Genomic DNA, 54,435 nt, shown 5'->3' with positions numbered 1-54,435 from the left:
GGCACGAAGGCCACCAGGCGCGGGCGGCCCACGGTCAGCGTGCCGGTCTTGTCGAAGGCCACGGTGTCGACGCGGTGCGCCAGCTCCAGCGCCTGCGCGTCCTTGATCAGGATGCCGTGGCGCGCGGCCACGCCGGTGCCGGCCATGATCGCCGCCGGCGTGGCCAGTCCCAGGGCGCAGGGGCAGGCGATCACCATCACCGCCACCGCATGGATCAGGGCGGCCTCCAGGCCGCCACCGGCCAGCAGCCAGCCGCCCAGCGTGAGGAAGGCGACCCCGATCACCACCGGCACGAACACCGCCGAGACCTGGTCCACCAGCCGCTGGATCGGGGCCTTGGCGGCCTGAGCGTCCTCCACCAGCCGGATGATCTTGGCCAGCACCGTCTCCTGGCCCACCGCGTCGGCGCGCATCACGAAGCGGCCCTCGGCGTTGATGCTGCCGCCGGTCACGCGCGCGCCGGCGGCCTTGGCCACGGGCAGGGGCTCGCCGGTGAGCATGGACTCGTCCACATGGGTCTCCCCCTCCTCGATCGCGCCGTCGGCCGGCACGCGCTCGCCGGGGCGCACCACCAGTCGGTCGCCGGCCAGCACCTCGGCCAGCGGCAGGTCGGCCTCGCTGCCGTCACGCTGGACCACGTGCGCCACCTCGGGCCGCAGCGCCTGCAGCGCGCGGATCGCGGCGGTGGTCTGGCGCTTGGCGCGCGCCTCCAGCCACTTGCCCAGGAGCACCAGGGCCACCACCACCGCCGAGGCCTCGAAGTACAGGTGCTGCGAGCCGGCGGCCAGCCACATCCACATCGACAGGCCCCAGCCCGCCGAGGTGCCCAGGGCGACCAGCAGGTCCATGTTGCCGCTGCCCGCGCGCAGCGCGTGCCAGCCGGCCACGTAGAAGCGCGCGCCGAGCCAGAACTGCACCGGCGTGGCCAGCGCGAACTGCAGCCAGGCCGGCAGCATCCAGTGGCGGCCCGCCAGGTCGGCGAACATGGGCAGCACCAGCGGCAGCGACAGCGCCAGCGCCAGGCCCACCGGCGCGAAGCCGGCCCAGGGCGAGGCCTCGTCGGCCAGCGCCGCCTCGGGCGAGCGCGGCTCGTAGCCGGCATTGCGCACGGCGCGCCGGATCTGCGCCTCCATGTCGGGGCCGGGCGCGTAGGTCACGCGCGCCGACTCGGTGGCCAGGTTGACGCTGGCCTCCTGAACGCCGGGCAGCTTGCGCAGGGCGCGCTCGACGCGGCCGACGCAGGAGGCGCAGGTCATGCCGCCCACGCCGAGGTCGAGCGTGGCGGGGGAATCGGGCAGGGAGGTGGTGGCGGTCATGGTGGTCAGCTTGAACCTTGCCATCATGGAAAGGTCAAGGGTTGACCTTTGTCAAGCACGGGGCTTGACCTTCCCACTGTGGGAAGGATCATCCTCCACACCATTCAGGCATCTTCCAGGAGCAACATGATGAACCAGACTTTCCAGGTCCAGGGCATGACCTGCGGCCACTGCGAGCGCGCGGTGACGCAGGCGGTCAAGGCGGTGGACCCGGCCGCCGAGGTGAAGATCGACCGCCCCGCCGGCAAGGTCGACGTGCAGACCGAGAAGCCCCGCGAGGCGATCGCCCAGGCCATCGCCGAAGAGGGCTACGCCGTCCAATGAACATCGGCGAGGCGGCCCGCCTCTCGGGCGTGTCCGCGAAGATGGTGCGGCACTACGAGGCGCTCGGCCTGCTGCCCGCGGTGGCACGCAGCGACAGCGGCTACCGGCTGTACGGCGAGGCCGAGGTCCACACGCTGCGCTTCATCAAGCGCGCCCGCGAGCTCGGCTTCTCGATGGACGAGATCGCCGAGCTGGTGGGCCTGTGGCGCAACCGCCGACGGGCCAGCGCCAGCGTGCGCCGCATCGCGCAGAAGCACGCCGACGACCTCGCCGCCCGCATCGAGGCGCTGCAGTCCATGCAGCGCACGCTGCAGACCCTGATCACCTGCTGCCAGGGCGACGACCGCCCCGACTGCCCCATCCTCGACGACCTGTCGGGGCTCCCCGCCCCCTGTTCCCACCACGAGAAGGAGTGAACCATGAACCGCAACGTCGGCGGCATCGACCGCATCCTGCGCATCGTCATCGGCCTGGGGCTCGTCGCCGCAGCGGCCACCGGGGCCATCGGCGCCTGGGGCTGGCTGGGCCTGCTGCCCCTGGCCACCGGCCTCGTCGGCTGGTGCCCGCCCTACGGCCTCCTGGGCATCAACACCTGCAAGACCCGCCCCGAGTAGGGAGAGTGCCGGCGCGGCCGGCGGGCACGGGACGAATGGTGGTGAAATCCACCTCACCATGAACACCGTCACCCAACCCCGCCACGTCGAGCGCCTCGTGGCCGGCCAGGCCACCCAGGATGGCGCGGGCGTCAAGCTCACGCGCGTGCTCACGCAGGACCTGCAGCTGCGGCTCGACCCGTTCCTGATGCTGGACAACTTCGCCAGCGACGACCCCGACGACTACGGCGCGGGCTTCCCCGACCATCCCCACCGCGGCTTCGAGACCGTGACCTACATGATCGCGGGCCGCATGCGCCACCGGGACAGCGCGGGCCACGAGGGCCTGCTGCAGAACGGCGGCGTGCAGTGGATGACGGCCGGCCGCGGCCTCGTGCACAGCGAGATGCCCGAGCAGGAGCACGGCGTGATGGAGGGCTTCCAGCTGTGGCTGAACCTCCCCGGCAAGGACAAGCTGTGCGACCCCTGGTACCGCGACATCCAGGCGCCCGAGGTGCCCGGCTTCGCCACCGCCGAGGGCGTGCAGGTGCGCGTGATCGCCGGCGAGAGCCACGGCACCACCGGCGCGGTGCAGCGCGCCCACACGGAGCCGCTGTACCTGGACCTGCAGTTCCCCGCCACCCCCGGCCTGTCCTTCGCGCAGCCGCTGCCGGCGGGCCACAACGCCTTCGCCTACGTCTACCGCGGCGCCCTGGAGGTCGGGGGCACCGCGGTGCCGCTGCACCGCATGGCCATCCTCGCCAACGAGGGCGACGGCGTGGTGCTGCGCGCCACCGAGCCGGGCACCCGCGCGCTGCTGATCGCGGGCCGCCCGCTGCGCGAGCCGATCGCGCAGTACGGCCCCTTCGTGATGAACACGCGCGACGAGTTGATCCAGGCCGTCGAGGATTTCCGCAACGGCCGCCTGGGCTGAGGCGGGAGCCGGCGCGCCCCGGGCGGGCTCGGCGGGACGGGCCGGCGCAGCGGATTTACACAGCCGCAACACGCGGCCCATCGTGGCTTCACGGACGGCGCGCACAGTCGCTCCATCACAGTCCCGAAGGAGCTTCCGATGAAACACCTGCGTACCCCCCTGGCCCTCGCCGCCCTGCTCGCCGCCCTCGCGGCGCACGCCCAGGCGCCCGCCGGCAACCCGCCCCCGATGCCCCTGCACGGCGCCTCCGGCATGCCCGGCCCCGGCGGCATGCACGGCGCGATGCGGGACCCGGCCCGCCTGCAGCAGCGGCACGAGCAGCGCCTGGCCACCCTCAAGCAGTCGCTGCAGCTGGCCCCGGCCCAGGAAGGCGCCTGGAATGAGTTCGCCAGCGCCATGCGCCCGCCGCAGAACCCGCCCGCGCGCCCCGACCGCGACGCCCTGGCCCAGCTGACCACGCCCGAGCGCATCGAGCGCATGAAGACCGTGCGCCAGCAGCGCCAGGCCGAGATGGACCGCCGCGCCCAGGCCACGCTGGCCTTCTACGGCGCGCTGAACGCCGACCAGAAGAAGCGCTTCGACGAGCAGACCGCGCGGGCCTTCATGGGCCATCGCGGCGAGGGCCACGGCCCCGGCCACCACCACGGCGGCCACCACCACCCCCGCGGCTGACCCCGCGGCCCGGCGAGGCCCGCCGGCTCAGAACGCTGCCGTCCAGCGCAGCACGAGCCGGTCCTCGCCCGGGTTGGGCTTGCGCAGGCCCGCGTTCGACACGTGGGCATAGCGCAGGCTCAGCGTCTGCCCCGGCGCGAGCTGCCAGCCGATGGCGACGACATCCTCGAAATTCCAGCGCGAACGCGTGAACGGCGAGCGCGCCCCGCTGCGGCGGTCATGCACCGCCAGCCCGATCCCCGCCTCCACGAACCAGCCCGCGGCCGGCGACGGCGTCCAGCGCAGCACCGGCAGCAGCGTGAGCTGCGTGGACTGTCCCTGCACCTGCGACGACGCGGCCGACCACCAGCGGCTCAGCGCCACCTCGGTGGCGCCGCGCAGGCCGCGCGGCGTGCGCACCGCCGTCCACTCCCGGCGCAGGCCCACGCCCGCCACCCGCGCCTGCCGGCCGGTGCGCCCGGCCTCGAGATACCAGGCCAGGGGCGCGGCATCGGCGGCGGCCAGGGGGGGTGGGGGAGCCGGGGCATCCATGCGGCCACGCTAGCGCGCGCCGCGCCACCGCGTGGCAGACCGCGCCGTCGATTCGCGGGCGCGGCGTCCTACAGCCAGCGCCGGGCACGCTCCCTACAACCGGCACGTGCACCGCGACGATCCGTTTCCCCTGGTGCTGACCGTGATGACGGTCAACATCCACAAGGGCTTCAGCTTCTTCAACCGCAAGTTCATCCTGCCCGAGCTGCGCGACGCGGTGCGCAAGGTCGGCGCCGACATCGTCTTCCTGCAGGAGGTGCAGGGCACCCACGAGGAACATGCGCGCCGCTTCAGCGGCTGGCCCGAGGCGCCGCACTACGAGTTCATGGCCGACGACCTCTGGCCGCAGTACGCCTACGGCCGCAACGTCTCCCACCCCCAGGGCCACCACGGCAACGCGGTGATGTCCAAGTTCCCCATCGTCCACGACCGCAACCACGACGTCTCGGTCGCCGGGCCCGAGAAGCGCGGCCTGCTGCATTGCGTGCTGCGGGTGCCCGGTCAGGGCATCGACGTGCACGTGATCTGCGTCCACCTGGGCCTGATGGAGGCCCACCGCCAGGCGCAGCTGCAGCGCCTGTGCGCCATGGTGCGCGGCGAGGTGCCGGACAACGCGCCCCTGGTGGTGGCCGGCGACTTCAACGACTGGCGCCGCCGCGCCGACGCCGTGCTCTGGAAGGGCGCGGGGCTGCGCGAGGTCTTCGTCACCGCCTACGGCATGCCGGCCCGCACCTTCCCCGCGCGCCTGCCGCTGCTGTGCCTGGACCGCATCTACGTGCGCAACGCCTCGGTGCACCTGCCGGTGGTGCTGCCCCGCAAGCCCTGGTCGCACCTGTCGGACCATGCGCCGCTGGCGGCGGAGATCCACCTGTGAGCGGCAACGGGCGCCGATGGCTGCCGGGCAACGACTTCCGGCTGCTGGAGAACGGCGAGGCCTTCTTCCCGCGCGTGCTCGAGGCGATCGCCCAGGCGCGGCGCGAGGTGGTGATCGAGACCTTCATCCTGTTCGAGGACGCGGTCGGCCGGCGCCTGCACGCGGCCCTGGTGGACGCGGCGCGGCGCGGCGTGCAGGTGGACCTGACCATCGACGGCTGGGGCTCGCCGGACCTGTCGGACCAGTTCGTGCGCACCCTGGCCGCGGCCGGCGCGCGCCTGCATGTCTTCGACCCCGGCCCGCGGCCCTTCGGCTGGCGGCCCAAGGCGCTGCGCCGCCTGCACCGCAAGATCGTGGTGGTCGATGGCCGGCTCGCCTTCGTCGGTGGCATCAACTTCGCGGTGGACCAGCTCACCGCCTACGGCCCCGAGGCCAAGCAGGACTGGGCGGTGGAAGTGCGCGGCCCCCTCGTCGCGGTGATCCACCGCTTCACCCACGCGGCCCTGGCCGAGGGCCAGCGCCACCAGCGCCTGCGCGGGTGGTGGCGGCGGCGCCGGCAGCTGCGCCAGCCGCCGCAGGCGCTGCCCGAGGCCGGCACGGCGCAGGCGCTGTTCGTCACCCGCGACAACGTCCGCCACCCCGACGACATCGAGCGCCTCTACCGCATCGCCATCCGCGCGGCGCGCCGGCGGGTGGTGATCGCCAATGCCTACTTCTTCCCCGGCTACCGGCTGGTGCGCGAGCTGCGCAACGCGGCGCGGCGCGGCGTGGACGTGCGCCTCATCCTGCAGGGGCAGCCCGACATGCCCTTCGCCCGGACCGCGGCGAGCACGCTGTACGGCCACCTGCTGCAGGCCGGCGTGCGCATCTTCGAATACCGCGAGCGGCCGCTGCACGGCAAGGTGGCCCTGGCCGACGAGGAGTGGGCCACGGTGGGCTCGAGCAACCTCGACCCCCTGAGCCTGGCCCTGAACCTCGAGGCCAACGTGATGATCCGCGACCGCGCCTTCAACGCCGACCTGCACGCGCAGCTCGACCGCCTGATGCGCGAGCAGTGCGCCGAGGTCGACCCCGCCGGCCTGGGCCCGGTGCGCGGGCTGGCCCTGGTGCGCAGCTACCTGGCGTTCCACGTGATGCGCAAGTTCGCGCGCTGGGCGCGCTGGCTGCCGCGCCACGCGCCACAGCTCAAGGCCGCGGTCGACGGCCGCCTCACCCCGCCGCTGCCGGCGCGCGGGCCGCGATGAACGCGCCGGCCCGCGCGCTCGGGCGCTGGCTGCGGCGCGAGGGGCTGCGCACGCTGACCTGGCTGTTCTTCGCGGTGGTCGCCGTGTTCACCGTGCGCTACGCCCTCACCATCGACTGGCGCGAAGTCGGCCGCGGCATCGCCGCCACGCCGCGGCGCGTGCTCGCCCAGGCTGCCGGGGTGGCCGCCGCCAGCCACGCCCTCTACAGCTGCTTCGACCTGGTCGGCCGCCACCACACCGGCCACGGCCTGCCGGTGCGGCGGGTGATGGCGGTGAACTTCATCAGCTACGCCTTCAACCTGAACCTCGGCTCGCTGGTCGGCGCGGTGGCGCTGCGCGTGCGCCTGTACACCCGCCTGGGCCTGGCGCCGGGCGTGATCGGCCAGGTGCTGGCCCTGAGCGTGCTGACCAACTGGCTGGGGTACTTCGCGCTCGGCGGCGCCGTCTTCCTCCTCGCGCCGCCGCCGCTGCCGCCGGACTGGGCGCTGGGCGCCGCCGGCCTGCGCGCCCTGGGCGCCGGCCTGCTCCTGGTCGCCGCGGCCTACCTGGCGCTGTGCCTGCGCGCGCAGCGGCGCGATTTCCGCCGCTTCCACCTGCGCGGCCACCTGCTGGTGCTGCCCGCGCCGCGCATGGCCTGGCTGCAGCTCGGCCTGTCGTGCGCCAACTGGTCGCTGATGGCGCTGCTCCTCACGGTGCTGCTGCAGGGCCGCCTGCCCTATGCCACGGTGCTGGCGGTGCTGCTGCTGGCCGCCATCGCCGGGGCGGCCTCCCATGTGCCGGCGGGCCTGGGGGTGCTGGAGGCGGTGTTCGTCGCGCTGCTGTCGCACCGCGTCCCGGTGCCCCAGCTGCTGGCCGCGCTGCTGGCCTACCGCGCGCTGTACTACCTGGTGCCGTGGGCCCTGGCCGCGGGCCTGTACCCCGTGCTGGAACGGCGCGCCGCGGCTGCTGAAAACACAGGCAGCCGCAGCCCGAGCGGTTAAGATTGGCAGGCTTATCCGCAAGGCCCCGGCCACCTTCCAGCACCCCAATGACCGTCGCCCTCGCAGGACGCGCCCCTGCCACATTCGAGATCAAGAGCGCCAACCTGCCGCTCGTGTCCCTGCTGCTCAAGTCGGCCGACCTCGCCGCCCTCGCCCAGGAATTGCAGGCCCGCTTCGGCGACATCCCCGACTTCTTCGACCGCGATCCCCTGGTGATCGACCTCGCGCCCCTGCAGCCGCAGGGCGAGGCCGCGGTCGATTTCCCCGCGCTGGTGCGCCTGCTGCGCGAGTACCGCGTCATGCCCGTCGCCGCACGCGGCGGCTCCGAGGCCCAGATGCAGGCCGCCCTGGCCGCCGGCCTGGCGCCCGCGCACGACGCGATCACCCTGCCGCCCGCCGCCACCAGCGCGCAGCCGGCGGCCGCCCCCGCACCGATGGCAGCGCCGGCGCCCGTCGCCGTGCCCACCACCGCCCTGGTGGTGGACCGGCCGCTGCGCTCGGGCCAGCAGGTCTACGCGCGCGGCCGCGACCTGGTCGTCATGGCCATGGTCAACCCGGGCGCCGAGGTCATCGCGGACGGCAACATCCATGTCTACGCGCCGCTGCGCGGCAAGGCCATCGCCGGTGCGCGGGGCAATGCCGACGCGCGCATCCTCACGCTGTGCCTGGAGCCCGAGCTGGTCTCCATCGCCGGCGTCTACCGCACCAGCGATGTCCCGCTGCCCCAGGAAGTCCTGGGCCAGCCCACGCAGGTGCGCCTGGTCGGCGGCACCGACGGCAAGCTGGTGATGGACCGCCTCACCTGACCCCCCATTCAACCCCTTCAGGAATCAACCCCATGGCAAGAATCATCGTCGTGACCTCCGGCAAGGGTGGTGTCGGCAAGACCACCACCAGCGCCAGCTTCGCCTCGGGCCTGGCCCTGCGCGGCTTCAAGACCTGCGTCATCGACTTCGACGTGGGCCTGCGCAACCTCGACCTGATCATGGGCTGCGAGCGCCGCGTGGTGTACGACTTCATCAACGTCATCCAGGGCGAGGCCACCCTCAACCAGGCGCTGATCAAGGACAAGAACTGCGAGAACCTGTTCGTGCTGGCCGCCTCGCAGACCCGCGACAAGGAGGCCCTGAGCAAGGAAGGCGTCGAGAAGGTCCTCAAGGACATCGCCGAGATGGGCTTCGAGTACATCGTCTGCGACTCGCCGGCCGGCATCGAGACCGGCGCGCTGATGGCCATGCACTTCGCCGACGAGGCGCTGGTGGTGACCAACCCCGAGGTCTCCTCGGTGCGCGACTCCGACCGCATCCTGGGCATGCTGTCGTCCAAGACGCAGCGCGCCATCGAGGGCAAGGAGCCGATCAAGGAGCACCTGCTGATCACGCGCTACAACCCCAACCGCGTCGACCAGGGCCAGATGCTCTCGCTCGAGGACATCCAGGACATCCTTCGCATCAAGCTGATCGGCGTGATCCCCGAAAGCGAGTCGGTGCTGCAGGCCTCCAACCAGGGCACGCCCGCGGTCCACATGAAGGGCTCCGACGTGGCCGAGGCCTACCAGGACGTCATCGCCCGCTTCCTGGGCGAGGAGCGCCCGCTGCGCTTCACCGAGGCGCAGAAGCAGGGCTTCCTGGCACGCCTGTTCGGAGGCCGCTGACCATGGCGTCGCTCCTGTCCTTCCTGCTCGGCGAGAAGAAGAAGACCGCCACCGTCGCCAAGGAACGCCTGCAGATCATCCTGGCGCACGAGCGCAGCGGCCGCAATGCCGCCGAGCCCGACTACCTGCCGGACCTGCAGCGTGACCTGGTCGCCGTGATCTCGAAGTACATCAAGATCAACCCGAACGACATCAAGGTCCAGCTCGATCGCCACGACAACCTCGAGGTGCTCGAGGTCAAGATCGAGCTGCCCGAGCCGAAGTAAGCCCCCCGGGCCTCAGCGCTGGCCGCTGCCGGGCCCCCCTTGCCGCGTGCGCGACTGGTTGTCGCTGCCCAGGTGCGTGTCGCGGTCGTGGCGGCTGCGCGGCGTGCGTGGCGCCTCGTTCTTCTGCGTGGCCGCGGCCTGACCGGCCTGGTTGTGGTCGTTGGCCACCTTGCCGGTGCCCGGCGCCTGGCGGCCCGTGGTGCGCTTGCCCATGGCGTGCTCCCAAACCCGCATTCTCCGGCCCGCTGCCACGCGCCGCGCGTGAGCGCATGCAACGGGGGTGACGCCCCGCACCCCATCGGCGCCGGCGCGCCCGCGGGCCGCCGGCCCCTGTTTCGCCGCGCGGCGAGACGTTACACCTCCGCCGCCAACCCGCGCGACCGCGCGCCCTAGAGTGGTGTGCCAGGGAGTCCCCCGTCCAGGAAAGCGAGAGCAGGTCGATGACAGCCGCCGCGCAGGCGGTCCCCCGCGACGCGCCACGCCGGGCGCACCCGGTCCACCGCTACGGCATGGCAGTGGTCTGGAGCCTGGTGTTCCTCGGGGTGCGGCTGGGCCTGGACCCGGTGCTGGGGCAGCAGGCCCCGCTGATCGTGCTGCTCGCCGCCCCGATCCTGACCGCCTGGTGGCATGGCCTCGGGCCGGGCCTGCTGGCCACCCTCGTCACCGGCATCGCGGGGGACATGCTGTTCATCAACCGCGCCCTCGACGTCGTGCCGCCCTCCGCGGGCGAGAGCCTGCGGCTGGCCGTCTTCGTGGTCTATGGCGCCGGCTTCAGCTGGCTGATCGAGAAGCGCTTCCACGCGCTGCGCGAGGCGCGCCACGAACATGAGCACCTCGTCGAGGCGCAGCAGCAGCTCGTGAAACGCGAGGAGCGCATGCGCCAGACCCTGGAGGCCTCGCCGGCCGGCATGCTGGTCGTGAACCGGCAAGGCACCATCGAGCTGGCCAACTCCGAGGCCGCGCGCCGGTTCGGCTGGGCCCAGGGCCAGCTCGTGGGCCAGAACGTCGACCAGCTCGTGCCCGAGCCGGTGCGCGACGGCCATGCCGCCAACCGGGAGCAGTTCCACGCCCGCCCCAGCGCCCGGGCCATGGGCCACGGGCGCGACCTGTGGGCGCGCCGCCGCGACGGCACCGTCTTCCCGGTGGAAATCGGCCTCAGCCCCCTGGAGGGCGCCGCCAACGGCCTGGTGCTGGCCTCGGTCATCGACATCTCGGCGCGCCGCCAGGGCGAGCAGGCGCTGCGCGAAAGCGAGCAGCGGGCCCGCGCGTCCACGCAGCGGCTGGAGGCCGACCATGCGGTGCTCGACGCCATCCTGCGCGCCGTGCCCGCCGGCATCATGCTGGCCGACGCCCACGGCCGCATCCTGCGCAGCAACCCCGCCAACGAGCGCCTGTGGGGCCGCATGCCGGGCGACGCCGGCCCGGGCAACGCCCTCTCCTGGAAAGGCTGGTGGGCCGACGGCTCGGTGCAGCATGGCCGGGTCCTGAAGGCCGGCGAGTGGCCGCTGGCGCGCGCGCTGCGCGGCGACAACGTGAGCGACGACCTGGTCGAGATCGAGCCCTTCGACCGCCCCGGCGAGCGCCGCACCGTCCTCACCACCGCCGGGCCGGTGCGCGACGCCCTCGGCCAGGTCACCGGCGCGGTGGTGGCGCAGCTGGATGTGACCGCGCTGGTGACGGCCCAGGCCGCCGAGCGCGAGAGCGCGGAGATGTTCCGCGCCCTCGCGGACAACATCGCCCAGCTCGCCTGGATGGCCGACGAGGCCGGCGCCATCGTCTGGTACAACCGCCGCTGGTTCGAGTACACCGGCACGACCCTCGAACAGATGCAGGGCTGGGGCTGGCAGGCCGTACACCACCCGGACTACGTCGACCGGGTCGTCATCAAGTTTCGCCGCCATGTCGCCACCGGCGAGCCCTGGGAAGACACCTTCCCCATGCGCAGCAAGGACGGCGCCTTCCGCTGGTTCCTCTCGCGCGCCTTCCCGATCCGGGACCCCGCCGGCCGCATCCGCAGCTGGTTCGGCACCCACACCGACATCACCGCGCAGCGCCAGGCCGAGGAGGCCCTGCGCGAGGCCGACCGGCGCAAGGACGAATTCATCGCGGTGCTCGCGCACGAGCTGCGCAACCCGCTGGCGCCGGTGCGCAGCGCCGTCGAGATCCTCAAGCGGGTGGGCAGCGCGGAGCCGCGGGTGGAGCGCACGCGCGTGGTCATCGAGCGGCAGGTCGCGCACATGGCGCGCCTGATCGACGACCTGCTCGATGTCTCGCGCATCGCGCGCGGCAAGCTGGCCCTGCGCAGGCAGCGCTGCGACCTGCGCGAGATCGCGCACGAGACCACCGAGGACTACCGCACCAGCATCGAGTCGCTGGGCCAGCGGCTGGCGTTCCACGGCACGCCCGACGCGCTGTGGGTCGACGGCGACCCGGTGCGGCTGGCGCAGATGCTCGGCAACCTGCTGGCCAACGCCAGCCGCTTCAACAAGCCGAGCGGCCGCATCGAGGTGAAGGTGGGCAGCGACCCGGCCGCCGGCATGGCGGTGGTGCGCGTGGTGGACACCGGCGTCGGCATGGACACCGGGCTCATGGCGCGCCTGTTCGACCCCTTCGAGCAGGCCCCGCAGGACCTCGCCCGCAGCCGCGGCGGCCTGGGCCTGGGCCTGGCCCTCACCAAGGGCCTGACCGAGCTGCACGGCGGCACCGCGGAGGCGGCCAGCGAGGGCCCCGGCAAGGGCTCGGCCTTCACGCTGCGCATCCCGCTGGCCGCCTCCGCGGGCAGTGCGCCGCAGGCCCGCCCGGCCGGGGACGAGGCCAGCGGCCTGCGCATCCTCGTGGTCGAGGACAACCCCGACGCCGCGGCCACCCTGGGCGAGCTGCTGCAGCTGGCGGGCCACCAGGTGGAGCTCAGCGCCGACGGCGTCGCGGGCCTGCGCCAGGCCCGGTCCTTCCAGCCGCACGCGGTGATCTCGGACCTGGGCCTGCCAGGCGACCTCGACGGCTACCAGCTCGCACGCTGCCTGCGCGCCGACCCGCAGCTGCACGACGTGCAGCTGATCGCCGTCTCCGGCTATGCCGACCTCGACGCGCGCCGGCGCAGCGCCGAGGCCGGCTTCGACGCCCACCTGCCCAAGCCCGCCGACATCCGCAGCCTCGAGCGCCTGCTGCGCGGCGTCCGGCGCGAACTGCCGGGCCTGGCTGCATGACCCCGCCGGGCGCTCCTTGCGTTTGGACACACATTCGGATTGAAACAACCGCTTGCATTGCGTATCACCCTGATCCGCCCTGCGCACGGCGCGGGACGCATGAAGTTCCCGAACCCGTGTGGCCCTGCGGGGCCGGAGGTATTGCCATGGCCTACACACTCGAAGGCCGCCTGCTCGAGGTCTGCACCTGCAAGGCGGTCTGTCCCTGCTGGGTCGGCGAGGACCCGGATGGCGGCACCTGTGACGGCGCGCTCGCCTGGCGTTTCGACAAGGGCACGATCGATGGCATCGACGTCTCGGGCCTGGTCTTCGGCATGCTCGCCAAGATCCCCGGCAACGTGCTCAAAGGCAACTGGCGGGCGCAGGCCTTCATCGACGAGCGCGCGACCCCCGAGCAGCAGGACGCCATCGTCGGGGTGTTCACCGGCCAGAAAGGCGGCCCGGTGGCCGACCTCGCGGGCCTGGTGGGCGAGGTCGTCGGACTCGCGCGCGTGCCCATCACCTTCGACGTCGAGCAGGGCCGCGGCCACTTGCGCCTGGGCAGCGACGTCGTGGCCGACCTCGAGCCCTTCACCAGCGGCGCGGGCCATCCCACCACCATGGCGGACGCGGTGTTCTCCACCATCCCGGGCGCGCCCGCCTTCCTGGGCCGGGCGCCCAAGTACCAGGCCCGCTCCGACACCCTGGGTATCTCGGTCGACCTGAGCGGCCACAACGCGGTCCAGGGCGTGTTCCGCTTCGTCGGCTGACCGCGGCCCCGCCGCCCGGGCCGTGTCGATCGCCCCCGCACTGCGCCTGGCCCCGCCGACGCGGCAGGGGCTTTTCCTGGCGGCGTTCGCCGGGCTGTGCGCCCTGAGCTGGCTGGCGCTGGCCGGCTGGCACGCCTCGCCCTACGCGCACTACCTGCACACGCTGCCGGTGGGCAGCGGCGAGGTCTGCGCCGTGCCACAGCCGGTGCTCCAGGCCGGCCTGTACCTCGGCGGCTGGGTCCTGATGTCGGCCGCCATGATGCTGCCCAGCGCCTGGCCGCTGGTGGCGGTGTTCCTGCGGCTGACGCGCGCGCGCCCGGACCAGGGCGCCCTGGCCGGCCTGCTGGTGGCGGGCTACCTCGGCGTGTGGGCCGCCTTCGGCGCGCTGGCCTACGGCGCCGACGCCCTGGTGCATGCCCTCACCGACGGCAGCGGCTGGTGGTGGGCGAATGGGTGGGTCGTGGCGGCAGGCAGCCTGGCGGGCGCCGGCGCCTTCCAGTTCTCCGCGCTCAAGCACCGGTGCCTGGACGGCTGCCGCTCGCCCCTGGCCTTCGCCGTCGCGCGCTGGCGGGCGGTCACCCCGCGCGCCTCGGCGCTGCGCCTGGGCCTGGCCCACGGGGCCTACTGCGTCGGCTGCTGCTGGGCCCTGATGGCGATGATGGTGGCGGTGGGCCTGCAGCACCTCGGGTGGATGCTGGTCCTGGGCCTGCTGATGGCGCTCGAGAAGAACATGCCCTGGGGCCGCAGGCTCTCCGCCCCGACCGGCCTCGCGCTGCTTGCGGCCGCAGCGCTGCTGGCGGCGGGCCAGCTCCTGCCGGCCTGAGGCGCACCGCCCGGGCTACAGTCGGGGCCTCGCTGAACGACCGCCCCATGCACCAACGCGCCCTCGTCCTCTTCTCCGGCGGCCAGGACTCCGCCACCTGCCTGGCCTGGGCCCTGGACCGCTACGCCCATGTCGAGACCGTGGGCTTCGACTACGGCCAGCGCCATCGCGTCGAGCTCGACGTGCGCCGCGACTTCCTCGCGAAGCTGCGCGCCCGCCTCCCGCACTGGGACGGCAGGCTCGGCGAGGACCACCTGCTCGACCTGCGCCTGCTCGGACAGGTCAGCGACACGGCCCTCACGGCCGACAAGGCCATCGAGTTCGAACGCACCGGCCTGCCCAATACCTTCGTGCCGGGGCGCAACCTGATCTTCTTCACCTTCGCCGCCGCCATCGCCTACCGGCGCGGCCTGCCGGTGCTGGTGGGCGGCATGTGCGAAACCGACTACTCGGGCTACCCCGACTGCCGTGACGACACCCTCAAGTCGCTGCAGGTCACCCTGGGCCTGGGCCTGGACCAGCGCGTGGTGATCGAGACCCCGCTGATGTGGATCGACAAGGCCCGCACCTGGCAGCTCGCGCACGACCTGGGCGGCGCGGCCCTGGTGGACCTGGTCCGCGACGACACCCACACCTGCTACCTGGGTGATCGCAGCCAGCGCCACCCCTGGGGCGCCGGATGCGGCACCTGCCCCGCGTGCGAGCTGCGCGCGCAGGGCTGGGCCCGCTACCAGGACGCTTGCGCACCGGCACGCTCTGCCTAAGAATGGTCCGGAAGGGCGCGCTGCCACGCGTGCCCCTTCCGACATGGCCACAGACCCGCCTCCGCCCGAATCGGTGTTCGAAGCCGGCCATGCGCCGGCCTCGGTGCTGGTGGCCTCGCTGCACAGGCTGTCCCGGACGCTGTCGGTCGCCGTCATCGCCATCGGCCTGTCGGGCCTCCTCGGCTGGTGGCTCGACCTGCCCGCCCTGCGCCGCGTCTTCCCGGGTTACCAGAGCATCGTCTTCAACACCGCCGTGCTGTGCGTGGCCGCGGGCCTCGCCGTGCAGGCGCTGCACCGGGCCGGGGACGCGGGTGCGCAGCGCCTGGCCCGCCTGCTCGGTGCGCTGACGGGCCTGGTGGCCGCCGTCACGCTGCTGCAGGACCTGCTCGGTCACGACTTCGGCATCGACCAGCTGCTGCTGCCCCTCGGGCCCTACCCGGGCGAGACCACCGCGCGGATGGCCCCGACCACCTCGCTCGGGCTGGCGCTGTGCGGCGCCGCCATCGCCTGGCCCGAGCGCCCCGGGCCCCAGCGCACGCGCCAGCTGCTGCCCCTGGCCGTCACCATCCTGGCGCTGACGGCGCTCACGGGCTACATCTACGGCGCCGGCCCCCTCTACCGGCTCGGCGGCTTCAGCCGCGTGTCCCTGCTCTCGGCCTCGGCCCTGCTGCTGCTGTCGCTGGCCATCGTGTTCGCGCGCGCCGGCGAGGGCTGGACGCGGCACCTGTGCTCGCTCGGCCCCGACGGCACGCTATGGCGCCGCCTGCTGCCCCTGGTGCTCGTGGTCCCGCTGGCGCTGGCCCTGATCAACCGGCTCGGCGAAACCCAGGGCTGGTACGACCGCGCGGTCGGCGACGCCATCTTCAGCGCGCTGCTCGTCGTCGCCCTCCTGGCCGGCATCGCCCTCACCGCGCGCGACATCGCGGTGGCGGACGAGCGCGTCCACGAGACCCTGGAAGCGGCCCCGGCGGGCATGATCGTCGTGAACCGGCACGGCATCATCGAGCTGGTGAACTCGCAGGCCGAGCGCCTCTTCGGCCTCAGCCGCAGCGAGCTCGTGGGCACCAGCATCGACGCGCTCGTGCCGGACGAGACCCGCCCCACCCACGCCGCCAACCGCGCCCGCTTCCATGCGGCCCCCAGCGCGCGGCTCATCGGCGCCGGCCGGGACCTGTGGGCCCGCCGCGGCGACGGCACCGTCTTCCCCGTCGAGATCGGCCTGAACCCGCTGAAGGGATCGAACAGCGGCCGCGTGGTCGCCTCCATCATCGACATCACCGCCCGCAAGCAGGCCGAGGACGAACTGGCCCTTCGTGAGCAGCGCCTGCGCGAGACGCTGGAGGCGGCCCCCGCGGGCATGCTGGTCGTCAACCGGCAGGGGATCATCGAAGGCGTGAACACCCGGGCCGAGCGTCTCTTCGGCCTGCACCGCGACCGGCTGGTGGGCCTGGGCATCGACGCCCTGGTGCCCGACGAGGTGCGTGCCGGCCATGCCGCCAACCGGGAAAGCTTCCACGCCGCCCCCAGCGCGCGCGCCATGGGCCATGGGCGCGATCTGTGGGCCCGGCGCGGCGACGGCACCGTCTTCCCGGTGGAGATCGGCCTCAACCCGCTCAAGGGCGCCTCCGCCGGGCTGGTGCTGGCCTCCGTCATCGACATCTCCGCGCGCAAGCTGGCCGAGAACGAGCTGGCGCTGCGCGAGCAGCGTTTCAGTGCCGCCTTCGAGCAGGCGGCCGTCGGCATGGCGCAGGTCGGGCTCGACGGGCGCTGGCTGCGCGTGAACCGCAAGCTGTGCGACATCCTCGGCTACACCCGGTCGCAGCTGCTGGGGCTGACCTTCCAGGACATCACCCACCCCGACGACCTCGACGCCGACCTCGCCCTGGTGCGCCGCGTCCTCGACGGCGAAATCTCCACCTACACGATGGAAAAGCGCTACCGCCACCAGGACGGCCACACCCTCTGGGTGGAGCTCACCGTCTCCCTGGCGCGAAAGGCCGACGATCAGCCGGACTACTTCATCTCGGTGGTGGTGGACATCGATGCCCGCAAGCGGGCCGAGGAACGCGTGATCCAGAGCGAGGCCCAGATCCGGCGCATGAATGCCGAACTCGAACAGACCATCGCCACGCGCACGGCCGAACTCCGGTCGGCCAAGGAGGAGGCCGAGCGCGCCAACCGTGCCAAGGACTCGCTGCTCGCCAACGTGAGCCACGAGATCCGCACGCCGCTGAACGCCATCCTGGGAGCGGCGCAGGTGCTGGAGCGCGGCGCCCAGGGCGACCAGATGCAGGTGCTGGTGCGCGGCATCCGCAGCGCGGGCCGCAGCCTGGTCACCGTCATCAACGACCTGCTGGACCTCGCCAAGATCGAGGCCGGTCGGTTCGAGATCGTGCCGGCCCCCTTCGCGCTGCAGGACGTCCTGAGCACGCTGGCGGACGTGCTGCAATCCACCGCCGCCGAGAAGGGCCTGTGGCTTCGCATCCATGCGATCCCCCCGCAGGTCGAGGCCGTGGTCGGCGACTCGCAGCGCATCGGCCAGGTCCTTTACAACCTGACCGGCAACGCGATCAAGTTCACCGATCGCGGCGGGGTCGACGTGCGGGTCGAGGTGGTCCGTCGCGAAGGCGACCAGCTGACCCTGCGCTTTTCGGTGCAGGACACCGGGCCGGGCGTCGAGCCCGGGCTGCAGCCGAGGCTGTTCTCGCCCTTCGTGCAGGGCGACGGCCACGCGCGGCGGCAGCTGGGGGGCACCGGCCTGGGGCTGGCGATCTGCCGGCAGCTGGTGACGCTCATGGGCGGAGAGATCGGCGTCGACAGCGAGCCGGGCCGCGGCAGCACGTTCTGGTTCACGGTCACCTTGACCACCATTTCCGCCAGCGCCATCTCGGCGCGGCGTGAAAGCGCCACGCGGCCCGACGAGCGCCGGCTCGACGGGTTGCACGTGCTGATCGTCGACGATGCGCCCGTCAACCGGGAGATCGCGCGCCTGCTGCTGGAGGGAGAAGGCGCCACGGTGGACCTGGCCGAGAACGGCCAGCTCGCACTGGAGCGCCTGCGCGCAGGCCCGCAGGATTTCGACCTGGTGCTCATGGACGTGCAGATGCCGGTCATGGACGGCCTGGAGGCCGCGCGCCACATCCGCAACGACCCCCAGCTGCAGCGCATTCCGGTGCTGGCCCTGACCGCCGCCGCCCTGGAAAGCCAGCGGCAGCTCGCCCTGGAGGCCGGCATGGACGACTACATCGTCAAGCCCTTCGAGATGGACATGATGGTGGCAACGCTGCTTCGCATGACCCGGCGTGGCCCTGGGTAGGCTTTTCGTGCAATGGCCGTTTCGCGCGCAACTGTCACAATGCACAGCATCTTCACTGCGACCAGCACGCAATGTCTTCTGCCGAAGCCCTCAGGATGCTGGGCCAGTACCCCGAGACCCTGTTCGACAAGTACGGAGGCGCCCCCACGGTGGGCGCGCTGACACGTGACTTCTACCGCCGGATCATGAGCAACCCGATGCTCAAGGGCTATTTCGCCGGCGTGGACACCGAGCGGATGATCCGCCACCAGATCGTTTTCATCGCCTGGGTCATGGGCAAGCCGGACAAGCCTTACAGCCACGACCAGCTGAGGAACGCCCACATCACGCGGAAAATCACCAGCGCGGCCTATGAGGAAGTCATTCGCATCCTGCAGCAGGCCCTGGTGGCCGCCAACGTGGAGCTCGACGACCAGCGCGAGATCATCGAGCGGATCGACGGGCACCGGCACCTGATCGTCACCGGCTGACCGCCACCCGCTGGACGCTGCGAGGCGCGGTCCTCACTCCGCCTTGATGTTGGCGGCCTTGATGATCTCCGCCCAGCGCGCGTGCTCGGTGCGGATGTACTGCGCGAATTCCGCCGGCGACCGGCTCGGGTGCACCGAGATCGCGGTGGCGGCGAACTTGTCCTGCACCTCCTTGCGCGCCAGCCCCTTGGCCAAGGCGGCATGCAGCTTCTGGACGATCTCCGGCGGCAGGCCCGCCGGCCCGCCCATGCCGAACCAGGGCGCCACCACCATGCCCGGGAAGCCCGACTCCTTCGCCGTCGGCACCTGGGGCAGCAGCGGCGAGCGGTTCTCGGACAGCACCGCCACCGGCTTGATGCGGTCGGCCTTGATCTGGGGCAGGGCCACCACCAGCGAGCTCTGGGAGTCCAGCTGCGTCGATCCGCCGATCAGGTCCTGGATCTGTTGCGCCGCTCCCTTGTAGGGCACGTGGTTCAGCTTCACGCCGGCCTGGTGCTGGAACAGTTCGGCCGCCAGGTGCGGGATGGTGCCCACGCCGGGCGTGCCGTAGGCCACCTGGCCGGGCTTGCCGCGGGCATGGGCCGCGAGTTCGCCGAGGGTGTTGAACGCGGCCTCCTTGTTGGCAACGAGGATGGGCGTCGTGGACACCATGTTGGTGATCGGCGCGAAGTCCTTGAAGGTGTCGAAGCCCGGGCTGCCCAGGTGCGGCGCGATGGCCACCGTGATCGCGACCAGGCCGATGGTGTAGCCGTCGGGCGGGGACTTGGCCAGCACGTTCAGCCCCAGCACGCCGTTGCCGCCGGGACGGTTGTCGACGACCACCGCCTGCTTCAGCTCCTGCCGCAGGATCTCGGCGGCTTCGCGCCCGATCAGGTCCGTCGGCCCGCCCGCCGGGAAGGGGACGATCAGCTTGATGGGCCGGCTGGGCCATTCATCCGCGTGCACCGCGGCAGAAAAGGCCAGCACCGACGCGAGCAGGATCCGGGGCCATCGGGTCATGAAGGGAATTCCTTGACAGGTTGTGGATGGGGAAACGGCTGGACCATTCTGTGGGTCTTCATGCCTCCCGTCTACCGTCGAGCAGTCGCCTCGGCGTCCCGGCCCCAACGAAAACGGCCTCCGAAGAGGCCGTCCTGCCGTGGCGAACCGGGTCAGACGTCGATATTCGCCGCCCTCAGCGCGTTCGTTTCGATGAAGTCGCGCCGCGGCTCCACTTCGTCTCCCATCAGCATGGTGAACACCTTGTCGGCCTCGATGGCGTCCTCGATCTGCACGCGCAGCAGGCGGCGCACCGTCGGGTCCATCGTGGTCTCCCACAGCTGCTCGGGGTTCATCTCGCCCAGGCCCTTGTAACGCTGGCGGCTGGTGGCGCGCTCGGCCTCGCCGATCAGCCAGTGCATGGCCTGGCGGAAGTCGGAGACCTTCTCCTGCTTCTGCCGCTCGCCCTCGCCGCGGCGCACCACCGCCCCTTCCTTGAGCAGGCCGCGGAAGGTGTCGGCGGCCTCGGCCAGCGCACGGTAATCGGCACCGTGCACGAAGTCCTGCGTGATCACGCTGCTCTTGACGTTGCCGTGGTGGCGGCGCGAGATGCGCAGGATCGGCTTGTCGCTGCGCGCGTCGAACTCGCCGGCCACCTCGGCCGGCGCGGCGTTGGTGAGGCGGTCGATCTCCTGCAGCTTGGCCTGCAGCGCGGTAGCCGACGCCTCGGCTTCGGCCACCGTGTCCAGGTTCAGGGCCACGCCGTCGGCGATGGCGCGCAGCGCCTCGGCATCCATGAAGCCGGAGAGGCGGTTGATCACCGATTCGGCCACCTGGTGCTTGCGCGCCAGTTCGGCCAGCGTCTCGCCGGACAGCACCGTGGCCTCGTCACCGCCCGTGCTCACGCTCGCGCCCGCCAGGGCAATGCGCAGCAGGAAGCCGTCGAGCTCGGTGCCGTCCTTCAGGTACAGCTCCTCCTTGCCGGCCTTGACCTTGTACAGGGGCGGCTGCGCGATGTAGATGTGGCCGCGCTCGACCAGCTCGGGCATCTGGCGGTAGAAGAACGTGAGCAGCAGCGTGCGGATGTGCGCGCCGTCCACGTCCGCGTCGGTCATGATGATGATGCGGTGGTAGCGCAGCTTGGCCACGTTGAAGTCGTCGGCGCCGTTGCTGCCGCCGTTCTCGCTGGCCTTGCCGATGCCGGTGCCCAGGGCCGTGATCAGCGTGAGGATCTCAGCGCTCGTGAGCAGCTTCTCGTAGCGCGCCTTCTCCACGTTCAGGATCTTGCCGCGCAGCGGCAGGATCGCCTGGAACTTCCGGTCGCGGCCCTGCTTGGCCGAGCCGCCGGCGGAGTCGCCCTCCACGATGTAGATCTCGCACATCGCGGGGTCCTTCTCCTGGCAGTCCGCCAGCTTGCCCGGCAGGCCCATGCCATCGAGCACGCCCTTGCGGCGCGTCATCTCGCGGGCCTTGCGGGCCGCCTCGCGGGCCTTGGCAGCCTCGATGATCTTGCCGACGATGATCTTGGCGTCGTTGGGACGCTCCTGCAGGTAATCGTTCAGCGTGCGGGCCACCACGTCTTCCACCGGCCCGCGCACTTCGCTGGACACCAGCTTGTCCTTGGTCTGGCTGGAGAACTTGGGCTCGGGCACCTTGACCGACAGCACGCAGGTCAGGCCCTCGCGCATGTCGTCGCCCGAGACCTCGACCTTGGCCTTCTTGGCCAGGTCGTTCTCCTCGATGTACTTGTTGATCACACGGGTCATCGCCGCGCGCAGGCCGGTCAGGTGGGTGCCGCCGTCACGCTGGGGGATGTTGTTCGTGAAGCAGAGGACTTGCTCGTTGTAGCCGCTGTTCCACTGCATCGCGACTTCGACGCCGATGTTCGTATTCTGGTCACTTTGCCTATCACCCAGCGCATGGAACACGTTGGGGTGCAGGACGGTCTTGCCCTTGTTGATGAAGTCCACGAAGCCCTTGACGCCGCCGGCGCCGGAGAAGTCGTCGTGCTTGCCCGAGCGCTCGTCCACCAGCTTGATGTTGACGCCGTTGTTCAGGAACGAGAGCTCGCGCAGGCGCTTGGACAGGATCTCGTAGTGGAAATCGTTGTTTTCCTTGAAGATCTCGGTGTCCGGCAGGAAGTGCACCTCGGTGCCGCGCTTGTCGGTGTCGCCGATGATCTTCATCGGCGAGATCTCCACGCCATCGACCTTCTCGATGATGCGGTGCTGGACCACGCCCTTGCTGAACTCCAGCGTGTGGACCTTCCCCTCGCGGCGCACGGTCAGGCGCAGCATCTTGGACAGCGCGTTCACGCAGGACACGCCCACGCCGTGCAGGCCGCCCGAGACCTTGTACGAGTTCTGGTTGAACTTGCCGCCCGCGTGCAGCTCGGTCAGGGCGATCTCGGCGGCCGAGCGCTTGGGCTCGTGCTTGTCGTCCATCTTGATGCCGGTGGGAATGCCGCGGCCGTTGTCCACCACGCTGATGGAGTTGTCGGTGTGGATGGTCACCACGATGTCATCGCAATGGCCGGCCAGCGCCTCGTCGATGGAGTTGTCCACCACCTCGAACACGAGGTGGTGCAGGCCGGTGCCGTCGGACGTGTCGCCGATGTACATGCCCGGGCGCTTGCGCACCGCCTCGAGGCCTTCCAGGATCTGGATGGCGTTCTCGCCGTAACCCTCGCTCGCGCCCGCCTGGTTCGGGTCGATCTTGGGTTGGTAGTTGGAGCTTTCCTCCCCGGTCGGCATGTTGTCTTCGGACATAAGCTGCGGTCTTGCGATCTCGTGAATGGCGCAACCCGCCGGTCACGGCGGGTCGCTGGATGGGAGCGGTGGCGGCTCGGCGCGCGACGCCGGGTCAGATGCGCATCGGCATCACGACGTACTTGAAGGCGTTGTTCTCGGGGTTGGTGACCAGCGCGGAGCTGTTGGAGTCCTGCAGGTCGATCTTGACCATGTCCTGGCTCATGTTGGCGAGCGCGTCGATCAGGTAGGTCACGTTGAAGCCGATCTCGATGGTGTCGCCACCGTAATCGATGTCGAGCTCGTCGACGGCCTCCTCCTGCTCGGCGTTGTTCGACGCCACGCGCAGGGTGCCCGGCTCGATGTTCAGGCGCACGCCCTTGAACTTCTCGCTGGTCAGGATGGCGGTGCGCTGCAGGCTGGCCAGCAGCGGCGCGCGGCCCAGGGTCACCGAGTTGCGGTGGTTCTTGGGGATCACGCGGTTGTAGTCGGGGAACTTGCCTTCGACCAGCTTGGTGACGAACTCCATGCCGCCGAAGCTGAACTTGGCCTGGTTGCTGGCGAACTGCATCTCGATCGCGCCTTCGGCGTCGGACAGCAGGCGCTGCAGCTCCAGCACGGTCTTGCGCGGCAGGATCACTTCCTGGCGCGGTACTTCCACGTCCAGCGTGGCGCTGGCATAGGCCAGGCGGTGGCCGTCGGTGGCCACCAGCGACAGCTGCTTGCCCTCGGCGACGAACAGGATGCCATTGAGGTAGTAGCGGATGTCATGCACCGCCATGGCGAAGGAGACCTGATTGAGCAGGTCCTTGAGCGTCTTCTGCGGCACGCTGAACACGGGGCCGAAGCTGGGCGCCTCCTGCACCAGCGGGAAATCCTCGGCGGGCAGGGTCTGCAGCGTGAAACGGCTCTTGCCGCCCTTGAGCATCAGCTTGTTCTGGCTGGACTCCAGGCTGACGGTCTGGTCCGAAGGCATGGTGCGCAGGATGTCGATCAGCTTGCGCGCACCCACCGTGGTGGTGAAGTTGCCGGGGTCGCCATCCAGTTCGGCGGTCGTGCGGATCTGGATCTCCAGGTCGCTGGTGGTCAGTTGCAGCGAGCTGCCGGTCTTGCGGATCAACACGTTGGCCAGCACGGGAAGGGTGTGCCTGCGCTCGACGATGCCGGCCACCGATTGCAGGACGGACAGCACTTTGTCTTGCGTAGCCTTCAGGACGATCATTTCCACCTCTTCTCTTATGAATTCTTTAATTAAGGATAGTAGTAGCTAGTAAAGGGCGCGGTCCCGTGTGGACAACCGCCATTTTCCCCTGATTCCTCAGGCACTTAGGCGATTTTGAACGCTGTGGGCGCCCCTGCTTCACTGCTGTCCTGCCAGGATGAACAAATCCGCCGGATCGCCGGCTCCTGTGGACAACTGCCCGGTTGTTCAAGAAATATCCCCAGCCTTGTGCCTTGACGCCGCGGAGGAGCTGTGCCAGCCGCGCGGCCGGGATTTCCGGACCGCGAACCGGGGAAGTTGCATGCCTGTCTTCCTACTGAATTCTTTATTTAAGGATAGTAGTAGCTAGTAGAGGAAGCGCTGCTTCTGTGGACAACCTGATTTTCCTCTTCAATATCAACGACTTGCGATTCGACCGAGACTGTGGGCGCCCGCGCTTTCGGGCTGTCACGGAAATCTGGACAACTTGCCGCCAGGGCCCCGGCCTGTGGATAAGGCTGGAGTTGTTCCAGAACTATCCCCAGCCTTGTTCCTTTTTCACCCCTTCAGGGTCTGCTCGAGCACGTGCAGCTGCTGGTTGAGCTCCGTCAGCTGCTGGCGTTCCGCGGCGATCTTGCGGACCGCGTGCAGCACCGTGGTGTGGTCGCGGCCGCCGAACAGCTCGCCGATCTCGGGCAGGCTCTTCTGGGTCAGCTCCTTGGCCAGGTACATCGCGATCTGGCGCGGGCGGGCGATCGAGGCCGGGCGCTTCTTGCTGTACATGTCGGCGACCTTGATCTTGTAGTAGTCGGCCACCGTCTTCTGGATGTTCTCCACGCTGATCTGCCGGTTCTGGATCGACAGCAGGTCCCGCAGCGCCTCGCGCGCGAGCTGGATGGAGATTTCCTTCTGGTTGAAGCGCGAGTACGCCAGGATCTTGCGCAGGGCGCCTTCGAGCTCGCGCACGTTGGAGCGCACGTTCTTGGCGACGAAGAAGGCCACCTCCTCCGGCATCTCGGCGCTCTCGGCCCGGGCCTTGTTGATCAGGATGGCCACGCGCATTTCCAGCTCGGGCGGCTCGATCGCGACCGTCAGGCCGGAGTCGAAGCGCGAGACCAGGCGTTCGTGGATGTCCGCCAGGCCCTTGGGGTAGGTGTCGCTGGTCATGACGATGTGGGACTTCTTGGCCAGCAGCGCTTCGAAGGCGTTGAAGAACTCCTCCTGGGTGCGGTCCTTGTTGGCGAAGAACTGGACGTCGTCGATCAGGAGCAGGTCCAGGGAGTGGTACTTCTCCTTGAACTGGTCGAAGGTCTTGCGCTGGTAGGCCTTGACCACATCCGACACGAACTGCTCGGCGTGGATGTAGAGAACCTTGGCGTTGGGCCGGTCGGCCAGCAGCTTGTTGCCCACGGCGTGGACCAGGTGGGTCTTGCCCAGGCCCACCCCGCCGTAGATGAACAGCGGGTTGTACAACTGGCCCGGCGTGCTGGCCACGTGCATGGCGGCGGCGCGCGCCATGCGGTTGGCCGTGCCCTCGACCAGGTTGTCGAAGGTCAGGGCGGTGTTCAGGCGGTTCTTGAAGCCGCCGGCATTGGCGTCCTCGGCCATCTCGACCGGTTCGGCCGGGGCTCCGGCCTCGGCCTGGGCCGGGGCGACGAACGTGCGGACGGGGGCTTCACGCTGAGCGAGCGCCAACTCCAGCTGGACCGGCTGGCCGTACACCTTCTCCAGCACGGCGGAGATGCGGCCGGCGTACTGGGCGCGGATCCAGTCGAGCTTGAAGCGGTTGGCCACGTAGATCGTGACCCGGGAGAAATCATCCGAGACCTGGGCCGCGAGGGGCTTGATCCAGGTGTTGAACTGCTGCTCGGGCATCTCCTGAGCCAGCTGTTCCATGCAGGCCTGCCAGAGCGTATCGCCAGCCCCCATCGAGGCGTCCCCGGTCAGGCTGTGGTGTTGCCCCTCGCTCATGTGTGGCCGTTGCCTTTGTGGATATTGTTCATGGGCGCAAACGCTCGATTCTAAATTATTCAGAACTTGTCCACAACCTTGCCCACGGGTCCTCTCCTCGGAAACCCCTAGGCGAACGTCGGGGTGTCTTGCCCTAGCACAAGAAATGCGCGATACTCGCGGGTTTTCCCGAGAACGATCATGAAACGCACCTACCAACCCTCCAAAGTGCGCCGCGCGCGTACCCACGGCTTTCTGGTCCGCATGAAGACCCGCGGTGGCCGTGCCGTCATCAACGCTCGCCGCGCCAAGGGCCGCAAGCGCCTGGCCGTCTGAGCCGGCTGCGCGCGTCCCTGCACCGCAGCGCTGCGTTCCCCGGATCGCACCTGACGTGCAGCGGCTGAAGACGCGAGTCCAGTTCCAGGCCGTCATGGACGGCCAGACCGTGTCGCGTACGCCCCACTTCGCGTTGCATCGCGCGTCGCTGGACGTCACAGGGCCTGGGTCCGAGGGACCGCAGGCCCTGTTTGTCGTCCAGGAACCCTGGATTGGCGCCGTCGTCCCCAAGCGGTGGGCGCGCCGCGCCGTCACGCGCAACGCCATCAAGCGTCAGATCTACACCGTGGCCCAGGACCTCGCTCCCCGGTTGCGCGTCGCCGCGCACGTGGTGCGCCTGCGCACGGCTTTCGACCGGCAGCAGTTCACCAGCGCCACGTCCGCAGCCCTCAAGCGGGCGGTGCGTGAGGAGCTGCAGCAGCTGTTCGCGGGAGCACGGCCATGATCCGCGCCGTCCTCACCGGCCTGGTCAGGGGCTACCGGCTGCTCCTGTCCCCCTGGCTCGGGTCGGCCTGTCGTTTCACCCCGACCTGCTCCGCCTACGCCCTCGAGGCGCTGGACCGCCATGGCGCCGGCTGGGGCAGTTACCTCACGCTCGCCCGCCTGGCCCGTTGCCACCCGTGGTGCGACGGGGGCCATGACCCCGTGCCGGCGCAGCCGCCGCGCCTGTTCACGCGCCTGGTTTCCACCCTTCCTTCCAAGAAGTCTTCATGAACGACATTCGTCGCACCATCCTGTGGGTGGTCTTTGGTTTCTCGCTGGTGATGCTGTGGGACCAGTGGCAGCTGTTCAACGGCCGGCCCGCCTTCTTCTTCCAGTCGCCCACGGCCCAGACCGCCGCCAAGGGCGCGGCCTCCGCGGCGAGTGCCGCCGTGCCCCAGGCCGCCAAGGGCGCTGCCGCCGTTCCGTCGGCCGGCGCCGAACCCTCGGCCGCGCCGCGTGAGCGCTTCACCGTGACGACCGACGTCCTGCGCCTGACCTTCGACACCGAGGGCGGCAGCCTGGTCGGCTCCGAGTTCCTCAAGCACGCGGCCGATGCCGTGGACGGCAAGAAGACCACCGCCAACTTCGTGCTGCTGGAAGACAATGCCAACCGCGTCTACGTGGCCCAGACCGGCCTGATCGGCGGCGATTTCCCCAACCACAAGACGGTGATGACCGCCACCGGCGAGCGCCAGCTCAAGGACGGCGCGAACGAACTGACCGTGCGCTTCGAGTCGCCCGAGAAGAACGGCGTCAAGCTGGTCAAGACCTACACGCTCAAGCGCGGCGCCTACGACATCCCGGTCAAGGTCGACATCGTCAACGCCGGCGGCGCGCCGGTCTCGCCTCAGCTGTACCTGCAGCTGGTGCGTGACGGCAGCAAGCTGGCCACCGACTCCTCCTTCTATTCCACCTTCACCGGCCCCGCGGTCTACACCGAGGAGCAGAAGTTCCAGAAGGTCGAGTTCGCCGACATCGACAAGGGCAAGGTCGAACACCAGAAGCAGTCCACCGCCGGCTACGTGGCCATGGTGCAGCACTACTTCGCCAGCGCCTGGATCCTGCCCCAGGGCGTGCAGCGCGAGCTGTTCGTCCGCAAGGTGGACAACGTCTACGCCGCCGGCATGATCACCCCCGCCGAGGCCGTCGCTCCCGGCGCCACGAAGAGCGTGCAGGCCACCTTCTTCGCCGGACCCCAGGAAGAGAAGATGCTCGAGCAGGTCGCGCCCGGCCTGGACCTGGTCAAGGACTACGGCTGGCTCACCATCCTGGCCAAGCCCCTGTACTGGCTGATGGACAAGCTGCATGGCTTCATCGGCAACTGGGGCTGGACCATCATGGCCCTGGTGCTGGTGATCAAGATCGCCTTCTACTGGCTGCAGGCGAAGGGCTACCAGAGCATGGCCAAGATGAAGGCGGTGAACCCGCGCATCATGGCCATGCGCGAGCGCCTCAAGGACAACCCCCAGCAGATGCAGCAGGAGATGATGAAGCTGTACCGCGAGGAGAAGGTCAACCCCATCGGCGGCTGCCTGCCGATCCTGGTGCAGGTGCCGGTGTTCATCGCGCTGTACTGGGTGCTGCTGTCCTCCGTCGAGATGCGCCACGCCCCGTGGATCGGCTGGATCCATGACCTGTCGGCCAAGGACCCGTACTTCATCCTGCCCATCGTCATGACCCTGTCCACGATGCTGCAGACCGCCCTGAACCCGGTGCCGCCCGACCCGATGCAGGCCAAGATGATGTGGTTCATGCCGCTGATCTTCTCGGTGATGTTCTTCTTCTTCCCGGCCGGCCTGGTGCTGTACTGGATCACCAACAACGTGCTGTCGATCGCCCAGCAGTGGCTGATCAACTCGCGCATGGGGGTGCCGCCGGAATTCAACCTGCCGAAGTTCAAGTAAGCAAGACCAGGGGCCGCGCAGCGGCCCTTGTCACGTGTGCCCATGCTCAACACGCGCCAGCAACCCATTGCCGCCATCGCCACCGCACCCGGCCGCGGGGCGGTGGGCATCGTGCGGGTGTCGGGCCGGGATGTCGCGCCCGTCGTCGCCGCCGTCTGCGGCCGCTCCCTCAAGCCGCGCGAGGCCACCTACCTGCCGTTCCGCGCGGCCGACGGCTCGCCCATCGACCATGGCCTGGCGATCCATTTCCCCGGGCCCAACTCCTACACCGGCGAGGACGTGCTGGAGCTCCAGGCCCACGGCGGCCCGGTGGTGCTGCAGCTGCTGCTGGCGCGCTGCCTGGAGGCGGGTGCGTCCATCGGCGTGCGGGTGGCCGAGCCCGGCGAGTTCACCCAGCGCGCCTTCCTCAACGACAAGATCGACCTGGCCCAGGCCGAGGCCATCGCCGACCTGATCGACGCCAGCACCGAGGCGGCCGCGCGCAGCGCCAGCCGCTCGCTGGCCGGCGACTTCTCCCGCGAGATCCATGCCCTGCGCGATGCGCTGGTGCACCTGCGCATGCTGGTGGAGGCCACGCTCGACTTCCCCGAGGAGGAGATCGACTTCCTCCAGCAGTCCGATGCCCAGGGCCAGCTCGATCGCCTGCGGACGCAGCTCGAGGTCGTCATGCAGCGCACCCGCCAGGGCGCGCTGCTGCGCGAGGGCATCAAGGTCGTGATCGCCGGCCAGCCCAATGCCGGCAAGAGCTCCCTGCTCAACGCCCTGGCCGGCGCGGAGCTGGCCATCGTCACGCCCATCGCCGGCACGACGCGCGACATCGTCAGCCAGGCGATCCAAATCGAGGGCGTGCCGCTGCACGTGATCGACACCGCTGGCCTGCGTGACAGCGAGGACCCGGTGGAAAGGATCGGCATCGAGCGCGCCTGGACCCAGATCGCCCAGGCCGATGCCGTGCTGTTCCTGCACGACGTCAGCCGTCGCGGCGAGGCCGGCTACCAGGCCGCCGACGCCGAGATCCAGCGCACGCTGGCGGCCACGCGCCCGGCCAGCGTGCCGGTGATCGAGGTCTGGAACAAGGTGGACCTGTCGCACGAGGCCCTGCCCGAGGGCGGCATCGCGCTGTCCGCGCGCACCGGCGAGGGGCTGGAGGCCTTGCGCCGGCGCCTGCTCGAAATCGCCGGCTGGCAGGCCGCTGCCGAAGGCGTGTGGCTGGCGCGCGAGCGCCATGTGCAGGCGCTGCGGCGGGTGCAGTCGCACCTGGCGGAGGGCGACGCCTTCCTGGCCCCCGAGGCCCTGGCGCTGGACCTGCTCGCCGAGGAGCTGCGCCTCGCCCAGAACGCCCTCAACGAGATCACCGGCGAATTCACCGCCGACGACCTGCTGGGCGTGATCTTCTCCAGCTTCTGCATCGGCAAGTAGCCACGCCCGCCAGGCGCGCGCGCCTCAGCCTCCGAGCAGCTTTTCCTCGGCGCGCGCCAGTGGCTCCACCTGGCCGCCCAGCACCAGGGTGTCGCCATCCTGCAGCAGCAGGTCGTCGGCGACAGCCGCACTGCGACCGTTCGCGCGTCGCACGCTGACCACCCGCACGCCCATGGCATGCAGCGCCAGGTCACCCAGCGGCTGGCCCGCCATCCGCGCACCCAGGGGCAGGGTCACGGTCGATAGGCGCTCGGCCTCTCCCTCGTCGCTGGGGTCGTCCGCGCCGTGGAAGTAGCCGCGCAGCAGGTCGTAGCGCGCGTCGCGCTGGTCCTGCACGATGCGGATCACGCGGCGCATCGGCACGCCCACCAGGGCCAGCGCGTGGCTGGCGAGCATCAGCGAGCCTTCGAGCGCCTCGGGCACCACCTCGGTGGCGCCGGCAGCCCGCAGCTTCTGCAGGTCGCGGTCGTCCTGCGTGCGCACGATCACCGGCACCTGTGGCGCGTGCGAGCGGGAGACGTCCAGCACCTTGAGCGCGCCGGGCACATCCAGGTAGGTGACCACGACCGCGCTGGCGCGGGCCAGGCCCGCCGCCATCAGCGCCTGCAGCCGCGCCGCATCGCCGAACACCACCGAGTCGCCGGCGGCGGCGGCCTGACGCACCCGGTCCGGGTCCAGGTCCAGGGCGATGTAGGGGATGCCCTCGCGATCGAGCATGCGGCCCAGGTTCTGGCCGCAGCGGCCGTAGCCGCAGATGATCACGTGCTTGGCGGTGTTGATCGACTTGCGCGCGATGCTCGTCATCTGCAGCGACTGCTGCAGCCACTCGCTGGACACCAGCTTCATCACGATGGCGTTGGTCCACATCATGATGAAGGGCGTGGCCAGCATCGAGATCACCATGCTCGCCAGGATCGGGTTGAACAGGTCCGGCGCGATCAGCCGGTGGGCCTGGGACAGCGTCAGCAGCACGATGCCGAACTCGCCGGCCTGCGCCAGGTACAGGCCGGTGCGCAGCGAGACGCCGGCCGAGGCGCCCAGCCCGCGCGCCAGCGCGGTCACCAGCACCAGCTTGAACAGCACGGGCAGCGTGAGCAGCACGATCACCAGGCCCCAGCGCTCGAACACCCAGCGCCAGTCCAGCATCATGCCGATGCTGATGAAGAACAGCCCCAGCAGCACGTCGTGGAAGGGCCGGATGTCGGTCTCCACCTGGTGCTTGTACTCGGTCTCCGCGATCAGCATGCCGGCGATGAACGCGCCCAGCGCCAGCGACAGGCCGGCCTGCTCGGTCAGCCAGGCCAGGCCCAGGGTGATCAGCAGCAGGTTGAGGATGAAGAGCTCCTCGCTCTTGCGCCGGGCAACCAGGGTCAGCCACCAGCGCATGAGCTTCTGGCCGCCCGCCAGCAGGAGGATGACCAGCGCCGTGGCCTTGAGCATGGCCACCCCCAGGGCGGTGAGCAGTGCCTCGGGCGGGCTGCCCAGGGCGGGGATCAGCACCAGCAGGGGCACCACCGCCAGGTCCTGGAACAGCAGCACGCCCATGACCCGCTTGCCGTGCTCGGACTCCAGTTCGAGCCGCTCGGCCATGAGCTTGACGACGATCGCGGTGCTGCTCATGGCCAGCGCGCCGGACAGGGCCACCGCCGCCTGCCAGCCCACGCGCCAGCCGGGTGGCACGACCGCGGCCAGCGCCAGCATGCCCGCGGTGGCCAGGGCGATGGTCAGCGTGACCTGGAACAGCCCCAGCCCGAACACGTGCGAGCGCATGGCACGCAGCTTGGGCAGGTTGAACTCCAGGCCGATCACGAACATCAGGAACACCACGCCGAACTCGCCCAGGTGGTGCACGCCGGCCGTGTCCTGCGCCAGGCCCAGCGCGTTGGGGCCGATGACCACGCCCACCACCAGGTAGCCCAGCATCGGCGGCAGCTTCATCGAGCGGAACGCCACCACGCCCATGACCGCGGCCAGCAGGTACAGGAGCGTGAGTTCGAGCGTGGACATGCCCCCGATCCTAAGCGGACGGACCCTGCCTGCGGCAGGGCAGGCCCCGGTGACCGGACCGCCTACGTAAAATCCGCGCATGACCGCACCCACCGCCCCGACCGAGGGGTTCGACGCCGCGCGTGCGCTGCGCCTGGCCCAGGAAACCTTCGACATCGAGGCCGCCGCCATCCAGGGCCTGAAGGCCCGCACCGGCGAGTCCTTCGCCCGCGCGGTGGGGGCGATGCTCGCCGTGCGCGGACGCGTCGTCGTCACCGGCATGGGCAAGAGCGGCCACATCGGCCGCAAGATCGCCGCCACCCTCGCGTCCACCGGCACGCCGGCGATGTTCGTGCACCCGGCCGAGGCCAGCCACGGCGACCTGGGCATGATCAAGGCCATCGACCTCGTGCTGGCCATCTCCAACGGCGGCGAAAGCGACGAGATCACCGCCATCCTGCCGGTCCTCAAGCGCCAGGGCGTGCCCCTGGTGGCCATGACCGGCAACCCGACCTCCACCCTCGCCCGCCATGCGGACATCCTCCTGGACAGCGGCGTCGAGAAGGAAGCCTGCCCCCTGAACCTCGCGCCCACCGCCAGCACCACCGCCCAGCTCGCGCTGGGGGACGCGCTCGCCGTGGCCCTGCTGGACGCGCGCGGCTTCCGCCCCGAGGACTTCGCCCGCTCCCACCCGGGCGGTGCGCTGGGGCGCAAGCTGCTCACGCATGTCTCGGACGTCATGCGCTCGGGCGACGCCGTGCCCCGCGTGGCGCCCGAGGCCTCGTTCTCCGACCTGATGCGGGAGATGAGCCGCAAGGGCCTGGGCGCCTCGGCCATCGCCGACGGCGAGGGCCGCGTGCTCGGCATCTTCACCGACGGCGACCTGCGCCGCCTGGTCGAGAAGGGCCAGGACCTGCGCGGCCTGCTGGCGCGCGACGTCATGCACCCCGACCCCCGCACGGTGCGGGTCGACGTGCTGGCCGTCGAGGCCGCCGAGCTGATGGAGCTGCACCGCATCACCAGCGTGCTGGTGGTCGATGCCGACGGCCGCCTGTGCGGCGCCGTCAACAGCAACGACCTGATGCGGGCCAAGGTGATCTGACATGAGCGCCGCGCCGAACCCGGGGGCCGGTCCCCTGACGCCCGCCGTGAACTTCCCGCCCGAGCTGCTCCTGGCCGCCCAGGGCATCCGCGTGGCCTTCTTCGACATCGACGGCGTCTTCACCGACGGCGGCCTGTTCTTCAGCGACGAGGGCGAAACCCTCAAGCGCTTCAACATCCTCGACGGCCTGGGGGTCAAGCTCCTGCAGCAGGGCGGCATCACCCCGGTGGTGATCACCGGGCGGGATTCCGCGCCGCTGCGCAGGCGGCTGGCGGCGCTGGGCGTCACCCGCGTGTTCTACGGCACCGAGGACAAGGCGCCCGCCGCCGAGCGCTCGCTCGCCGAGCTGGGGCTGGACTGGTCGCAGGCCGCCGCCATCGGCGACGACTGGCCCGACCTGCCGGTGCTGCGCCGGTGCGCCTTCCCGGTCGCGCCCGCCAACGCCCACACGCAGGTGCGCGCCGCCGCCCGCCATGTCACCGCCGCGGCGGGTGGCCACGGCGCGGTGCGCGAGTTCTGCGACCTGCTCCTGGTGGCCGGCGGCCGCTACGCGCAGCTGCTGGAGAAGTACCGGTGACCTCCCCCCGCCTGCCGGCCCGGGCCTGGGGCTGGCTGCGCAACGCCTGGGACCGCCTCACGGTCTACCTGCCGGTGACCCTCATGGGCGTCCTCGCCCTGGGCACCTACCTGCTCGCGCGCCACACGCCGGTCTTCGGTCCCGCGCCGCCGCAGGCACAGGCGCGCCACGACCCCGACTATTTCCTGCGGCGCTTCTCGGTCAAGAGCTTCGACGCCAGCGGTCGCCTCAAGACCGAGGTGCAGGGCGCCGAGGGCCGGCACTATCCCGACACCGACACGCTGGAGGTCGACCAGCCGCGCATCCGCGCCTTCAACGCGCGCGGCGAGCTGACCGTGGCCACCGCCCGCCGCGCCCTGGCCAATGCCGACGGCTCCGAGGTCCAGCTGTTCGGCGACGCCGTCGTCACCCGCATGCCGGGCGTCGACGCCGGGGGCCGCGCCAAGCCGCAGCTGCAGGTGCGCAGCGAGTTCCTGCACTTCTTCATGAACACCGAGCAGATGCGCACGCACAAGCCGGTGGAGGTGGTGCGCGGCAACGACCGATTCACGGCCGACAGCCTCGACTTCAACAACCTCGATCTGCAGCTGCAGATGCAGGGCCGCGTGCGCGGGCAGCTCGCGCCCTCGCGGCCGAAATGAGGCCGGCAGCGCCGATGACGCGGATGCCGGGCCTGGCCTTCATCACCGGCGCGTCCAGCGGCATCGGGCAGGCGCTCGCCGCGCAGTACGCGCGTGACGGCTGGCGCCTGGCGCTGGTGGCGCGCCGCGTCGAGGCCCTGCAGGCGTGGGCACGCGCGCAGGGCCTGGGGCCCGACCGCTGCCTGTGCCTGGGGGCGGACGTCACCGACATCGAGTCCATCGTCGCCGCGGGCCAGGCCTGCCTGGACACGATGGGCGTGCCCGACGTGGTCATCGCCAACGCGGGCATCAGCACCGGCGTGGACACCGCCTTCCGCGAGGACCTGGCCGTCATCGCCCGCACCTACGCCGTCAACAACATCGGCCTCGCCGCCACCTTCCACCCCTTCATCCGCCCGATGGTGGCGCGGGGCAGCGGCCGGCTCGTGGGCATCGCCAGTGTCGCCGGCATCCGTGGCCTCCCGGGGCATGGGGCTTACTGCGCGAGCAAGGCCGCCGTCATCAGCTACTGCGAGTCGCTGCGCGGGGAACTGCGCGGCTCCGGGGTGAAGGTCGTCACCCTCGCGCCGGGCTATGTGGACACGCCGCTGACGCAGCACAACCCCTACCCCATGCCCTTCCTGATGCAGCCGGCCGACTTCGCCGCGCGCGCGGTGCGCGTCATCGCGGCGGGCGCGCGCTTTCGCGTCATTCCCTGGCAGATGGGGGTGGTGGCCAGGCTGCTGCGCGTGCTGCCCGATGCCTGGTTCGACCGCCTCCTCCACGGCCGCCCGCGCAAGCACCGGGGCCCGGTGCCCTGAAGACCCAGCGCGCATTCATCGCGAAGTTCGCGCCGAACGCCGCACCCACGCCCAGCGCCTTGGCCAGCGTGGCATGCACCGGCAGCAGCGCCGCGGCGAGCGCGGTCACGCCGGTGTTGATCGACAGCCCGAGCAGCGCGAAGGCCAGGAACAGCCCGGCCCGGCGGGCGTCGCGCCAGTCGCTGCGGAACACCCAGCGCGAGGACAGCAGGTAGTTCACCACCGCGGCCAGGCCGAAGCTCGCCGCTGCCGCGGCCGCCACCGGGGCGAGCCGCGGCGCCAGCAGGTGGAAGCCGCCGATGTCCACCGCCGCCGCCGTGCCCGCGGTGGCGGCATACCCGAGCAGGCGCCGGCTCATGCCCCGGCCGGCAGCGCGCGCCAGGGCGCCTCGCCGTAGTGGTGGAAGGTGGGCACTGCCTCGTGCCGCTTGCGCGATCGCAGCAGGGCGCGGGCGCCGGCGCGCCGGGCCACGGCCACGTCGCGGTCCAGCCGGTCGCCCACCACCAGCGTGCGCGAGGCTGGCACGCCGCTTCGCAGCAGGATCGCGTGCAGGCCCCGCGGGTCGGGCTTGAGCCGGCCGATGCCCGGGTCTGAGGCGCTCACCACCAGGTCGGCCTGCAGCCCCAGGGCGCCGAGCTTGTCGTGGGCGGGGTAGTCGGACAGCACCGCCACCTGCTTGCCCGCCCGGCGCAGCGCCTCGAACACCCGCTCCACCTGCGGCGCGCGGCAGGCTTGCAGCAGCGGCAGCGGCCGGCGCTCCATCCATTCGTGCACCAGCCGGCGGACCTCGCAGGCCTGGGCGCCCACGCGCTGCGCGGTGCGCTCGTACTGCAGCCGCAGGAAGTCCGCGCCTTCCTCCTGGCCCAGCGCCTCGCGCACCTGGCGGAACACCCGCAGCACCCGCGGCGTGTGCAGGCTGCGGGTGCGCCAGGCCTCCAGCATCAGCCGCCGCGCCATCGCGCCGCGCAGCGTGCCGGCCTCGTACAGCGTACCGTCGACGTCGAACACCACGAGGTCGATCGCGCCCCAGTCGAGTCCGTGCTCCATCAGCGCGCCTCCCAGCGCAGGTAGTGCGGCTCGGCCAGACCCTGCAGCCTCGGCAGGTTGATGAAGCTCAGGGCCACCAGCGCCAGCAGCGTCAGCGCGCTGATGCCCATGAGGCGCTTCTCGCGAAACAGCTTCTCCGGCTTCTGGGCCACCGAGCCGCTGCGCATGGACAGCGCCAGGTAGTGCGCGAACAGCGCCACCACGAAGGGACAGGCCACCAGGTACTCGATGCGGTACTTCACCAGGAAGAACCCGAGCAGCAGCGTCGACAGCAGCGCGTACACGAAGCACGAGACGGTCAGGCGCTCCTCGGTGTAGTGGCGGAACGAGCGCCGGTAGCGATGCAGTACCCCGACCCCCGGGCCGGCGGCGATCTCGCGGTACTCGGAGAGGCGCTTCGCGCCCATGAGGAAGGCTCCTCCCATCCAGTAGGCGAGCAGCAGCGAGGCCGGCGCCACGGTGGTCTGCTCGATCATCGACCAGCCGAGCATCAGCCGGATCGGGTTGTTGAACGACTCGGACAGCACGTCGAGGTAGGCCTTGTCCTTGGTCCGCAGGGGGCGGACGTTGTAGGCCACCCCCGACAGCCAGAACAGCGCGCTGGTCACCAGGAACACCGGCCCCACGCGCGCCGCCAGCAGCAGGCCGAGCGCGCTGCAGGCCGCGTAGCAGGCCCACACCGGCGCGGGCGACAGCGCCCGCGTCACCGCGGGGCGGCGCGACTTGTCCGGGTGGTGGGCATCGGACTCGCGGTCCAGCCATTCGTTGAGGATGTAGTTCGCCGAGGCCACCAGCACCGCGCTGGCGAAACCGGCCAGCACGGCCATCCAGGCGCCGTCCAGCGCGGGCTGGCGCAAGACCCACGCCAGCACCAGGCCGGGGAGGATGAACACGTGCTTGGTCATGTGGTCCGGCCGCGCCATCCGCAGGTAGTCGGTCCACTGCGCGCGGGGCAGCGCTGTCGTTGCGCGGGGCGCGGCGTGCGTGGGCGCACCCCCGCCTGGCCCGGCGGTTCCCTCGCTGCCGACCGATGGGGATCGAGCCTGCCTGGGTTGGCCCGGTGCCGCGCTCATGGCCGCACCCCTTGCGTGCCGACGGCGGCGCCCGCACCCACCCGCCTGCGGTGCCGCGACGCCGCCACCGCCAGCGCGCCCAGCGCCAGCCAGGGCAGCAGCCAGGCCACGCGGGCCTGGAAGCGGTCCAGCGGCGAGGCCAGCGTGGCGCAGACGATCGCGTTGATCCCCACGCCGCCGATCACCAGCACGGCCAGCTGGCCGAATCGCTGCGGCAACGGCGCGGCCGCCGCCCGCCGGCGCCAGCTCCACCCCACGCCCAGCGCCAGGGCGGCCAGGGTGCTGGCGTACGCGGTGATGCTCGCGGCCTCGTTCCAGCGCGTGGTCAAGGCCGCGCGCGATCCGCGCATCGCCGCCAGGGTGTCCTCGGGCACGCGGCCGGCATACATCGCCAGTTCGCGCTCGCCATAGCCGGCGATGTCCACGCGCATCATCCCGAGCTGCCGCACGGCGTCCACGGCCAGGCCCCGGAGCACGCCGCCCGGGTCGTGGCGCAGCACGTCCAGTACGAAGCGTCCCTGCTCCTGGGCCATGCGCCGCTTGGTCGGCGCGTCAGCCAGCGCGAACGCGCCGCGCTGCGGGTCGGTGGAGAACAGGAAGTCGGTCCACGGCGTCGGGAAGTGGTCGACCCAGGCGCAGGCCGCGTAGCCGCTGCCCGGGCAGGTGCGGCGCAGGAAGTCGGTGCCCGGGCCCTGGTCCACCAGCCGGGCCATCGGGTGCGGCAACCGCAGCGGCGGCGCACCGACCGCCCGCGTGACGGCCTGTGAGAACGCCCACTCCGCCGCCAGCGCGCCGGCGAGGCAGGCTGCCACCAGGCCGAGCGCGGGCGCCGACAGGCCCTGCCAGCCCGCGCGCCAGCGCCGCAGACCCAGGGCCAGGAGCAGCAGCCCCAGGGCCAGCGCGACGTGACTGGCATGGGCACACAGGGCGAACAGCAGCAGCAGCCCCAGGCCCGTACGCTGCAGCGGCGTGAGCTGCTGCCAGTGCACCGCCAGCGCCGCGATCGCCAGGATGGCGAGCCCGGCGAACAGGTCCGGCATCAGCAGGCCGGTGAACAGCCCCAGGGGCGTCACCACGGCCAGGGCCGCCCCGGTGAGCGCCACCGTCGCCGGACGCAGCCCCCACAGGCGGGACATCACCAGCGCCACCAGGGCCGCCGCGCACAGCGCCTGCACGGCCACCGCCCACCACAGGCTGCCGGCCCGGTGGGCCGCGTACAGCAGCGCACCGTAGTAGACCGAGCGGCCGGCGAGCACCACCTGGTCGTCGATGGAGGTCAGGCCGGCGCGCGGTGGCGCCGCCGGTGCGTCTGCGGCCGCCGGCGCGACCCAGGGGGGCCAGCGCCCCGGGCCGGCCAGGCGCTGCACGCCGGCCTCGGCACCTCGCAGGTAGGTGGGAGTGTCGGGATAGAACAGCGGCTGGCCGTTCCACCAGGCCGGCAGGGCCAGCGCCAGGGCAGCGGCCAGCACGGCGAGCAGCCGGGAGATCAGGGGCGGCGAGGACATGTCGGCCTGTTGCAATCGAATGTTTCGATCGCAGGCAATCTATCGGGCTGGTCCGCGCGCCTTGTCGGAATGGCTCGACAGCCCCCGTAGGAGCCGCCGAAAAAACAAACGGGGCCGAAGCCCCGTTGGATCATGTGCCTGTGGAAGGCTCAGTAGCCGCCGCGGCCACCGCCGCCGCGCGGGCCGGAGCCGTAGGGGCTGCGGAAGCCGCCGTCGTTGCCGCCACGGCCGTAGCCACCGCGATCACCACGGTCACCGCGATCACCACCCCGGTCGCCGCGGTCGCCACGGCCACCGCCGTAACCACCACCACCACCGCCGCCGCCGTAACCGCCGCCGCCACCACCGTAGCCGCCGCCGCCGCCGCCATAACCACCACCGCCGCCGCCGCCGCCGTAGCCGCCGGTGCGGGGACGCGCTTCCATCGGGCGGGCTTCGTTGACGACCACGCTGCGGCCGCCCAGGGGCTGGCCGTTCATGCCGGAAATGGCGGCCTGCGCCTCGGCATCACTGCCCATCTCGACGAAGCCGAAACCCTTGGAGCGGCCAGTGTCGCGCTCCATCATGACGCGGGCGCTGGTGACGGCGCCGAACTGGCTGAAGGCTTGCTCCAGATCGCTGTCGCGCACGGAATAGGGCAGGTTGCCCACGTACAGTTTGTTGCCCATGAAAACGGGACTCCTATAGAAACATTGACCTGAGCGATGGAGTCCCGAAAGCGCCTGATACCGACTAGCAACGCGAAAGTGACCTGTTCACCGCAATCCACGCGTGACACTGCTCAATCACGCCCGGCCATTATGGAACACACCCTGGCGGGCAATGCAAGCCCCGTGCGGCACGAAATGGCAACAAAAAAGGGCCGGTGTGGCCCTTTTGTTGAAAGTCGCCGGAGCAACTGTCCAGCTGGTGACTATCGTCAACCTGATCAGTAACCGCGGCCGCCGCCGTAGCCACCACGATCGCCACCGCCGCCGTAGCCGCCGCGGTCACCGCCACGGCCGCCGCCGTAGCCGCCACCACCACCACCACCGAAGCCGCCGGAACGGGGCGGGCGGGGTTCCATCGGGCGGGCTTCGTTCACGACGAGGCCACGGCCGCCGACCTGCTGGCCGTGCAGGGCCTGGATCGCGGCCTGGGCCTGCTCGTCATTGCCCATCTCGACGAAGCCGAAGCCCTTCGAGCGGCCGGTGTCGCGCTCCATCATGACCTTGGCGCTGGTGATTTCGCCGTAGGGGCTGAAGGCCTGCTCGAGGTCGTGGTCACGGAAGGCGTAGGGCAGGTTGCCCACGTAGAGTTTGTTGCCCATCAAAGGCTCCTTAAAAAGCAATGCATACACGCGATGGAGCCGGGAGCGCTATCACAAACTCGTCAAGACTGCATTCAAGACGCGATACAGACCAATCACCGCAGGAAGCCGCTGCCGGGGCAGCGGCTTCCCGCATTATGGTCGATCGGGCGAGTGGAACTCCAACGGGGTCGGAATGACTCATGCGGCTGCCTTTTTGCAGCCCCCGAGAAATCCCAAGGAGCCTTTCATGCGCAGTGACGCCAAGCTCACGCCGTCCAGCAACGGCCAGACCGTTGGCAGGCCGGAATCGAAGCGGGACAGCACACCCGCCGGCCGCGGCGTCGCGGGCCCGACCCTGCATCCGTCGAACGTCGCGCCCGTGGACGGCGCCCTCTCCCATTTCATGCAGGGCACGGTCAGCCGTCCTGGCATACCGGGCGCTTCGCGTTCCACCGGTGGCCACGCCTCGAGTGCCTCCAGCCGAGGCGGCGTTGCCCGATGGCACACCGTCCAGCGCCAGTCCGCTACCGGTTCGAGCCAGGCCACGGACTCCGGTCGAAGCAGGACCCAGCGGGTACCCCGTTCTGCGGATGCCCGTCCCCGCAGCGAAGGTCCGGGCCTGCCGCCGGCGGATGCTCGTCGCCCGTTACACGGCACCGGGGTCAACCTGTCCGCGCAGTTCAATGCGGCGGCCGCCCAGCCCGAGGTGACGGCCCCCCCCACTGATCCGGATGTGCGCCTGTTCACCGAGCAGGAGCTCACCGAGCGCCGGCAGGTCCCGGGGCCCGAGCCCGCCGCCCGGGCCCTGGCCCGGGTTCTCCTGGAGGAGTTTCCGGTGCCCCCGCCTCCTCGCCCCGCCGGTGAGGGTGCCGCCCGGCGGCCGCAAGGCGTGCCGACCGAGACTCCGCTCGAGCTCGTGGTCCACGCGCCCGTGCCCGTGGCTCAGAGGCAGGACGCGCCACCCGGGCGACGTCCCGCCCCGCAGGACACGGGCCTGGGCCTGCCGCCTGCCGAGCGGGTGGACGCTGTCGATCTGCCGCCCCCGCCGCCGCTGCTGCCGGCCGACCCGGCGGACGAGGTGGACCTCCTGGTCGAGGATGAGGGTGACGTGGCGGTGGACATCGAGGCGCCCGTCCCCGGCGTCGTCTCACCGGCGGCCCGCTGGCAGGCGCTGTGCGCCACCTGGCAAGGCCGTCCCGGCCAGTTGCTGCGCGATGAGTTGAGTGGCAAGGAGCGGATTCCCGGTGACCATGCCCTGATCGACAGCCTCGAGGCGCTGTTCACGCTGGCTGCAGCGGCCGCCCGCGCATCGCCGGAAAACCCGTCCCCCTTGCCCGCCCAGCAGCTCGACCTCCTGTACCGCCAGTACAAGCGTGCGACCACGGCCGACGAGCGCAAGCTCAACCCGGCCCGCATCGTGCGCACCCTGAGCGTGTGGATCGAGCGGCGCCAGGACCTCAAGCTCCTGACGGGCGCGATATCCGAGGCCCTGCGGCGTGACCTCTTCCGCCTCGGGACCTTGGTGGAGGCCATCTACTGGCCCGGCTTCGGTGCAGCGTCTGCTGCCGGTGTCCGCCTGAAGCGGCGGGCCGCGAACGCGATGGGCAGCCTGCTCGGGCTCTCCACCATCGTGGCGGCCGGCGGCGCCGCCGGCGAAGCGGCCGTGCGAGCCGGCGGCATGGGGCGCCGCTTCACGCGCGAGATCACCGTCAAGGAAAAGGCAGGCGCCTTGCAGGTGGTGCCGTACACCGACCACTTGAGGGGAGTCGTCGTTCACGGGCTCGAGTTCCTGCCGTTTGCCGCCACCCTCTACTACGCGTCGTTGGAAATCAATGACGCCGATCCCGTGCAGCAGGAGCTGGCGCGTGGCAGCTTCCGTGTCTGGGCCAACGGTACGCTCGCCAGCCTCGGGGTGAGCCTGTTCTCCTTCGGCGTCCCCTGGATGCTGGACAAGGTCGACATGCCCTGGGTCGATGGCGCCGACCCGGAGCTCCTGATGGGGACTGCGCGTTACCTCGACGGGCCGAGGGGAACGGCGGTCGTCCGGTACATCGGCCGGGATGTGGCGGGTGGCATCGCCGGCATCGTGCGCCCCCAGGGCGACGACGAGCTCGTGTCGACGGGCACCCAGCTGCGGCAGGTGCTGCCCCGGTCCAGCGTGTGGGCGCGCGGTGTCGTCCGTTTCGTGTGCGTGATGGGGCTGTTCCTGGCCCGCTCCTACCTTGCGCCCCGCGTCGACAGGGATCCGGACGAGGCCTGGAAGGGCCAGCTCGTTGCCGACTCGATGCTCCTCACGTGGGGCTTCTGGGTCCTGCTGTCCGCCTATGCAGCGCGCCAGACCCGGGGCATCACCGGCGAGCGGGCCGATGCCAGGCGCATCGCGGACGAGCGCAACGCCACGCTCAGGCGCTACGCGCCCCCCGCGCCGGCCGAGCAGGTCGCTCCGCCCGTGCCGGGCCGGCCGGCCCTGCGGCAGGTGCCCCAGGCCGACCCGGGAGACCTGGAATGACCGCGCCCGATGTCGCCGACCTGCTGGCGGGGATGGACCCTGCCCACCTCGCGCAGGCCGAGGCCATTGCCGACGAGATGGCCTCGATCACCGGGGAGGTGGCGCGCACCTCCCGCGAGCGCTTCGACGCCATGTTCCCCGCGGTGGTGGCCCGGCTGGCCGGCGAAGGGGCCGTACACGAGGCCCTGGCCAGCGGTGGCTTCGCGTTGGAAGGGCGCACCGTCGTCGTGCGGCTGCATCAAGAGAACGACCACATCGAGTATTTCTGCGACGTCGGCCTGCCCGAGCCCCATGCCTTGCAGGAGACCTACCGCACCCTGCTCGAGATGAACCTGTGCCGCGCCTACCCTGGCATCACCTTCGGCGTGCACCCCGCCTCGGGTCGGGTGGTGGCCACGCTGGCGGTGCATGACGTCCTGGTGGCCGGCGAGGAGGCCTGCATCGCCACCGTGCAAATGCTGGTGCAGGTGGTGGGCCTGCTGCTCGAGGCCCGCACCCTCGCCCTCGTGCCGGAGTGAGCGACGCGCGGTGCCGTTCCGCGGGGCCGCAGGCCCGACGCTATACTGCCCGCCAACAGCGCCGATTTGCCTCCGCTTGCGGGCGCTTCAACAAGTACCGCTAAAGACGACGATGACTTCCCTGCTCGCACGAGCGCAATCCATGCATTTCGAGGCGCCGCTGACGCTGCAAAGCGGCGCCAGCCTCCGCGCCTACGACCTCGCCTACGAGACCTACGGCACGCTCAACGCCGACCGCAGCAACGCCGTCCTGATCTGCCACGCGCTCAACGCCTCGCACCACGTCGCCGGCGTGTATGAAGGCCAGGACAAGTCCGAGGGCTGGTGGGACAACATGATCGGCCCCGGCAAGCCGGTCGACACCGACCGCTTCTTCGTCATCGGCATCAACAACCTCGGCTCGTGTTTCGGCTCCACCGGCCCCATGCACGTGAACCCGGACACCGGCCGCATCTACGGCGCCGACTTCCCGGTGGTGACCGTGGAGGACTGGGTCAACGCGCAGGCCCGCCTGCTCGATGCGCTCGGCATCCAGCAGCTGGCCGTCGTCATGGGCGGCAGCCTGGGCGGCATGCAGGCGCTGTCCTGGACGCTGCAGTACCCGGATCGCGTGCGCCATGCCGCCGTGATCGCCAGCGCGCCCAACCTGAACGCCGAGAACATCGCCTTCAACGAGGTGGCCCGCCGCGCCATCGTGACGGACCCCGATTTCCACGGCGGCCACTTCTACGCCCACGGCGTGGTGCCCAAGCGGGGCCTGCGCATCGCCCGCATGATCGGCCACATCACGTACCTCTCGGACGACGTGATGAACGAGAAGTTCGGCCGCGAGCTGCGCAGCGCCGTCGGCGCCGCCGGGCGCGAGGCCTACCACTACACCACGCAGGACGTCGAGTTCCAGATCGAGAGCTACCTGCGTTACCAGGGCGACAAGTTCAGCGAGTACTTCGACGCCAACACCTATTTGCTGATCACCCGCGCCCTCGACTACTTCGACCCGGCGCGCCGCCACGGCGGCTCGCTGGCCAAGGCGCTGGCGCAGGCCGCGGCCCGGTTCCTGCTCGTGAGCTTCACCACCGACTGGCGCTTCTCGCCCGCCCGCAGCCGCGAGATCGTCAAGGCGCTCCTGGACAACCGCCGCGACGTGAGCTACGCCGAGATCGACGCCCCCCACGGCCATGACGCCTTCCTGCTCGACGACCCACGCTACCTCGCCGTGGTGCGGGCCTGGTTCGAGCGCATTGCCAGCGAGGTGGCCCGATGACCGACCGCACCCTGATGCAGGCGATCGCGCGCATGGTCCCCGAGGGCTCGCGCGTGCTGGACCTGGGCTGCGGCGACGGCGCCCTGCTCGAGCTGCTGATGCGCGAGCGCCGCTGCACCGGCTACGGCGTGGAGCTGTCCGACGCCAACGTGCTGGCCTGCGCCAAGCGCGGCGTCAACGTGATCCAGCTCAATCTGGATGAGGGCCTGGCCATGTTCGACGACGACAGCTTTGACGTCGTCCTGCAGATCGACACCCTCCAGCACCTGCGCAACACCGAGACCATGCTGGTCGAGACCGCCCGCGTGGGCCGCCAGGGCATCGTCGCCTTCCCCAACTTCGCGCACTGGCCCAACCGCCTGGCCGTGCTGCGCGGGCGCATGCCGGTGACCAAGCGCCTGCCGTACCAGTGGTACGACACGCCCAACATCCGCGTCGGAACCTTCAAGGATTTCGAGGTGCTGGCGACCAAGAACCGCCTGGCCATCCTCGACGCCTTCGGCCTGCAGGAGGGCGAGGAGGTGCGCTTCCTGCCCAATGCCCGGGCGGCCACCGCCGTCTTTCGCTTCGAGCGTGGCTGACACCGCGCCGGCACGGGACAGCGTCCCCTTCGGCGAGGCGCTGCGCTTCTGGCTGAAGCTGGGGTGCATCAGCTTCGGCGGCCCGGCGGGGCAGATCGCCATCATGCACCGCGAGCTGGTGGAGCGCCGGCGCTGGATCTCCGACCGCCGCTTCCTCCACGCCCTCAACTACTGCATGCTGCTGCCCGGCCCCGAGGCGCAGCAGCTGGCCACCTACCTGGGCTGGCTGATGCACCGCACCTGGGGCGGCGTGGTGGCCGGCGCGCTGTTCGTCCTGCCGTCCCTGGCGCTCCTCATCGCCCTGAGCTGGGTTTACGTCGCTTTCGGGCACCTGCCCGCGGTGGCCGGGGTCTTCGCCGGCATCAAGCCCGCCGTCGCGGCCATCGTGCTGCAGGCGGTCTGGCGCATCGGCAGCCGCACGCTGCGCAGCCCGCGCGTCGCGCCCCTGCCCTGGGCCATCGCCCTGGGCAGCTTCGTCGCCATCGCGGCGCTCGACGTGCCGTTCCCCGCGGTGGTCGGCGCCGCCGCCCTCACGGGCTGGCTGGGCGCCCGGCGCTGGCCCGCGCAGTTCGCCAGCGCCGGCCACGGGCCCGCCGCCAAGGACTGGGGCCCGGCCGTGATCGACGACGACACCCCCACCCCGCCCCATGCCCGCTTCTCGCGCGCGCGCCTGCTGCGTGTGGTGCTGGCGGGTGCCGCCCTGTGGAGCCTGCCCATGGCCGCCCTCGTGGCCTTCCAGGGCTGGCACGGCACGCTGGCGCAGATGGGATGGTTCTTCACCAAGGCGGCCCTGCTCACCTTCGGCGGCGCCTACGCGGTCCTGCCCTACGTCTACCAGGGCGCCGTGGAGCATTTCCAGTGGCTCACCGGCGCGCAGATGATCGATGGCCTGGCCCTGGGCGAGACCACGCCCGGCCCGCTGATCATGGTGGTGGCCTTCGTCGGCTTCGTCGGCGGCTGGGCCCGGCAGGTCCTGGGGCCCGACGCCCTGTTCCTCGGCGCCGCACTGGCCGCCTGCGTGGTCACCTGGTTCACCTTCCTGCCCTCCTTCCTCTTCATCCTGGCAGGCGGCCCGCTGGTGGAGTCCACCCACGGCCAGCTCCATGTGACCGCGCCGCTCGCTGCCATCACCTGCGCGGTGGTGGGGGTGATCGCCAGCCTCGGCCTGTTCTTCATCGGCCATGTGGCGTGGACGCCGGCGGGACCCGCGCCCGCGGCCCTGGCGCTCATGGGGCTGGCCCTGTTCGCGCTGCTGCGCCTGCGCTGGGGCGTGATCCCGGTGATCGGGGCCTGCGGCGCCGCGGGCCTGGCCCTGCGCCTGGCCGGACTGGCCTGAGCCACCCGCTATGCTCCGGGGCCATGCCCCGTTTCGCCGCCAACCTCTCCATGCTCTATCCGGAGCTGGACTTCCTGGACCGCTTCGAGGCCGCCGCGCGCGACGGCTTCGAGGGCGTCGAGTTCCTCTTTCCCTATGCCCACGACCCCGCCGAGGTCGTGGCGCGCCTGCGCGCCCACGGCCTGCAGCAGGTGCTGTTCAACCTGCCGCCGGGCGACTGGGACGGCGGCGAGCGCGGCATGGCCTGCATTCCCGGCCGCGAGGCCGAATTCCGCGAGGGCCTGGGCCGCGCGCTGCGGTACGCCCAGGTGCTCGATTGCCCCCGGCTGCACGTGATGGCGGGCCTGCTGCCCCCCGGCCACACCCGCGAGTCCGTGCGCGGCACCTACGTGGCCAACCTGCGCGCCGCGGCCGCCGAGGCGGCCCGGGCCGGGGTTCGGCTGATGATCGAGCCGATCAACACCCGCGACATGCCCGGCTTCTTCCTCAATCGCCAGGACCACGCGCATGAACTGCTCGAGGAGATCGGCGCGGACAACGTCCAGGTGCAGATGGACCTGTACCACTGCCAGATCGTCGAGGGTGACCTGGCGGCCAAGATCCGCCGCTACCTGCCCACGGGCCGGGTCGGCCACTTCCAGGTTGCCGGCGTGCCGCAGCGCCACGAGCCGGACCTGGGCGAGCTGAACTACCCCTACCTGTTCGAGGTGATCGACGAGACTGCCGCCGCCTGCGGCTGGCAGGGGTGGGTGGGTTGCGAGTACCGGCCGCAGCGCGGCGCCGTGCCGGGTGGCACCTCCGCCGGGTTGGGGTGGATGAAAAAGATTTCCTAAGTAGTAGGTCGGATGATTTTTCTGTCATCTTTCCTATACTCGTTCCCCGACCGCCACGCCGTCGAGGAGCCCCATGCAGCCCCACCTCCATCCCGCCGCCGAGGCCGGCCCCACCCCTGAAGACCTGCCTGGCGGACCCGCCTGCGCGTCCGCGGGCTCCTCCGAGGACCGCTTCAATCTCCTGCTGCCCCGGGTCGTGGCCCAGGTCGTCGGCGAGGGCGAGCCGGCACGCGAGGCACTGCGCACCGGGGGCTTCCTGGTGGGCGAGTCCACCGTGGTCATGCGCCTGAATCCCGAGACCGACTCGCTCGAGTTCTTCTGCGACATCGGCCTGCCCCTGCCGTGGGCCCGCGAGTCCACGCTGCGCGCGGCGATGGAGATGAACCTGTGCCGCACCCATCCCGGCGTGACCTTCGGGCTGCACCCGGAGTCGGGCCGCCTGGTCGCCACCACCGCCATGCACATGCTGCTGGTGGCCGACGACGAGGTCTGCCTGAACGCCCTGGCCCTGCTCACCGGCGTGGCCCGGCAGCGTCGTGAGGACGGAACCTTCCGCGTCACCGTCGACTGAGCGACGGCGGGTGACCGGGGGCTTCAGCGCCGCACGATGCTGATGTTCCCGTCGGCCTCGAGGACGGCCAGGCGCATGTCCGCCAGCGTGCAGCCCGCGGCCCGCAGCGCACGCTCCACGTCGCTCTCCGGCACGCGCTCGCGCCGCAGCACCTCCCGGTAGATCTCGCCGTCGCGCCCCACCAGGACCGGGCGGCCCTGCACCACCGCGTCGACACGGCGGCTGCGCGAGGCGGCCACCGCCAGCGCCATGTCCAGCCCCACCAGCGTGGCCGCGGCGATGAGGCCGCCGAGCAGCGAGTCGTCCCCGCCCGACAGCGAGTTGCTCACCGCCTCGGACAGCAGCATCACCACCAGCAGGTCGAAGGGCGTGAACTGTCCCACCGTGCGCTTGCCGGTGAGCCGCACCAGCAGCAGCAGCGAGGCGTACACCACGGCCGCGCGCAGCGCGAATTCCCACCAGGACAGTTGCAGGTCCAGCATGGCGCGGCCATTGCACGGCCCCGGACCGGCCGGCGCGTGCGGGCGGTTGTCGGCAGGACCTGCCGGGTGCGTCCTACGGGAAGGCGCGCCCCGCTCACCTTGGCGTGCCCATCCTTGAGCGCGTACAGTGGCGGGCATGAATGCCCCCCTGCATCGTGAAATGCCCGCGGCCACGCTGGACGCCGCCCGGGCCCTGGACCAGGTGAGCCGGCAGTGGGATGCGGACATCGTCCGCCAGCTCACCGACTACATCGCCATCCCCGCCAAGTCGCCGGGCTTCGATCCCGAGTGGGCCGCCCACGGCCACATCGAGGCGGTGGTGCGCAACGCCGCGGCCTGGGTCGAGGCCCAGAAGGTGCAGGGGCTGACGCTGGAGATCGTGCGCCTGGAGGGCCGCACCCCGGTGCTGTTCTTCGAGATCGCGTCGACCCGGCCCGCCGCCGAGGGCGCCCAGACCGTGGTCATGTACGGCCACCTGGACAAGCAGCCCGAGTTCACCGGCTGGCGCAACGACCTCGGCCCGTGGACGCCGAAGTACGAGGACGGCAAGCTCTATGGCCGCGGCGGCGCCGACGACGGCTACGCGGTCTACGCCAGCATCGCGGCGGTGCAGGCGCTGCAGGCGCAGAACGTGCCGCACCCGCGCATCATCGGCCTGATCGAGACCTGCGAGGAGTCCGGCTCCTACGACCTGCTGCCCTACGTGGATGCCCTGCGCCCGCGCCTGGGGGACGTGGGCCTGGTGATCTGCCTGGACTCGGGCGCCGGCAACTACGACCAGCTGTGGCTCACCACCTCGCTGCGCGGGCTGGCCGGCGGCACGCTGAAGGTGGAGGTGCTGACCGAGGGCGTGCACTCCGGCGACGCCTCGGGCGTCGTGCCCTCGAGCTTCCGCATCATGCGCCAGGTGCTCGATCGGCTGGAGGACAGCCGCACCGGCCGGCTGCTGCCCGAGGCCTTCCACTGCGAGGTCCCGCCCGAGCGACTGGCGCAGGCCCGCGCCACCGCCGCCATCCTCGGCGACGAGTTGTACAAGCGCTTCCCCTGGGCCCATGCCGACTGCGGCGGCTCGGGCGGCTTCACGCTGCCGACCACCACCGACCCGGTGCAGGCCCTCCTGAATCGCACCTGGATCCCCACGCTGTCGGTCACCGGCGCCGAGGGCTTGCCCTCGCTGCAGGACGCGGGCAACGTACTGCGGCCCTACACCGCCTTCAAGCTGTCGCTGCGCCTGCCGCCCCTGGTGGACGCGGCGCGCGCCGCGCAGGACCTCAAGGCCCTGCTGGAGGACAACGCGCCGTACCAGGCCCGCGTCACCTTCGCGCCGGGCGGCGCGGCGACCGGCTGGAACGCGCCGCCGATGACGCCGTGGTTCGAGCAGGCCCTGCAGCACGCCTCGCAGGCGCACTTCGGCGCGGCCTGCGGCTACATCGGCCAGGGCGGCACGATCCCGCTGATGAACATGCTCAGCGCCGGTTTCCCCACCGCGCAGATGATGGTCTGCGGCGTGCTCGGCCCGCGCAGCAACGCGCACGGCCCCAACGAGTTCCTGCACGTTCCCTATGCCAAGCGCCTGACCGCCGCCGTCGCGGAAGTCATCGCGCGCATGCCCTGACCGGGACCGCGCGCCACGATGCAGCAGCACGCCGACTCGGTCCTCTCCACCTTCACCGCGGGGGATGGCGACAACCTCGCCCTGCAGCACTGGCCCGTGCCCGAGGGCACGCGCCGGCGCGGCATCGTGGTGATCGTGCATGGCCTGGGCGAGCACGCCGGGCGCTACGAGCGCCTGGCCCAGCGCCTGACCTGGTGGGGCTTCGCCGTCGTCGGCTATGACCAGTGCGGCCATGGCGAGTCCAGCGGCGCGCGCGGCTGCGTGCCCACCACGCTGCGGCTGATCGAGGACCTGGCCGACGTGGTGGACAGCACCCAGCGCCGGCTGCGTCCGGGCGAGAAGCTGTTCGTGCTGGGGCACAGCCTGGGCGGGCTGGTGGCCTGCTGCTACGTGATCCTGCGCCAGCCGCCGATCGACGGGCTGGTGCTGTCCTCGCCGGCCCTGCGCGTGAGGCCGCGCCCGTGGCGCCGGCTGCTGCTCAAGGTGCTGCCGCGGTTCGCCCCCAACCTCACGGTGCGCAACGGCGTGCGGCCCGAGGGCCTGTCACACGACCCCGATGTGGTCGAGGCCTACGAGTCCGACCCGCTGGTGCATGACCGGGTTTCGGTGCGGCTCGCGCGCTTCCTGGTCGAGGCCGGGCCGCGGGTGCTGGCGCGCGCGCGGCACTGGCGGATGCCCACGCTGCTGCTGTGGGGCGCGGCCGATGCGGTCGTCGACCCGCGCGGCAGCCAGGCCTTCGCCAAGGCGGCGCCGCAGGACCTGGTGTCGGCCCACGCGTTCGCCGACCTGTACCACGAGGTGTTCAACGAGCTCGACGCCGAGCCCGTGTACGCGACGCTGCGCGCCTGGCTCGATCAGCGCGCCTGAGCCGCCGTGGCCTGCCCGCGCTGGCGTGCCGCCAGCCAGGCCAGGGCCGCGCCGCACACCGCCACCGGCAGCAGCGAGCCCCAGTTCAGGAGCGACCAGCCCTGCGTCGTCACCAGCACGCCCGAGGACAGCGAGGTGACCGCCATCGTCGCGAAGACGAAGAAGTTCAGCGCGCCCTGGGCCCGGTCCTTCTCCTCGGGCGCGTAGGCCGACAGCGACAGCGTGGTGCTGCCGGTGAACAGGAAGTTCCAGCCCACGCCCAGCACGAACAGCGAGACCAGGAAGTGGCCCAGTTCCACGCCCATGAGGGCGATGGCGATGCACAGCGCGTTCAGCGCCACCCCCGCGCCCATGATCCGCAGCGCGCCGAAGCGCTTGATCAGGGCGCCGGTGAAGAAGCCCGGCGCGAACATGCCGATCACGTGCCACTCGAGCACCAGGGCGGCGTCGGAGAAGGGCAGGCCGCACACGTCCATGGCCAGCGGCGTCGCCGCCATCAGCAGGTTCATCACGCCGTAGCTCAGGGCGCCGGCCACGGCGGCGACGATGAACACCGGCTGCGCCATGATCTGGCGCAGCGGCCGGCCGCTCGCCGACCTGACCTGCTCGGCCACCGGCGGGAAACGCACGAAGGCCATCAGCGCCAGCCCGAGGACGGCCACCACCGACAGCGCGAGGTAGGCGCCGGTGAAGGGCACCTCGGTGAGGTCGCGGGTGCGCGAGGCCAGGTTGGGGCCGACCACGGCGCCGATCAGGCCGCCGGCCATCACCCACGAGACCGCCTTCTCGCGGTGCGCCTTGTCGGCGAGTTCGGCGGCGGCGAAGCGGTACAGGTTGGCGTTGGCGCTGTAGTAGCCGGCCACCACGGTCGCCGCGCACAGCAGCCAGAAGTTGCGCGAGACCGCCGCATAGGCGCACAGCAGCGCCGACAGCCCCGCCACCACCAGCCCCAGCTGGAACGCGCGCTGGCGGCCCAGCGCGCGCTGGCTGCGCGCCACCAGTGCGGTGGACAGCGCGCCGCCGACCACATAGCCCATGACGGGCAGGGTCGCCATCCAGGCCACGGGCGCGAGCGACAGGCCGACCAGGCCGTTGATCGCGATGAAGGTGACGTTGTTGGTGAGGAACAGGCCCTGGCAGATCGCCAGCAGCAGGAGGCGGGGGTTCATGCCCCCATCATGCCAAACCGATGGTCAATGCGACCAGGGCCGCGAGGGGCGCGGTCTCCGCGCGCAGCACGCGCGGGCCCAGGGTCACCGGCACGAAGCCGTGCGCCTTCGCGGCCTGGACCTCGGCGGCGGACAGCCCGCCCTCGGGGCCGGACAGCAGCAGCACGTCGCCACCGCCGGCCGCGGCCTGGGCCAGCGGGCGGGTGTCGGCGTCGAGCGAGAGCACGAGGCGCGGGCCGTCGTGGCGCAGCGCGGCGCACCAGCGCGTGAAGTCCTGCGGCGGCGCGATCGCCGGGACGCGGTTGCGGCCGCACTGCTCGCACGCCGCCACCGCGATGGCCTGCCAGTGGGCCTGCTTCTTGGCTGCGCGCTCGCCGGCCAGGCGCAGCACGCTGCGTTCGGTCATGAGCGGGTCGATGCCGGTGGCGCCGAGCTCGGCGGCCTTCTCCACCAGCCAGTCCATGCGCTCGTTGGCGGGCATGCCCAGCGCCAGGCGCACGCTGCGCGGCGCCTCGCGCTCGAGGGCGAGGTGGGCGTCCACGCGCACCTCCACGTCGCTGCGGCCCATGCGGGTGACGGTGGCATCCCACTCGCCGCCCTCGCCGTTGAACAGGGTCACGGTGTCGCCGGGTTGCAGCCGCAGCACCTGGGCATGGCGGGCGGCGCCGGGTGGCAGTGCGAGCTCCAGGCCGGCGGCCAGGGGCGCGGGGCAGTGCAGCCGGGGCATGGTCGTCAGACGCGGCCGAAGGCGTAGCCCGAAACGGCCTGCGTGCCCTCGACCTGGTCGACCAGCTTCAGCAGCGGCGCGAGCTCGCGGTAACGCGAGGCCGTGGCGCGGATGTAGGCGATGAAGCGCGGCGCGTCGGCCAGGTACTTGGGCTTGCCGTCCCGCAGCGTCAGCCGCGCGAAGATGCCGGCCACCTTGAGGTGGCGCTGCAGGCCCATCCACTCGACGGCGCGCCAGAACTCGCCGAAGTCCGGGTCCACCGGCAGGCCGGCCTGGAGGGCCTTCTGCCAATAGCGGATGGTGATGTCGAGGACGAACTCCTCGTCCCAGCTGAGGAAGGCATCGCGCATCAGGCTGGCGATGTCGTAGGTGATGGGGCCATGCACCGCGTCCTGGAAGTCGAGCACGCCCAGGCGGGGCTCGGCGGGATCGCGCGGCATCATCAGGTTGCGCGGCATGAAGTCGCGGTGCACGTAGACGGCGGGCGCGGCCAGGTTGCGCGAGACGATCAGGCGGAACTGCTCGTCCAGCACGCGGCGCTGCGCCTCGTCCAGCGTGACGCAGCGGTGCTGCGTGAGATACCAGTCGGGGAACAGCTGCAGCTCGCGCTGCAGCAGGGCCTCGTCATAGGGCGGCAGCACGCCGGGGCGCGAGGCGAGCTGCCAGGCCACCAGGGCATCGACCGCGCGCAGGTACAGCTTCTGGTTGGCGGCCGCATTGTCGCGGTCCACCACCTCGATCATGGTCTGCGTGCCCAGGTCGTCCAGCAGCATGAAGCCCTGCGGTTCGTCCCACGCGAGGATGGATGGCACATGCAGCCCGGCGTCGGCCATCAGGCCGGCCACGTGCACGAAGGGGCGGCAGTTCTCCTTGTCGGGCGGCGCATCCATGACGATGCGGCTGCTGCCGTCGGCGGCGTCGAGCCGCAGGTAGCGGCGGAAGCTCGCGTCGGCCGAGGCCGGGCGCAGCGTGGCGGGCAGCAGCCCGTGCGGGCCGGCCACGGTGTCGAGCCAGCGCTCGAAGGCGGCGTGGCGTTGCGGATCCGACCAGGTGACGGGGGGGAAAGCGGGGTTCTGCGCGGGATCGCTCATGGATAATCGATTCTACAAACCGAACCCGCGCGCCGGCCCTCCTGCCGGGCGCTTCCCAAGCCCTGATGCAACCGTTTTCCCACCCGGTCCGGCGCGCGCGCTTTGCCCTCACGCCCGTGGCGCTCGTCGCCGCCGGCCTGCTGCATGGCGCGCCTGCGGGCGCGCAGGCGCCCGATGCCGCAGCGCTGCGCCCGAGCCCGCAGCTGCGCGAGCAGCTGCCGCCCGAGCAGCGCCGCCAGCTGCCGACTTTCGTCGAGGGAGACCGCATCACCGGCCGCACCGAGCTTGACACCGTGATCGAGGGCAACGCCGTGCTGCGCCGGGGCGACATGGTGCTGCGCGCCGACCGCATCGAGTACCACCAGCCCGAGGACCTCGCCAAGGCGCAGGGCCGGGTGCGCGTGAACCGCGCGGGCGATGTCTACGAGGGCACGCAGGCTGAGATCAAGGTCGACGCCTTCCAGGGCTTCTTCACCGACCCGAGCTACCGCTTCCTGCGCAATGGCGCCTACGGCCGGGCCTCGCGCATCGACTTCCTCGACGACCAGCACGCCATCATCCGGCAGGCCTCCTACACCACCTGCCGGCGCGAGCCCGGCGACAGCGGCGCGCCGGCCTGGATGCTCACCGCCGACCAGATCGCGATCGACGACGAGGAGGAGACCGGCCTGGCCCACGGCGCGCGCCTGCGCTTCTTCGGCGTGCCGATCCTGCCGTTCCCGGCGATGAGCTTCCCGCTGTCGGACAAGCGCAAGTCCGGCTTCCTGCCGCCGACGCTGGCGATGGACAACGTCAGCGGCACCATGGTCTCGGCGCCCTACTACTGGAACATCGCGCCGAACCGCGACCTCACCGTTGCGCCCACCGTGCTGACCCAGCGCGGGCTGAACCTCGGCGGCGAGTTCCGCTACCTCGAGCCCGACCACCGCGGCACCTTGCGCGCCAGCATGCTGCCCGGCGACCCGCTGCGGGACCAGGACCGCTGGTCCTACAGCCTGCGGCACAACGACCGCCTCACGCGCACGCCGCTGCCCGGGGGCATGGGCCTGAACCTCGAGCTCAATCGTGTCAGCGACGACAACTACTGGCGCGACTTCACCCGCGGCACCAGCTTCT

Annotated in this window: 54 protein-coding genes (2 of these 54 running past the window's edge); 36 read left to right on the top strand and 18 right to left on the bottom strand. The window is 71.2% G+C overall.

Going from position 1 to position 54,435, the window contains the following annotated elements; genetic code table 11:
* Positions 1-1,343 carry the 5' portion of a heavy metal translocating P-type ATPase gene (locus tag ACFQZY_RS10935; protein ID WP_377415661.1) on the bottom strand. 901 nt of this gene lie to the left of the window's left edge, so only the first 1,343 of its 2,244 coding nucleotides appear in the window; the start codon lies at positions 1,341-1,343; its stop codon lies off the left edge, out of view.
* A gap of 102 nt (positions 1,344-1,445) precedes the next feature.
* Here ACFQZY_RS10935 and ACFQZY_RS10930 point away from each other — a divergent pair, with 102 nt between their 5' ends.
* The 5 genes from ACFQZY_RS10930 to ACFQZY_RS10910 all read left to right on the top strand — a co-directional run bounded on the left by ACFQZY_RS10930 (position 1,446) and on the right by ACFQZY_RS10910 (position 3,839).
* The gene (locus tag ACFQZY_RS10930; protein WP_377415660.1) at positions 1,446-1,640 is read left to right on the top strand and encodes a heavy-metal-associated domain-containing protein; all 195 of its coding nucleotides are present in this window, start codon (positions 1,446-1,448) and stop codon (positions 1,638-1,640) included.
* Positions 1,637-2,056, top strand: a complete 420-nt coding sequence (cueR, locus tag ACFQZY_RS10925; protein ID WP_377415659.1) for a Cu(I)-responsive transcriptional regulator — start codon at positions 1,637-1,639, stop codon at positions 2,054-2,056. Before ACFQZY_RS10930 ends, cueR begins: the two co-directional genes overlap by 4 nt.
* 3 nt (positions 2,057-2,059) lie before the next feature.
* Entirely contained in the window at positions 2,060-2,254 is a 195-nt protein-coding gene (locus tag ACFQZY_RS10920) for a DUF2892 domain-containing protein (protein ID WP_377415658.1), read from the top strand.
* Positions 2,255-2,312: 58 nt separating this feature from the next.
* A complete protein-coding gene (locus ACFQZY_RS10915) occupies positions 2,313-3,167 on the top strand; it encodes a pirin family protein (protein WP_377415657.1) in 855 nt (284 codons plus the stop codon).
* A gap of 138 nt (positions 3,168-3,305) precedes the next feature.
* Positions 3,306-3,839 (top strand): Spy/CpxP family protein refolding chaperone, encoded by a 534-nt coding sequence (locus ACFQZY_RS10910; protein WP_377415656.1) that lies wholly within the window; start codon positions 3,306-3,308, stop codon positions 3,837-3,839.
* A 27-nt stretch (positions 3,840-3,866) separates the two neighbouring features.
* Here ACFQZY_RS10910 and ACFQZY_RS10905 read toward each other — a convergent pair whose 3' ends face one another.
* On the bottom strand, positions 3,867-4,370 hold the full coding sequence (locus tag ACFQZY_RS10905) for an acyloxyacyl hydrolase (RefSeq protein ID WP_377415655.1): 504 nt from the start codon (positions 4,368-4,370) through the stop codon (positions 3,867-3,869).
* Between the two features lie 145 nt (positions 4,371-4,515).
* Here ACFQZY_RS10905 and ACFQZY_RS10900 point away from each other — a divergent pair, with 145 nt between their 5' ends.
* The 6 genes from ACFQZY_RS10900 to minE are packed head-to-tail and all read left to right on the top strand — an operon-like array spanning position 4,516 to position 9,388.
* Positions 4,516-5,244: an endonuclease/exonuclease/phosphatase family protein gene (locus tag ACFQZY_RS10900; RefSeq protein WP_377415866.1), complete on the top strand. Its 729-nt coding sequence runs from the start codon at positions 4,516-4,518 to the stop codon at positions 5,242-5,244.
* The gene (gene clsB / locus ACFQZY_RS10895) at positions 5,241-6,488 is read left to right on the top strand and encodes a cardiolipin synthase ClsB (protein ID WP_377415654.1); all 1,248 of its coding nucleotides are present in this window, start codon (positions 5,241-5,243) and stop codon (positions 6,486-6,488) included. Before ACFQZY_RS10900 ends, clsB begins: the two co-directional genes overlap by 4 nt.
* Entirely contained in the window at positions 6,485-7,468 is a 984-nt protein-coding gene (locus tag ACFQZY_RS10890) for a lysylphosphatidylglycerol synthase domain-containing protein (RefSeq protein ID WP_377415653.1), read from the top strand. Before clsB ends, ACFQZY_RS10890 begins: the two co-directional genes overlap by 4 nt.
* A gap of 47 nt (positions 7,469-7,515) precedes the next feature.
* Complete coding sequence (gene minC, locus ACFQZY_RS10885) at positions 7,516-8,274, top strand: septum site-determining protein MinC (RefSeq protein ID WP_377415652.1); 759 nt, start codon at positions 7,516-7,518, stop codon at positions 8,272-8,274.
* Between the two features lie 32 nt (positions 8,275-8,306).
* Positions 8,307-9,122, top strand: a complete 816-nt coding sequence (gene minD / locus ACFQZY_RS10880; protein ID WP_377415651.1) for a septum site-determining protein MinD — start codon at positions 8,307-8,309, stop codon at positions 9,120-9,122.
* A 2-nt stretch (positions 9,123-9,124) separates the two neighbouring features.
* On the top strand, positions 9,125-9,388 hold the full coding sequence (gene minE / locus ACFQZY_RS10875) for a cell division topological specificity factor MinE (RefSeq protein ID WP_377415650.1): 264 nt from the start codon (positions 9,125-9,127) through the stop codon (positions 9,386-9,388).
* A 12-nt stretch (positions 9,389-9,400) separates the two neighbouring features.
* Here the strand turns inward: minE and ACFQZY_RS10870 are convergent, their stop codons facing one another.
* On the bottom strand, positions 9,401-9,601 hold the full coding sequence (locus ACFQZY_RS10870) for a hypothetical protein (RefSeq protein WP_377415649.1): 201 nt from the start codon (positions 9,599-9,601) through the stop codon (positions 9,401-9,403).
* Positions 9,602-9,828: 227 nt separating this feature from the next.
* Between ACFQZY_RS10870 and ACFQZY_RS10865 the strand changes: the two genes are divergently transcribed.
* The 6 genes from ACFQZY_RS10865 (at position 9,829) to ACFQZY_RS10840 (ending at position 18,716) form a co-directional block, all read left to right on the top strand.
* Complete coding sequence (locus ACFQZY_RS10865) at positions 9,829-12,594, top strand: PAS domain S-box protein (RefSeq protein ID WP_377415648.1); 2,766 nt, start codon at positions 9,829-9,831, stop codon at positions 12,592-12,594.
* Between the two features lie 146 nt (positions 12,595-12,740).
* Positions 12,741-13,343, top strand: a complete 603-nt coding sequence (locus ACFQZY_RS10860; RefSeq protein WP_377415647.1) for a DUF1326 domain-containing protein — start codon at positions 12,741-12,743, stop codon at positions 13,341-13,343.
* 22 nt (positions 13,344-13,365) lie between these two features.
* Positions 13,366-14,166 (top strand): DUF2182 domain-containing protein, encoded by an 801-nt coding sequence (locus ACFQZY_RS10855; RefSeq protein WP_377415646.1) that lies wholly within the window; start codon positions 13,366-13,368, stop codon positions 14,164-14,166.
* A gap of 47 nt (positions 14,167-14,213) precedes the next feature.
* Positions 14,214-14,930 (top strand): 7-cyano-7-deazaguanine synthase QueC, encoded by a 717-nt coding sequence (gene queC, locus ACFQZY_RS10850; protein WP_377415645.1) that lies wholly within the window; start codon positions 14,214-14,216, stop codon positions 14,928-14,930.
* Between the two features lie 43 nt (positions 14,931-14,973).
* Positions 14,974-18,246 (top strand): PAS domain S-box protein, encoded by a 3,273-nt coding sequence (locus ACFQZY_RS10845; RefSeq protein WP_377415644.1) that lies wholly within the window; start codon positions 14,974-14,976, stop codon positions 18,244-18,246.
* A 71-nt stretch (positions 18,247-18,317) separates the two neighbouring features.
* On the top strand, positions 18,318-18,716 hold the full coding sequence (locus ACFQZY_RS10840; protein WP_377415643.1) for a group 1 truncated hemoglobin: 399 nt from the start codon (positions 18,318-18,320) through the stop codon (positions 18,714-18,716).
* A 33-nt stretch (positions 18,717-18,749) separates the two neighbouring features.
* On the opposite strand, the gene ACFQZY_RS10835 is transcribed toward ACFQZY_RS10840, so the two are convergent.
* From ACFQZY_RS10835 to dnaA, 4 genes are all read right to left on the bottom strand, one after another.
* Positions 18,750-19,715, bottom strand: a complete 966-nt coding sequence (locus tag ACFQZY_RS10835) for a Bug family tripartite tricarboxylate transporter substrate binding protein (RefSeq protein WP_377415642.1) — start codon at positions 19,713-19,715, stop codon at positions 18,750-18,752.
* Between the two features lie 152 nt (positions 19,716-19,867).
* On the bottom strand, positions 19,868-22,462 hold the full coding sequence (gene gyrB / locus ACFQZY_RS10830) for a DNA topoisomerase (ATP-hydrolyzing) subunit B (RefSeq protein WP_377415641.1): 2,595 nt from the start codon (positions 22,460-22,462) through the stop codon (positions 19,868-19,870).
* Positions 22,463-22,556: 94 nt separating this feature from the next.
* Entirely contained in the window at positions 22,557-23,663 is a 1,107-nt protein-coding gene (gene dnaN, locus ACFQZY_RS10825; protein ID WP_377415640.1) for a DNA polymerase III subunit beta, read from the bottom strand.
* Between the two features lie 537 nt (positions 23,664-24,200).
* The gene (gene dnaA / locus ACFQZY_RS10820; RefSeq protein ID WP_377415639.1) at positions 24,201-25,613 is read right to left on the bottom strand and encodes a chromosomal replication initiator protein DnaA; all 1,413 of its coding nucleotides are present in this window, start codon (positions 25,611-25,613) and stop codon (positions 24,201-24,203) included.
* 180 nt (positions 25,614-25,793) lie between these two features.
* On the opposite strand from dnaA, the gene rpmH reads away from it, so the two are divergent.
* From rpmH to mnmE, 5 genes are read left to right on the top strand one after another with little or no spacing between them, the layout of a single operon-like run.
* Positions 25,794-25,928, top strand: coding sequence for a 50S ribosomal protein L34 (gene rpmH, locus ACFQZY_RS10815; protein WP_027101598.1), 135 nt, complete (start codon positions 25,794-25,796; stop codon positions 25,926-25,928).
* Positions 25,929-25,983: 55 nt separating this feature from the next.
* A complete protein-coding gene (locus ACFQZY_RS10810; RefSeq protein WP_377415638.1) occupies positions 25,984-26,373 on the top strand; it encodes a ribonuclease P protein component in 390 nt (129 codons plus the stop codon).
* Positions 26,370-26,642, top strand: a complete 273-nt coding sequence (gene yidD, locus ACFQZY_RS10805) for a membrane protein insertion efficiency factor YidD (protein WP_377415637.1) — start codon at positions 26,370-26,372, stop codon at positions 26,640-26,642. The genes ACFQZY_RS10810 and yidD overlap by 4 nt, the downstream gene beginning before the upstream one ends.
* The gene (gene yidC, locus ACFQZY_RS10800; protein WP_377415636.1) at positions 26,639-28,315 is read left to right on the top strand and encodes a membrane protein insertase YidC; all 1,677 of its coding nucleotides are present in this window, start codon (positions 26,639-26,641) and stop codon (positions 28,313-28,315) included. The genes yidD and yidC overlap by 4 nt, the downstream gene beginning before the upstream one ends.
* Positions 28,316-28,357: 42 nt before the next feature.
* Positions 28,358-29,734, top strand: a complete 1,377-nt coding sequence (mnmE, locus tag ACFQZY_RS10795) for a tRNA uridine-5-carboxymethylaminomethyl(34) synthesis GTPase MnmE (RefSeq protein ID WP_377415635.1) — start codon at positions 28,358-28,360, stop codon at positions 29,732-29,734.
* A 24-nt stretch (positions 29,735-29,758) separates the two neighbouring features.
* On the opposite strand, the gene ACFQZY_RS10790 is transcribed toward mnmE, so the two are convergent.
* A complete protein-coding gene (locus ACFQZY_RS10790) occupies positions 29,759-31,741 on the bottom strand; it encodes a cation:proton antiporter (protein ID WP_377415634.1) in 1,983 nt (660 codons plus the stop codon).
* Between the two features lie 79 nt (positions 31,742-31,820).
* Here ACFQZY_RS10790 and ACFQZY_RS10785 point away from each other — a divergent pair, with 79 nt between their 5' ends.
* From ACFQZY_RS10785 to ACFQZY_RS10770, 4 genes are all read left to right on the top strand, one after another.
* Positions 31,821-32,822: an SIS domain-containing protein gene (locus tag ACFQZY_RS10785; RefSeq protein WP_377415633.1), complete on the top strand. Its 1,002-nt coding sequence runs from the start codon at positions 31,821-31,823 to the stop codon at positions 32,820-32,822.
* Position 32,823: 1 nt separating this feature from the next.
* On the top strand, positions 32,824-33,399 hold the full coding sequence (locus ACFQZY_RS10780) for a KdsC family phosphatase (protein ID WP_377415632.1): 576 nt from the start codon (positions 32,824-32,826) through the stop codon (positions 33,397-33,399).
* 83 nt (positions 33,400-33,482) lie between these two features.
* The gene (gene lptC, locus ACFQZY_RS10775; RefSeq protein ID WP_377415864.1) at positions 33,483-34,040 is read left to right on the top strand and encodes an LPS export ABC transporter periplasmic protein LptC; all 558 of its coding nucleotides are present in this window, start codon (positions 33,483-33,485) and stop codon (positions 34,038-34,040) included.
* 23 nt (positions 34,041-34,063) lie between these two features.
* Positions 34,064-34,840 (top strand): SDR family oxidoreductase, encoded by a 777-nt coding sequence (locus ACFQZY_RS10770; protein WP_377415863.1) that lies wholly within the window; start codon positions 34,064-34,066, stop codon positions 34,838-34,840.
* On the opposite strand, the gene ACFQZY_RS10765 is transcribed toward ACFQZY_RS10770, so the two are convergent.
* The 6 genes from ACFQZY_RS10765 to ACFQZY_RS10740 all read right to left on the bottom strand — a co-directional run bounded on the left by ACFQZY_RS10765 (position 34,728) and on the right by ACFQZY_RS10740 (position 39,774).
* The gene (locus tag ACFQZY_RS10765; RefSeq protein WP_377415631.1) at positions 34,728-35,198 is read right to left on the bottom strand and encodes a GtrA family protein; all 471 of its coding nucleotides are present in this window, start codon (positions 35,196-35,198) and stop codon (positions 34,728-34,730) included. The two genes, ACFQZY_RS10770 and ACFQZY_RS10765, sit on opposite strands and share 113 nt — an antisense overlap.
* Positions 35,195-35,887 (bottom strand): HAD family hydrolase, encoded by a 693-nt coding sequence (locus ACFQZY_RS10760; protein ID WP_377415630.1) that lies wholly within the window; start codon positions 35,885-35,887, stop codon positions 35,195-35,197. Before ACFQZY_RS10760 ends, ACFQZY_RS10765 begins: the two co-directional genes overlap by 4 nt.
* Positions 35,887-36,792, bottom strand: coding sequence for a UbiA prenyltransferase family protein (locus ACFQZY_RS10755; RefSeq protein ID WP_377415629.1), 906 nt, complete (start codon positions 36,790-36,792; stop codon positions 35,887-35,889). The genes ACFQZY_RS10760 and ACFQZY_RS10755 overlap by 1 nt, the downstream gene beginning before the upstream one ends.
* A gap of 164 nt (positions 36,793-36,956) precedes the next feature.
* Positions 36,957-38,465 (bottom strand): hypothetical protein, encoded by a 1,509-nt coding sequence (locus tag ACFQZY_RS10750; RefSeq protein WP_377415628.1) that lies wholly within the window; start codon positions 38,463-38,465, stop codon positions 36,957-36,959.
* 149 nt (positions 38,466-38,614) lie between these two features.
* Complete coding sequence (locus ACFQZY_RS10745; protein ID WP_377415627.1) at positions 38,615-39,133, bottom strand: RNA recognition motif domain-containing protein; 519 nt, start codon at positions 39,131-39,133, stop codon at positions 38,615-38,617.
* Between the two features lie 260 nt (positions 39,134-39,393).
* Entirely contained in the window at positions 39,394-39,774 is a 381-nt protein-coding gene (locus ACFQZY_RS10740) for an RNA recognition motif domain-containing protein (RefSeq protein WP_377415626.1), read from the bottom strand.
* Between the two features lie 229 nt (positions 39,775-40,003).
* Between ACFQZY_RS10740 and ACFQZY_RS10735 the strand changes: the two genes are divergently transcribed.
* The 7 genes from ACFQZY_RS10735 to ACFQZY_RS10705 all read left to right on the top strand — a co-directional run bounded on the left by ACFQZY_RS10735 (position 40,004) and on the right by ACFQZY_RS10705 (position 47,368).
* Positions 40,004-42,265: a hypothetical protein gene (locus ACFQZY_RS10735; protein ID WP_377415625.1), complete on the top strand. Its 2,262-nt coding sequence runs from the start codon at positions 40,004-40,006 to the stop codon at positions 42,263-42,265.
* Positions 42,262-42,783, top strand: a complete 522-nt coding sequence (locus ACFQZY_RS10730; protein WP_377415624.1) for a hypothetical protein — start codon at positions 42,262-42,264, stop codon at positions 42,781-42,783. The genes ACFQZY_RS10735 and ACFQZY_RS10730 overlap by 4 nt, the downstream gene beginning before the upstream one ends.
* A gap of 112 nt (positions 42,784-42,895) precedes the next feature.
* Positions 42,896-44,047: a homoserine O-acetyltransferase gene (locus ACFQZY_RS10725; protein ID WP_377415623.1), complete on the top strand. Its 1,152-nt coding sequence runs from the start codon at positions 42,896-42,898 to the stop codon at positions 44,045-44,047.
* Positions 44,044-44,628 (top strand): methionine biosynthesis protein MetW, encoded by a 585-nt coding sequence (gene metW, locus ACFQZY_RS10720; RefSeq protein WP_377415622.1) that lies wholly within the window; start codon positions 44,044-44,046, stop codon positions 44,626-44,628. Before ACFQZY_RS10725 ends, metW begins: the two co-directional genes overlap by 4 nt.
* Positions 44,585-45,964 (top strand): chromate efflux transporter, encoded by a 1,380-nt coding sequence (chrA, locus tag ACFQZY_RS10715; protein WP_377415621.1) that lies wholly within the window; start codon positions 44,585-44,587, stop codon positions 45,962-45,964. The genes metW and chrA overlap by 44 nt, the downstream gene beginning before the upstream one ends.
* A 23-nt stretch (positions 45,965-45,987) precedes the next feature.
* Entirely contained in the window at positions 45,988-46,797 is an 810-nt protein-coding gene (otnI, locus tag ACFQZY_RS10710; RefSeq protein ID WP_377415620.1) for a 2-oxo-tetronate isomerase, read from the top strand.
* 73 nt (positions 46,798-46,870) lie between these two features.
* Positions 46,871-47,368 carry a type III secretion system chaperone gene (locus tag ACFQZY_RS10705; protein WP_377415619.1) on the top strand — a complete coding sequence of 166 codons (498 nt, stop codon included), beginning with the start codon at positions 46,871-46,873 and terminating at the stop codon, positions 47,366-47,368.
* 23 nt (positions 47,369-47,391) lie between these two features.
* Here the strand turns inward: ACFQZY_RS10705 and ACFQZY_RS10700 are convergent, their stop codons facing one another.
* Positions 47,392-47,850: a DUF421 domain-containing protein gene (locus ACFQZY_RS10700; RefSeq protein ID WP_377415618.1), complete on the bottom strand. Its 459-nt coding sequence runs from the start codon at positions 47,848-47,850 to the stop codon at positions 47,392-47,394.
* A gap of 136 nt (positions 47,851-47,986) precedes the next feature.
* On the opposite strand from ACFQZY_RS10700, the gene ACFQZY_RS10695 reads away from it, so the two are divergent.
* Both ACFQZY_RS10695 and ACFQZY_RS10690 read left to right on the top strand, forming a co-directional pair.
* Positions 47,987-49,465 carry a M20 family metallopeptidase gene (locus ACFQZY_RS10695; RefSeq protein ID WP_377415617.1) on the top strand — a complete coding sequence of 493 codons (1,479 nt, stop codon included), beginning with the start codon at positions 47,987-47,989 and terminating at the stop codon, positions 49,463-49,465.
* An 18-nt stretch (positions 49,466-49,483) separates the two neighbouring features.
* Positions 49,484-50,332, top strand: coding sequence for an alpha/beta hydrolase (locus ACFQZY_RS10690; protein ID WP_377415616.1), 849 nt, complete (start codon positions 49,484-49,486; stop codon positions 50,330-50,332).
* On the opposite strand, the gene ACFQZY_RS10685 is transcribed toward ACFQZY_RS10690, so the two are convergent.
* The 3 genes from ACFQZY_RS10685 to ACFQZY_RS10675 are packed head-to-tail and all read right to left on the bottom strand — an operon-like array spanning position 50,320 to position 53,319.
* Positions 50,320-51,501 (bottom strand): MFS transporter, encoded by a 1,182-nt coding sequence (locus tag ACFQZY_RS10685; RefSeq protein ID WP_377415615.1) that lies wholly within the window; start codon positions 51,499-51,501, stop codon positions 50,320-50,322. The two genes, ACFQZY_RS10690 and ACFQZY_RS10685, sit on opposite strands and share 13 nt — an antisense overlap.
* A gap of 7 nt (positions 51,502-51,508) precedes the next feature.
* Entirely contained in the window at positions 51,509-52,228 is a 720-nt protein-coding gene (locus ACFQZY_RS10680) for a 16S rRNA (uracil(1498)-N(3))-methyltransferase (RefSeq protein WP_377415614.1), read from the bottom strand.
* Positions 52,229-52,233: 5 nt separating this feature from the next.
* Positions 52,234-53,319, bottom strand: a complete 1,086-nt coding sequence (locus ACFQZY_RS10675; RefSeq protein WP_377415613.1) for an aminoglycoside phosphotransferase family protein — start codon at positions 53,317-53,319, stop codon at positions 52,234-52,236.
* Between the two features lie 65 nt (positions 53,320-53,384).
* Here ACFQZY_RS10675 and ACFQZY_RS10670 point away from each other — a divergent pair, with 65 nt between their 5' ends.
* A protein-coding gene (locus tag ACFQZY_RS10670; protein WP_377415612.1) for an LPS-assembly protein LptD crosses the window boundary here: on the top strand, positions 53,385-54,435 show its 5' end (the start). It continues 1,352 nt past the right edge of the window; only the first 1,051 of its 2,403 coding nucleotides appear in the window; it begins with the start codon at positions 53,385-53,387; the stop codon falls past the right edge of the window.

The organism is Ramlibacter sp. GCM10027632 (assembly GCF_042675325.1).
GTDB lineage: Bacteria > Pseudomonadota > Gammaproteobacteria > Burkholderiales > Burkholderiaceae_C > Ramlibacter.
This window is presented reverse-complemented; position numbering and strand designations above follow the sequence as displayed.

Excerpts from the sequence above, each read along its gene's own strand:
- ACFQZY_RS10930 (WP_377415660.1), top strand. The coding sequence starts at position 1,446 with ATGAACCAGACTTTCCAGGTCCAGGGCATGACCTGCGGCCACTGCGAG.
- cueR (WP_377415659.1), top strand. The coding sequence starts at position 1,637 with ATGAACATCGGCGAGGCGGCCCGCCTCTCGGGCGTGTCCGCGAAGATG.
- ACFQZY_RS10920 (WP_377415658.1), top strand. The coding sequence starts at position 2,060 with ATGAACCGCAACGTCGGCGGCATCGACCGCATCCTGCGCATCGTCATC.
- ACFQZY_RS10915 (WP_377415657.1), top strand. The coding sequence starts at position 2,313 with ATGAACACCGTCACCCAACCCCGCCACGTCGAGCGCCTCGTGGCCGGC.
- ACFQZY_RS10910 (WP_377415656.1), top strand. The coding sequence starts at position 3,306 with ATGAAACACCTGCGTACCCCCCTGGCCCTCGCCGCCCTGCTCGCCGCC.
- ACFQZY_RS10905 (WP_377415655.1), bottom strand. The coding sequence starts at position 4,370 with ATGGATGCCCCGGCTCCCCCACCCCCCCTGGCCGCCGCCGATGCCGCG.
- ACFQZY_RS10900 (WP_377415866.1), top strand. The coding sequence starts at position 4,516 with ATGACGGTCAACATCCACAAGGGCTTCAGCTTCTTCAACCGCAAGTTC.
- ACFQZY_RS10890 (WP_377415653.1), top strand. The coding sequence starts at position 6,485 with ATGAACGCGCCGGCCCGCGCGCTCGGGCGCTGGCTGCGGCGCGAGGGG.
- minC (WP_377415652.1), top strand. The coding sequence starts at position 7,516 with ATGACCGTCGCCCTCGCAGGACGCGCCCCTGCCACATTCGAGATCAAG.
- minD (WP_377415651.1), top strand. The coding sequence starts at position 8,307 with ATGGCAAGAATCATCGTCGTGACCTCCGGCAAGGGTGGTGTCGGCAAG.
- minE (WP_377415650.1), top strand. The coding sequence starts at position 9,125 with ATGGCGTCGCTCCTGTCCTTCCTGCTCGGCGAGAAGAAGAAGACCGCC.
- ACFQZY_RS10870 (WP_377415649.1), bottom strand. The coding sequence starts at position 9,601 with ATGGGCAAGCGCACCACGGGCCGCCAGGCGCCGGGCACCGGCAAGGTG.
- ACFQZY_RS10865 (WP_377415648.1), top strand. The coding sequence starts at position 9,829 with ATGACAGCCGCCGCGCAGGCGGTCCCCCGCGACGCGCCACGCCGGGCG.
- ACFQZY_RS10860 (WP_377415647.1), top strand. The coding sequence starts at position 12,741 with ATGGCCTACACACTCGAAGGCCGCCTGCTCGAGGTCTGCACCTGCAAG.
- queC (WP_377415645.1), top strand. The coding sequence starts at position 14,214 with ATGCACCAACGCGCCCTCGTCCTCTTCTCCGGCGGCCAGGACTCCGCC.
- ACFQZY_RS10845 (WP_377415644.1), top strand. The coding sequence starts at position 14,974 with ATGGCCACAGACCCGCCTCCGCCCGAATCGGTGTTCGAAGCCGGCCAT.
- ACFQZY_RS10840 (WP_377415643.1), top strand. The coding sequence starts at position 18,318 with ATGTCTTCTGCCGAAGCCCTCAGGATGCTGGGCCAGTACCCCGAGACC.
- ACFQZY_RS10835 (WP_377415642.1), bottom strand. The coding sequence starts at position 19,715 with ATGACCCGATGGCCCCGGATCCTGCTCGCGTCGGTGCTGGCCTTTTCT.
- gyrB (WP_377415641.1), bottom strand. The coding sequence starts at position 22,462 with ATGTCCGAAGACAACATGCCGACCGGGGAGGAAAGCTCCAACTACCAA.
- dnaN (WP_377415640.1), bottom strand. The coding sequence starts at position 23,663 with ATGATCGTCCTGAAGGCTACGCAAGACAAAGTGCTGTCCGTCCTGCAA.
- dnaA (WP_377415639.1), bottom strand. The coding sequence starts at position 25,613 with ATGAGCGAGGGGCAACACCACAGCCTGACCGGGGACGCCTCGATGGGG.
- rpmH (WP_027101598.1), top strand. The coding sequence starts at position 25,794 with ATGAAACGCACCTACCAACCCTCCAAAGTGCGCCGCGCGCGTACCCAC.
- yidD (WP_377415637.1), top strand. The coding sequence starts at position 26,370 with ATGATCCGCGCCGTCCTCACCGGCCTGGTCAGGGGCTACCGGCTGCTC.
- yidC (WP_377415636.1), top strand. The coding sequence starts at position 26,639 with ATGAACGACATTCGTCGCACCATCCTGTGGGTGGTCTTTGGTTTCTCG.
- mnmE (WP_377415635.1), top strand. The coding sequence starts at position 28,358 with ATGCTCAACACGCGCCAGCAACCCATTGCCGCCATCGCCACCGCACCC.
- ACFQZY_RS10790 (WP_377415634.1), bottom strand. The coding sequence starts at position 31,741 with ATGTCCACGCTCGAACTCACGCTCCTGTACCTGCTGGCCGCGGTCATG.
- ACFQZY_RS10785 (WP_377415633.1), top strand. The coding sequence starts at position 31,821 with ATGACCGCACCCACCGCCCCGACCGAGGGGTTCGACGCCGCGCGTGCG.
- ACFQZY_RS10780 (WP_377415632.1), top strand. The coding sequence starts at position 32,824 with ATGAGCGCCGCGCCGAACCCGGGGGCCGGTCCCCTGACGCCCGCCGTG.
- lptC (WP_377415864.1), top strand. The coding sequence starts at position 33,483 with ATGGGCGTCCTCGCCCTGGGCACCTACCTGCTCGCGCGCCACACGCCG.
- ACFQZY_RS10770 (WP_377415863.1), top strand. The coding sequence starts at position 34,064 with ATGCCGGGCCTGGCCTTCATCACCGGCGCGTCCAGCGGCATCGGGCAG.
- ACFQZY_RS10765 (WP_377415631.1), bottom strand. The coding sequence starts at position 35,198 with ATGAGCCGGCGCCTGCTCGGGTATGCCGCCACCGCGGGCACGGCGGCG.
- ACFQZY_RS10760 (WP_377415630.1), bottom strand. The coding sequence starts at position 35,887 with ATGGAGCACGGACTCGACTGGGGCGCGATCGACCTCGTGGTGTTCGAC.
- ACFQZY_RS10755 (WP_377415629.1), bottom strand. The coding sequence starts at position 36,792 with ATGACCAAGCACGTGTTCATCCTCCCCGGCCTGGTGCTGGCGTGGGTC.
- ACFQZY_RS10750 (WP_377415628.1), bottom strand. The coding sequence starts at position 38,465 with ATGTCCTCGCCGCCCCTGATCTCCCGGCTGCTCGCCGTGCTGGCCGCT.
- ACFQZY_RS10745 (WP_377415627.1), bottom strand. The coding sequence starts at position 39,133 with ATGGGCAACAAACTGTACGTGGGCAACCTGCCCTATTCCGTGCGCGAC.
- ACFQZY_RS10740 (WP_377415626.1), bottom strand. The coding sequence starts at position 39,774 with ATGGGCAACAAACTCTACGTGGGCAACCTGCCCTACGCCTTCCGTGAC.
- ACFQZY_RS10735 (WP_377415625.1), top strand. The coding sequence starts at position 40,004 with ATGCGCAGTGACGCCAAGCTCACGCCGTCCAGCAACGGCCAGACCGTT.
- ACFQZY_RS10730 (WP_377415624.1), top strand. The coding sequence starts at position 42,262 with ATGACCGCGCCCGATGTCGCCGACCTGCTGGCGGGGATGGACCCTGCC.
- ACFQZY_RS10725 (WP_377415623.1), top strand. The coding sequence starts at position 42,896 with ATGACTTCCCTGCTCGCACGAGCGCAATCCATGCATTTCGAGGCGCCG.
- metW (WP_377415622.1), top strand. The coding sequence starts at position 44,044 with ATGACCGACCGCACCCTGATGCAGGCGATCGCGCGCATGGTCCCCGAG.
- chrA (WP_377415621.1), top strand. The coding sequence starts at position 44,585 with ATGCCCGGGCGGCCACCGCCGTCTTTCGCTTCGAGCGTGGCTGACACC.
- otnI (WP_377415620.1), top strand. The coding sequence starts at position 45,988 with ATGCCCCGTTTCGCCGCCAACCTCTCCATGCTCTATCCGGAGCTGGAC.
- ACFQZY_RS10705 (WP_377415619.1), top strand. The coding sequence starts at position 46,871 with ATGCAGCCCCACCTCCATCCCGCCGCCGAGGCCGGCCCCACCCCTGAA.
- ACFQZY_RS10700 (WP_377415618.1), bottom strand. The coding sequence starts at position 47,850 with ATGCTGGACCTGCAACTGTCCTGGTGGGAATTCGCGCTGCGCGCGGCC.
- ACFQZY_RS10695 (WP_377415617.1), top strand. The coding sequence starts at position 47,987 with ATGAATGCCCCCCTGCATCGTGAAATGCCCGCGGCCACGCTGGACGCC.
- ACFQZY_RS10690 (WP_377415616.1), top strand. The coding sequence starts at position 49,484 with ATGCAGCAGCACGCCGACTCGGTCCTCTCCACCTTCACCGCGGGGGAT.
- ACFQZY_RS10685 (WP_377415615.1), bottom strand. The coding sequence starts at position 51,501 with ATGAACCCCCGCCTCCTGCTGCTGGCGATCTGCCAGGGCCTGTTCCTC.
- ACFQZY_RS10680 (WP_377415614.1), bottom strand. The coding sequence starts at position 52,228 with ATGCCCCGGCTGCACTGCCCCGCGCCCCTGGCCGCCGGCCTGGAGCTC.
- ACFQZY_RS10675 (WP_377415613.1), bottom strand. The coding sequence starts at position 53,319 with ATGAGCGATCCCGCGCAGAACCCCGCTTTCCCCCCCGTCACCTGGTCG.